49 protein-coding genes (1 of these 49 only partly in view) are annotated in these 55,884 nt (G+C 71.4%); 18 read left to right on the top strand and 31 right to left on the bottom strand.

Annotated features, from left to right (window positions below):
- A protein-coding gene (locus tag ACKUB9_RS12995) for a ferredoxin reductase domain-containing protein (RefSeq protein ID WP_407522556.1) crosses the window boundary here: on the top strand, nt 1-458 show its 3' end. Its footprint begins 490 nt before the window's first position; the window shows 458 of its 948 coding nt (coding positions 491-948); its start codon lies beyond the left edge, outside the window; the stop codon is at nt 456-458.
- Nucleotides 459-591: 133 nt separating this feature from the next.
- Here ACKUB9_RS12995 and ACKUB9_RS12990 read toward each other — a convergent pair whose 3' ends face one another.
- The 3 genes from ACKUB9_RS12990 to ACKUB9_RS12980 all read right to left on the bottom strand — a co-directional run bounded on the left by ACKUB9_RS12990 (nt 592) and on the right by ACKUB9_RS12980 (nt 5,508).
- Nucleotides 592-3,771: an efflux RND transporter permease subunit gene (locus ACKUB9_RS12990; RefSeq protein WP_407522554.1), complete on the bottom strand. Its 3,180-nt coding sequence runs from the start codon at nt 3,769-3,771 to the stop codon at nt 592-594.
- A gap of 79 nt (nt 3,772-3,850) precedes the next feature.
- On the bottom strand, nt 3,851-4,981 hold the full coding sequence (locus tag ACKUB9_RS12985; protein ID WP_407522552.1) for an efflux RND transporter periplasmic adaptor subunit: 1,131 nt from the start codon (nt 4,979-4,981) through the stop codon (nt 3,851-3,853).
- 206 nt (nt 4,982-5,187) lie between these two features.
- Nucleotides 5,188-5,508, bottom strand: coding sequence for a rhodanese-like domain-containing protein (locus ACKUB9_RS12980; protein ID WP_407522550.1), 321 nt, complete (start codon nt 5,506-5,508; stop codon nt 5,188-5,190).
- A 232-nt stretch (nt 5,509-5,740) separates the two neighbouring features.
- Between ACKUB9_RS12980 and ACKUB9_RS12975 the strand changes: the two genes are divergently transcribed.
- A complete protein-coding gene (locus tag ACKUB9_RS12975; RefSeq protein WP_407522548.1) occupies nt 5,741-7,018 on the top strand; it encodes a glycosyltransferase family 4 protein in 1,278 nt (425 codons plus the stop codon).
- A 72-nt stretch (nt 7,019-7,090) separates the two neighbouring features.
- Entirely contained in the window at nt 7,091-8,527 is a 1,437-nt protein-coding gene (gene puuE / locus ACKUB9_RS12970) for an allantoinase PuuE (RefSeq protein WP_407522546.1), read from the top strand.
- Between the two features lie 12 nt (nt 8,528-8,539).
- Here the strand turns inward: puuE and ACKUB9_RS12965 are convergent, their stop codons facing one another.
- Together ACKUB9_RS12965 and ACKUB9_RS12960 are read right to left on the bottom strand one after the other, a co-directional pair.
- Nucleotides 8,540-9,733: a PepSY-associated TM helix domain-containing protein gene (locus ACKUB9_RS12965; RefSeq protein ID WP_407522544.1), complete on the bottom strand. Its 1,194-nt coding sequence runs from the start codon at nt 9,731-9,733 to the stop codon at nt 8,540-8,542.
- On the bottom strand, nt 9,733-11,799 hold the full coding sequence (locus tag ACKUB9_RS12960; RefSeq protein ID WP_407522542.1) for a TonB-dependent receptor: 2,067 nt from the start codon (nt 11,797-11,799) through the stop codon (nt 9,733-9,735). The genes ACKUB9_RS12965 and ACKUB9_RS12960 overlap by 1 nt, the downstream gene beginning before the upstream one ends.
- 406 nt (nt 11,800-12,205) lie before the next feature.
- Between ACKUB9_RS12960 and ACKUB9_RS12955 the strand changes: the two genes are divergently transcribed.
- Nucleotides 12,206-12,976, top strand: coding sequence for a helix-turn-helix domain-containing protein (locus ACKUB9_RS12955; protein ID WP_407522540.1), 771 nt, complete (start codon nt 12,206-12,208; stop codon nt 12,974-12,976).
- A 266-nt stretch (nt 12,977-13,242) separates the two neighbouring features.
- Here ACKUB9_RS12955 and clpB read toward each other — a convergent pair whose 3' ends face one another.
- Complete coding sequence (gene clpB, locus ACKUB9_RS12950; RefSeq protein ID WP_407522537.1) at nt 13,243-15,879, bottom strand: ATP-dependent chaperone ClpB; 2,637 nt, start codon at nt 15,877-15,879, stop codon at nt 13,243-13,245.
- A 244-nt stretch (nt 15,880-16,123) separates the two neighbouring features.
- Between clpB and ACKUB9_RS12945 the strand changes: the two genes are divergently transcribed.
- Nucleotides 16,124-16,903 (top strand): MOSC domain-containing protein, encoded by a 780-nt coding sequence (locus ACKUB9_RS12945; protein ID WP_407522535.1) that lies wholly within the window; start codon nt 16,124-16,126, stop codon nt 16,901-16,903.
- Nucleotides 16,904-16,909: 6 nt separating this feature from the next.
- Here ACKUB9_RS12945 and ACKUB9_RS12940 read toward each other — a convergent pair whose 3' ends face one another.
- A complete protein-coding gene (locus ACKUB9_RS12940; protein ID WP_407522533.1) occupies nt 16,910-17,119 on the bottom strand; it encodes a hypothetical protein in 210 nt (69 codons plus the stop codon).
- Between the two features lie 60 nt (nt 17,120-17,179).
- Here ACKUB9_RS12940 and ACKUB9_RS12935 point away from each other — a divergent pair, with 60 nt between their 5' ends.
- From ACKUB9_RS12935 to ACKUB9_RS12920, 4 genes are all read left to right on the top strand, one after another.
- Nucleotides 17,180-18,118 (top strand): GNAT family N-acetyltransferase, encoded by a 939-nt coding sequence (locus ACKUB9_RS12935; RefSeq protein ID WP_407522531.1) that lies wholly within the window; start codon nt 17,180-17,182, stop codon nt 18,116-18,118.
- 86 nt (nt 18,119-18,204) lie between these two features.
- The gene (gene argB / locus ACKUB9_RS12930) at nt 18,205-19,116 is read left to right on the top strand and encodes an acetylglutamate kinase (RefSeq protein WP_407522529.1); all 912 of its coding nucleotides are present in this window, start codon (nt 18,205-18,207) and stop codon (nt 19,114-19,116) included.
- 156 nt (nt 19,117-19,272) lie between these two features.
- On the top strand, nt 19,273-20,019 hold the full coding sequence (locus ACKUB9_RS12925) for a pyrimidine 5'-nucleotidase (RefSeq protein WP_407522527.1): 747 nt from the start codon (nt 19,273-19,275) through the stop codon (nt 20,017-20,019).
- 115 nt (nt 20,020-20,134) lie between these two features.
- Nucleotides 20,135-20,554: a metallopeptidase family protein gene (locus ACKUB9_RS12920; protein ID WP_407522525.1), complete on the top strand. Its 420-nt coding sequence runs from the start codon at nt 20,135-20,137 to the stop codon at nt 20,552-20,554.
- Nucleotides 20,555-20,557: 3 nt separating this feature from the next.
- On the opposite strand, the gene ACKUB9_RS12915 is transcribed toward ACKUB9_RS12920, so the two are convergent.
- From ACKUB9_RS12915 to dapE, 3 genes are all read right to left on the bottom strand, one after another.
- Nucleotides 20,558-21,787: a peptide ABC transporter permease gene (locus ACKUB9_RS12915; RefSeq protein WP_407522523.1), complete on the bottom strand. Its 1,230-nt coding sequence runs from the start codon at nt 21,785-21,787 to the stop codon at nt 20,558-20,560.
- 153 nt (nt 21,788-21,940) lie between these two features.
- Nucleotides 21,941-22,522 (bottom strand): hypothetical protein, encoded by a 582-nt coding sequence (locus ACKUB9_RS12910; protein ID WP_407522521.1) that lies wholly within the window; start codon nt 22,520-22,522, stop codon nt 21,941-21,943.
- 87 nt (nt 22,523-22,609) lie between these two features.
- Nucleotides 22,610-23,800 (bottom strand): succinyl-diaminopimelate desuccinylase, encoded by a 1,191-nt coding sequence (dapE, locus tag ACKUB9_RS12905; RefSeq protein WP_407522519.1) that lies wholly within the window; start codon nt 23,798-23,800, stop codon nt 22,610-22,612.
- Between the two features lie 138 nt (nt 23,801-23,938).
- On the opposite strand from dapE, the gene ACKUB9_RS12900 reads away from it, so the two are divergent.
- Nucleotides 23,939-24,712, top strand: coding sequence for a HesA/MoeB/ThiF family protein (locus ACKUB9_RS12900; RefSeq protein WP_407522517.1), 774 nt, complete (start codon nt 23,939-23,941; stop codon nt 24,710-24,712).
- Nucleotides 24,713-24,727: 15 nt separating this feature from the next.
- On the opposite strand, the gene ACKUB9_RS12895 is transcribed toward ACKUB9_RS12900, so the two are convergent.
- The 8 genes from ACKUB9_RS12895 to rpmI form a co-directional block, all read right to left on the bottom strand.
- Entirely contained in the window at nt 24,728-24,988 is a 261-nt protein-coding gene (locus tag ACKUB9_RS12895) for a hypothetical protein (RefSeq protein WP_407522515.1), read from the bottom strand.
- Nucleotides 24,989-25,079: 91 nt separating this feature from the next.
- Entirely contained in the window at nt 25,080-25,967 is an 888-nt protein-coding gene (locus ACKUB9_RS12890) for an SEC-C metal-binding domain-containing protein (RefSeq protein WP_407522513.1), read from the bottom strand.
- A 26-nt stretch (nt 25,968-25,993) separates the two neighbouring features.
- On the bottom strand, nt 25,994-28,420 hold the full coding sequence (gene pheT, locus ACKUB9_RS12885; RefSeq protein WP_407522511.1) for a phenylalanine--tRNA ligase subunit beta: 2,427 nt from the start codon (nt 28,418-28,420) through the stop codon (nt 25,994-25,996).
- Nucleotides 28,421-28,438: 18 nt separating this feature from the next.
- Complete coding sequence (locus tag ACKUB9_RS12880) at nt 28,439-28,924, bottom strand: hypothetical protein (protein ID WP_407522509.1); 486 nt, start codon at nt 28,922-28,924, stop codon at nt 28,439-28,441.
- Nucleotides 28,924-29,232, bottom strand: coding sequence for a hypothetical protein (locus ACKUB9_RS12875; RefSeq protein WP_407522507.1), 309 nt, complete (start codon nt 29,230-29,232; stop codon nt 28,924-28,926). Before ACKUB9_RS12875 ends, ACKUB9_RS12880 begins: the two co-directional genes overlap by 1 nt.
- A 22-nt stretch (nt 29,233-29,254) precedes the next feature.
- Entirely contained in the window at nt 29,255-30,337 is a 1,083-nt protein-coding gene (pheS, locus tag ACKUB9_RS12870; protein ID WP_407522505.1) for a phenylalanine--tRNA ligase subunit alpha, read from the bottom strand.
- A gap of 138 nt (nt 30,338-30,475) precedes the next feature.
- Entirely contained in the window at nt 30,476-30,853 is a 378-nt protein-coding gene (gene rplT, locus ACKUB9_RS12865; RefSeq protein ID WP_238235330.1) for a 50S ribosomal protein L20, read from the bottom strand.
- A 51-nt stretch (nt 30,854-30,904) separates the two neighbouring features.
- Entirely contained in the window at nt 30,905-31,105 is a 201-nt protein-coding gene (rpmI, locus tag ACKUB9_RS12860; protein ID WP_055879647.1) for a 50S ribosomal protein L35, read from the bottom strand.
- Nucleotides 31,106-31,467: 362 nt separating this feature from the next.
- On the opposite strand from rpmI, the gene ACKUB9_RS12855 reads away from it, so the two are divergent.
- The 4 genes from ACKUB9_RS12855 to ACKUB9_RS12840 all read left to right on the top strand — a co-directional run bounded on the left by ACKUB9_RS12855 (nt 31,468) and on the right by ACKUB9_RS12840 (nt 37,467).
- Nucleotides 31,468-32,607: a glycosyltransferase family 4 protein gene (locus ACKUB9_RS12855; RefSeq protein WP_407522502.1), complete on the top strand. Its 1,140-nt coding sequence runs from the start codon at nt 31,468-31,470 to the stop codon at nt 32,605-32,607.
- A 234-nt stretch (nt 32,608-32,841) separates the two neighbouring features.
- Nucleotides 32,842-35,145 carry an amylo-alpha-1,6-glucosidase gene (locus ACKUB9_RS12850; protein ID WP_407522499.1) on the top strand — a complete coding sequence of 768 codons (2,304 nt, stop codon included), beginning with the start codon at nt 32,842-32,844 and terminating at the stop codon, nt 35,143-35,145.
- On the top strand, nt 35,142-35,648 hold the full coding sequence (tsaA, locus tag ACKUB9_RS12845) for a tRNA (N6-threonylcarbamoyladenosine(37)-N6)-methyltransferase TrmO (protein ID WP_407522497.1): 507 nt from the start codon (nt 35,142-35,144) through the stop codon (nt 35,646-35,648). Before ACKUB9_RS12850 ends, tsaA begins: the two co-directional genes overlap by 4 nt.
- A gap of 148 nt (nt 35,649-35,796) precedes the next feature.
- On the top strand, nt 35,797-37,467 hold the full coding sequence (locus ACKUB9_RS12840; protein ID WP_407522495.1) for a methyl-accepting chemotaxis protein: 1,671 nt from the start codon (nt 35,797-35,799) through the stop codon (nt 37,465-37,467).
- A 63-nt stretch (nt 37,468-37,530) separates the two neighbouring features.
- Here the strand turns inward: ACKUB9_RS12840 and ACKUB9_RS12835 are convergent, their stop codons facing one another.
- The 7 genes from ACKUB9_RS12835 to ACKUB9_RS12805 form a co-directional block, all read right to left on the bottom strand.
- Nucleotides 37,531-38,694 (bottom strand): GNAT family N-acetyltransferase, encoded by a 1,164-nt coding sequence (locus ACKUB9_RS12835; protein WP_407522493.1) that lies wholly within the window; start codon nt 38,692-38,694, stop codon nt 37,531-37,533.
- Complete coding sequence (locus tag ACKUB9_RS12830) at nt 38,691-40,022, bottom strand: lipopolysaccharide biosynthesis protein (RefSeq protein ID WP_407522491.1); 1,332 nt, start codon at nt 40,020-40,022, stop codon at nt 38,691-38,693. Before ACKUB9_RS12830 ends, ACKUB9_RS12835 begins: the two co-directional genes overlap by 4 nt.
- A gap of 122 nt (nt 40,023-40,144) precedes the next feature.
- Complete coding sequence (locus ACKUB9_RS12825) at nt 40,145-41,029, bottom strand: SGNH/GDSL hydrolase family protein (protein WP_407522489.1); 885 nt, start codon at nt 41,027-41,029, stop codon at nt 40,145-40,147.
- Nucleotides 40,990-42,090 carry an OpgC family protein gene (locus ACKUB9_RS12820; RefSeq protein WP_407522487.1) on the bottom strand — a complete coding sequence of 367 codons (1,101 nt, stop codon included), beginning with the start codon at nt 42,088-42,090 and terminating at the stop codon, nt 40,990-40,992. Before ACKUB9_RS12820 ends, ACKUB9_RS12825 begins: the two co-directional genes overlap by 40 nt.
- Before the next feature lie 240 nt (nt 42,091-42,330).
- A complete protein-coding gene (locus tag ACKUB9_RS12815) occupies nt 42,331-42,690 on the bottom strand; it encodes a hypothetical protein (protein ID WP_407522485.1) in 360 nt (119 codons plus the stop codon).
- On the bottom strand, nt 42,687-44,237 hold the full coding sequence (locus tag ACKUB9_RS12810; protein ID WP_407522483.1) for a S10 family peptidase: 1,551 nt from the start codon (nt 44,235-44,237) through the stop codon (nt 42,687-42,689). Before ACKUB9_RS12810 ends, ACKUB9_RS12815 begins: the two co-directional genes overlap by 4 nt.
- A 34-nt stretch (nt 44,238-44,271) precedes the next feature.
- Complete coding sequence (locus ACKUB9_RS12805; protein ID WP_407522753.1) at nt 44,272-44,724, bottom strand: DNA polymerase III subunit chi; 453 nt, start codon at nt 44,722-44,724, stop codon at nt 44,272-44,274.
- Between the two features lie 373 nt (nt 44,725-45,097).
- Between ACKUB9_RS12805 and ACKUB9_RS12800 the strand changes: the two genes are divergently transcribed.
- Nucleotides 45,098-45,544 carry a hypothetical protein gene (locus ACKUB9_RS12800; protein ID WP_407522481.1) on the top strand — a complete coding sequence of 149 codons (447 nt, stop codon included), beginning with the start codon at nt 45,098-45,100 and terminating at the stop codon, nt 45,542-45,544.
- Between the two features lie 75 nt (nt 45,545-45,619).
- Here ACKUB9_RS12800 and ACKUB9_RS12795 read toward each other — a convergent pair whose 3' ends face one another.
- The 5 genes from ACKUB9_RS12795 to secG form a co-directional block, all read right to left on the bottom strand.
- Nucleotides 45,620-46,774, bottom strand: a complete 1,155-nt coding sequence (locus tag ACKUB9_RS12795) for a glutathionylspermidine synthase family protein (RefSeq protein ID WP_407522479.1) — start codon at nt 46,772-46,774, stop codon at nt 45,620-45,622.
- The gene (locus ACKUB9_RS12790) at nt 46,774-47,406 is read right to left on the bottom strand and encodes a DUF1190 domain-containing protein (protein ID WP_407522477.1); all 633 of its coding nucleotides are present in this window, start codon (nt 47,404-47,406) and stop codon (nt 46,774-46,776) included. Before ACKUB9_RS12790 ends, ACKUB9_RS12795 begins: the two co-directional genes overlap by 1 nt.
- Before the next feature lie 2 nt (nt 47,407-47,408).
- Entirely contained in the window at nt 47,409-47,810 is a 402-nt protein-coding gene (locus tag ACKUB9_RS12785) for a DUF350 domain-containing protein (RefSeq protein WP_407522475.1), read from the bottom strand.
- A gap of 58 nt (nt 47,811-47,868) precedes the next feature.
- The gene (gene pyrG, locus ACKUB9_RS12780; protein ID WP_407522473.1) at nt 47,869-49,497 is read right to left on the bottom strand and encodes a CTP synthase; all 1,629 of its coding nucleotides are present in this window, start codon (nt 49,495-49,497) and stop codon (nt 47,869-47,871) included.
- A gap of 161 nt (nt 49,498-49,658) precedes the next feature.
- Nucleotides 49,659-50,081, bottom strand: a complete 423-nt coding sequence (gene secG / locus ACKUB9_RS12775) for a preprotein translocase subunit SecG (protein ID WP_407522471.1) — start codon at nt 50,079-50,081, stop codon at nt 49,659-49,661.
- Nucleotides 50,082-50,516: 435 nt separating this feature from the next.
- On the opposite strand from secG, the gene ACKUB9_RS12770 reads away from it, so the two are divergent.
- Both ACKUB9_RS12770 and ACKUB9_RS12765 read left to right on the top strand, forming a co-directional pair.
- A complete protein-coding gene (locus tag ACKUB9_RS12770) occupies nt 50,517-51,782 on the top strand; it encodes a DUF898 family protein (protein ID WP_407522469.1) in 1,266 nt (421 codons plus the stop codon).
- Nucleotides 51,783-51,785: 3 nt separating this feature from the next.
- A complete protein-coding gene (locus ACKUB9_RS12765; protein WP_407522467.1) occupies nt 51,786-52,907 on the top strand; it encodes a M48 family metallopeptidase in 1,122 nt (373 codons plus the stop codon).
- Between the two features lie 15 nt (nt 52,908-52,922).
- On the opposite strand, the gene tpiA is transcribed toward ACKUB9_RS12765, so the two are convergent.
- Complete coding sequence (gene tpiA / locus ACKUB9_RS12760) at nt 52,923-53,684, bottom strand: triose-phosphate isomerase (RefSeq protein WP_407522465.1); 762 nt, start codon at nt 53,682-53,684, stop codon at nt 52,923-52,925.
- A 163-nt stretch (nt 53,685-53,847) separates the two neighbouring features.
- Here tpiA and ACKUB9_RS12755 point away from each other — a divergent pair, with 163 nt between their 5' ends.
- Nucleotides 53,848-55,746 (top strand): peptidylprolyl isomerase, encoded by a 1,899-nt coding sequence (locus ACKUB9_RS12755; protein WP_407522463.1) that lies wholly within the window; start codon nt 53,848-53,850, stop codon nt 55,744-55,746.
- Nucleotides 55,747-55,884 lie beyond the last annotated feature (138 nt).

The raw sequence follows: 55,884 nt of genomic DNA, 5'->3' as shown, positions 1-55,884 counted from the left end.
GCGTGCGCGTGAAGGGGCCGATCGGCGCCGCGCCCTACCGGCCCGGCGGCGGGCGCCTCGTGCTCGTCGCCGCCGAGACCGGCTTCGCGCCGATCTGGGCCATCGCGCGCGCGGCCCGCTACCTTGAGGCGCAGCGCGAGATGGTGGTGGTGGCCGGCGCGCGCGACGCGGCCGACCTCTACATGCGGCCGGCCCTCGACTGGCTCGTCGGCACCGGAGTGGCGCAGATCGCCCTCGTGGCCGATCGCGGCCGGCCCTGCGCCTCCGATGTGCGGTCCGGTCCGATCACCGCGCATCTCCCGCCGCTGCGGCCGAGCGACTGCCTGATCGCCGCCGGCACGCCGGACGTGGTCCGCGCCGTCGAACGGCTCGCCGCGCGGGCCGGCGCCTCCTGCGCGGCCATTCACTACCTGCCCTCCCTCAGCCGCGCCCGCAGCCTCGTGTCCCGGGCGGATTGAGCCGACGGTCCGCCGCCACCGGCGCCGCGACGCCCTGCACGCCGTGAACACGGTGCGCGTGGGAACCCCTCTCCCGAGTGGGAGAGGGGTTCCATCGTTGCGTCTGAGCAGGACCAGAGGCGCCGGCCCGACATCACGCCGCGGCCGGCGGGGTCTCGTCGTGGCCGCGCCAGCGGTTGAGGCGGATCAGCAGGTTGCGGATCACCACGTAGAAGACCGGCGTGAGAAACAGGCCGAAGATCGTGGCGCCGAGCATGCCGAACAGCACCGCGGTGCCGAGCGCCTGACGCATCTCTGCGCCGGGGCCCGTCGCGATGGCGAGCGGCACCACGCCGAGGATGAAGGCGAAGGCCGTCATCAGGATCGGCCGCAGGCGCAACCGGCAGGCCTCCACGGCGGCGGCCACCGGCCCCCGTCGCTCGCTCTCCTCGATCTGGTGGGCGAACTCGACGATCAGGATCGCGTTCTTGGCCGCCAGACCGATCAGCACGATCAGGCCGATCTGCGTCAGGATGTTGTTGTCCTGCGCCCTGAGCTGCACCCCCGCGAAGGCGGCGAGCACGCCGGTCGGCACCACCAGCAGGATCGCGAGCGGGAGCGCCCAGGATTCGTACTGCGCGGCGAGCACGAGGAAGACCAGCAGCACGCCGAGCGCGAAGACGTAGATGGCGGTGTTGCCGGTCGCCTTCTGCTGGAACGCGATCTCGGTCCATTCGTAGCTGTAGCCGTCCGGCAGGATGCGCTGGGCCAGCTTTTCCATGGCGTCGAGCGCCTGGCCGGTGGAGATGCCCGGGCGCGTGTCGCCCTGGATCGGGATCGAGTAGAACAGGTTGTAGCGCTGCACGATCTGCGGGCCGGCGATGTCGCGGATGCCCGCGAGCGAGCCCATCGGCACCAGCGCGCCGGTGGAGGACCGCACCTTCAGCCGCTCGATATCGTCCTTCTCCAGCCGGAACTTGGCGTCGGCCTGCGCCCGCACTTGGTAGATGCGCCCGAAGGTGTTGAAGTCGTTGACGTAGGCGCCGCCGAGATTGACCTGCAGGGTCGAGAAGACGTTGGCGAGCGGCACGTTCAGCATCCGCGCCTTGGTGCGGTCGATGTCGAGGTAGATCTGCGGCGTGTCGTTGCCGAAGGTGGTGAAGACGCGCGTCAGGTTCGGGTCCTGGTTCGCCGCCGCGATCAGGTCGCCCGAGACCGCGAGCAGGCTGGCGATGTCCGAGCCCTGGCGGCTCTGCACCTGCATCTTGTAGCCGCCCGCGTTGCCGAGGCCGCGCACCGGCGGCGGCGGGATGGCGATGATGCGCGCCTCCGTGATCGAGGCGGTCTTGGCGAAGACGTCGCCCAGGATCGCCCCCGCCACGCGCCCGCGCGCCAGCCGCTCCTTGAACGGCTTGAGCGTGAGGAACATCACGGCGCCGTTGGTGGTGTTGGTGAAGGTCGCGCCGTCGAAGCCCGAGATCACCACCGCGTTGGCGACGCCGTCGATGGTGTTGGCCCGCGCGGCCGCCTCGCGCACCACCGCGGTGGTGCGCTCCAGCGCCGAGCCCGGCGGCAATTGCACCACGACGATCAGGTAGCCCTGGTCCTGGAGCGGGATGAAGCCCGTCGGGGTCGTGCGCGCGAGGTGCAGCGTGGCCGCGATCACGCCCCCGTAGAGGAGCATCATGGCGATCAGCGGCACGGTGCGGCCGGTGAGGAAGCGGACGGTCGCCGCGTAGCCGTTCGCGGTCGCGTCGAAGGCCCGGTTGAAGGTGTTGGCCGCCCAGGCGCCGAACCGGGCCAGGAAGAAGCGCGGCCGGCCGTGCGCGTCGTGGGGCTTGAGCAGCAGCTTGCAGAGCGCGGGCGACAGCGTCAGCGAGTTGAACATCGAGATGATGGTCGAGGCCGCGATCGTCAGCGCGAACTGCCGGTAGAACTGGCCCGAGATGCCCGGGATGAAGGCGGTCGGGATGAACACCGCCGAGAGCACCAGCGCGATGGCCACCACCGCGCCGCCCACTTCGTCCATCGTCTTGTGCGCCGCCTCGCCGGGCGAGAGCCCGTCCGCGATGTTGCGCTCGACGTTCTCGACCACCACGATCGCGTCGTCGACCACGATGCCGATCGCCAGAACCAGCCCGAACAGCGTCAGGTTGTTGAGCGAGAAGCCGAGCGCCGCCATCACCGCGAAGGTGCCCACCAGCGACACGGGAATCGCGATGATCGGCACGAGCGCGGTGCGCCAGCTCTGCAGGAAGACGAGGATCACCACCACGACGAGGACCACCGCCTCGCCGAGCGTCTTGTAGACCTCGTGCACCGATTCGGCGATGAACTCGGTCGGGTTGTAGGCGATCTTGTATTCCAGGCCGGGCGGGAAGTCCTTGGCCAGCTCCTTCATCAGGCTCTGGACCGATTCCGCCGCCTGGAGCGCGTTGGTGCCGGGGCGCTGGAAGACGCCGACGCCGATCGCCGGCTGGCCGTTGAGGAAGGATTGCGTGACGTAGTCCTTCTGGCCCATCTCGACCCGGGCGATGTCCGAGATGCGCACGAGGCGGCCGTCCGCCGCCTTGACGATCACCTTCCGGAACTCGTTGGGATCCTGGAAGCGCCCCTGCGTCTGCACCACGAACTGGAAGGCCTGGTCCGCGGGCGAGGGCGGCGCGCCGAGCGCGCCCGAGGCGACTTGGACGTTCTGCTCCTGCAGCGCCGCGATCACGTCGGTGGTCGAGAGCTGGTAGGCGGCGAGCTTGTTGGGGTCGAGCCACAGGCGCAGCGCGTACTCGCTGCCGCCGAACACCGTGATGTCGCCGACGCCGCCGAGGCGCAGCATCTGGTCGCGGATGCGCAGGTAGATGTAGTTGGCGATGTAGTTCTGATCGAAGGTGTTGTCGGGCGACAGCAGGTGCACGACCATCATCAGGTCGGGCGAGGACTTGCGCACCGTGACGCCGAGGTTGCGCACATCCGGCGGCAGGCGCGGGGTCGCGACCGAGAGCCGGTTCTGAACGAGCACGTTGGCGATGTCGAGGTTGGTGCCGAGCGCGAAGGTGACGGTCAACTGCATGTTGCCGTCGTTGGTGGACAGCGACGACATGTAGAGCATGTTGTCGACGCCGTTGATCTCCTGCTCGATCGGCGTCGCGATCGTCGCCGCCACCGTCTCGGCGTTGGCGCCCGGATAGGAGGCGCGCACCACCACGGTCGGCGGCACGATCTCGGGATACTGCGACACCGGCAGCGCGATGTACGACACGTAGCCGATGATCAGGATGACGATCGACGTCACCGAGGCGAAGATCGGCCTGTCGACGAAGAAATGGGCAAAACGCATCGGGGACCTCTGGCACGCGCGCGCCCGGGTTCGGGGGGCGGCTGGGGCGTGGCGGGTGCGGGCGCGCGGGCGCGTCCGCTCAGGTGCGGGTCGGGGGCAGGTCCTTGCGCTCGGGCGTGACCTTCGCGCCGGGCCGCACCCGGGTGAGGCCGTTGATCACGATGGTCTCGTCCCCTTTGAGCCCGTCGCGCACCACGCGGTAGCCGTCGATCTTGGGGCCGAGCCGCACGTTGCGGGTCGAGATCGTGTTGTCGTCGCCCACCACGTAGACGATGCGCTTGTCCTGGTTGGTGCCCACGGCCTCGTCGGGAATCAGCACGCCCTTGTAGGGCAGCGAGGCCGGCATGCTGATGACGCCGAACAGGCCGGGCTTGATGAAGTTGTCCGGGTTCTCGACCGTGGCGCGCAGCAGCACCGTGCCGGTCGCGTCGTCCACGCGGTTGTCCACGAAGTCAAGCCGCCCCTTGCGCGTAGGCTTGTCCTCACCGGTCAGCGCGATGAGGATCGGGACCGTGTGCTCCTTCTGCGTGGCGCCCATGCCGATGCGCAGCGTGCCCTGGTAGGACAGGAAGGAGCGCTCATCGACCGGGAACGAGAAGTAGATCGGATCGAGCGAGACGATCGTGGTCAGCATCGTCTGGTCGGTGATGACGATGTTGCCTTCCGTGACATTGCGCTGGGAGATGCGGCCGGTGATCGGCGAGCGCACCTCGGTGAAGTCGTAGTTGAGCTGCGCCTGCCGCAGGGCCGCGGTGGCGTTGTCCACGTCGGCCTGGGCGGTGAGCGAGGCTTGGCGGCGCTGGTCCGTGACCTGCTCGGAGATGTTGCCCGAGCGGCTGAGCGTCTGGGCGCGCTCCAAGTCCGTGGTGGTGAAATTCAGCCGCGCCTGCGCGGAGGCCAGCGAGGCCTGCGCCTGGTCGAGGGCGGCCTTGTAGGGCCGCCGGTCGATGGTGAAGAGGAGGTCGCCCTTCTTGACCACCGCGCCGTCCTGGAAGTGGATTCTTTCCAGGTAGCCGGTGACGCGGGCGCGCACCTCGACGAACTCCACCGCGTTGAAGCGGCCGGTGAAGTCGTCGTGCTCCACCACCTCCTTGACCACCGGCTTGGCGACCACGACGGTCGGCGGCGGACCGCCCGGGGCCTGTGCGGCGCCGGGTCCCGCTGCCAGAATCAGGAGCGGGGCCAAAGCCGCCAGCCAGCGCCTGCGCATACCTACACTCCGTGCCTTAGCTGAGGATGCCCCTGACGCGCGAGCAGATGGGTGCAGGCCCAACCGCGTCGAGGGGAGCCGCACGGGAACCGCACCGCCAGCGGGCGCGGCCCTCCCGGGGGCCGATGCCGGTCCGGGCGGGGCGACCGCCCTGCAACCGGACCGAGAAAAACGTCGCATGCCGCGAGACGCCCGGCGCCCCGCCGTCACGCGATCTCTTCGCCCGAAGCGGCCCAATCCTTGAAGCCGCCGAGGTAGTGCTCGGTCAGGGGGACGCCCTGGCTCTGCGCGTAGTCGAGGGCGCGGGCCGAGCGCACGCCCGCCGCGCAGGAGAGCACCGGCCGGCGTCCGTCCTCGGCGATCAGCGCCTGAAGGCGGTCGAGATCGAAGGTCGAGAGCGGGTGCGAGATCGAGCCCGGAATGTGCCCCTGCGCGAATTCATGCGGCTCGCGCACGTCGATCAGCAGCACGCTCCCCTCCGCGAGGCCGCGCTTCACTGCCTCCCGATCCCAGTCGACGATCGTCATGCCACTCACCTGAACCCGGATCCCCGACGCTCGCAGCGCCCGCCCGTCGCCAAGCCGCCATGGCCGGCACGGCCGCCCTGGCCCCGGTCGAGTGACGATTGGGATAAATCATCACTGCTCAATGTGGCAAGCGCGGATCATGTGCGGCACCGCACAGACCACGCGGGCACTGGTCTCGTGCCGCACCGGAGTCTATGGCGCCGGGCAAGAATTGTCGCCGCTGCGGTCTCTCATGACAATACGTCCGGTCGTTTTCGATCTCACCCGCCTCGTCACCCGCCTGCACCACGCCCACCCGACCGGGATCGACCGGGTCGATCTCGCCTATGCGCGCCATCTCCTCGGCCAGACCGGGGCCGAGCGCTTCGGCCTCGTCTCGACACCGCGCGGGCCTCGCCTGCTGGACCGGGCGGGCGCGTGCGCGATCGTGGCGCAGGTGGCCGCGGGCTGGGTGGAGGACGCTGCCGCCGAGGCCGATCCGGTCTATCGGGCGCTGGCCGCCTCACTGGGGAGCAGCGTGGCGGCCGCTTCGCCCGCCGCGCCGGCGCGGCGGGCCGGCGGGCGGCGGGCCGCGCTCGCGGTCCGGCTCCAGGTGGAGCGCGCGCCCGGCATCGCGCGCCTGCCGGCCGGGGCCCTCTACGTGCACACCTCGCACCTGCGCCTTGACAGGCCGGGGCGGTTCGACTGGCTCTACGACCGGCGCGACGTCCGCCCGGTCTTCTTCGTGCACGACCTGATCCCGATCGAGTATCCGGAATACGGCCGCGACGGCGAGGCGGCGCGCCACGCCGTGCGGATGCGGACGGTGTCGCGCCATGCCGCGGCCGTGGTGGTCAACTCGGCGGATGTCGGCCGGCGCTTCGGCGCCTACCTCGCGGCGAACGGGCTGCGGGTGCCCCCGGTCACGGTCGGCCCGCTCGGTATCGAGCCGGCCTTCCTCGACCGCGCGGGCGCCCCCCTGGCGCCGGCCGGTCCGACCTTCGTCGCTTGCGGCACGATCGAGCCGCGCAAGAACTACTACGGCCTCCTCAACCTCTGGCGCGACCTCGACGCGCGCCTCGGCCCGGCGACGCCCCGCCTCGTGGTGGTCGGGCGGCGGGGCTGGGAGAGCGAGAACCTCATCGACCTTCTCGACCGCTGCCCGGCGGTGCGCCGCCACGTGACCGAGGTGAGGGATCTCTCCACCGCCGGCCTCGTGCGGCTTCTGCGGGGCGCCACCGCGCTCCTGATGCCGTCCTTCGCGGAGGGCTACGGCCTGCCGGTGCTGGAGGGCGCGGCGGCAGGCCTCCCGGTGGTCGCCTCCGACATCCCGGTGCACCGGGAGATCGCCGCCTCGATCGCGGACTTCGTCCATCCCCTCGACGGGCTGGGCTGGATGCGCGCCGTCGAGACGCTGGCGAGCCCGGGCTCGCCCCTGCGGCACGAGATGCTGGCGCGCCTCGACGGCTTCCGCCCGCCGACCTGGGACGGTCACTTCGCCAGGGTCGATCCGCTGCTCGCCGCGCTCTGACGCGCCGGCCCCTCCTTTGGACAGGAGCGGACGAGCCGGTAGGCTCGTCCGCTCGATCACCGGAAGACACCCATGAGCGACAGCCCCTACCCGCGCGACCTCGTCGGCTACGGCCGCGAGACGCCCCATCCCGGCTGGCCGGACGGCGCCCGCCTCGCGGTGCAGTTCGTGATCAACTACGAGGAGGGCGGCGAGAATTGCCTGCTGCACGGGGACCGCGGCTCGGAGGCGTTCCTGTCGGAGATCGTGGGCGCCGCCTCCTGGCCGGGGCAGCGGCACATGAACATGGAGTCGATGTACGAATACGGCTCCCGCGCCGGCTTCTGGCGCCTCTGGCGGCTGTTCACGGCGCGCGAGATGCCGGTGACCGTCTACGGCGTCGCGACCGCCCTGAAGCGCAACCCGCCTGCGGTGGAGGCCATGCGGGAGGCCGGCTGGGAGATCGCCTCGCACGGCCTCAAATGGATCGACTACAAGGATTTTCCGGCCGAGGAGGAGCGCGCCCATATCGGCGAGGCGATCCGCCTGCACACGGAGGCGACGGGCGAGCGGCCGCTGGGATTTTACCAAGGCCGCACCTCCGAGCACACGACCCGCTTGGTGATGGAGGAAGGCGGCTTCCTCTACACGGCCGATTCCTACGCCGACGACCTCCCCTACTGGATCGAGGGGCCGCGCGGGCCGCAACTCGTCGTGCCCTACACCCTCGATGCCAACGACATGCGCTTCGCCACTGCGCAGGGCTTCAACAGCGGCGACCAATTCTTCACCTACCTGAAGGACACGTTCGACTGCCTCTACGCGGAGGGCGACAGCGCGCCGAAGATGATGTCGGTGGGCCTGCATTGCCGGCTGGTCGGACGCCCCGGGCGGGCCGCGGCACTGGCGCGCTTCCTCGACTACGTGGCGGGTTTTCCGGACGTCTGGGTGGCGCGGCGCATCGACATCGCCCGGCACTGGATCCGCCACCACGCGCCCGCGGGCCTGCGGCCGAGCACCATGGCCCCGGCCCTGTTCGTCGAGCGCTTCGGCGACGTGTTCGAGCACGCGCCGTGGGTGGCCGAGCGCACGCACCGCGCCGGCCTCGGTCCGGCCCAGGACAATGCGGACGGGCTCCACGCCGCGATGGTGGCGGCCATGCGCGCCGCCGACCCGGACCGCCTGCTGGCGCTCATCCGCAACCATCCCGACCTCGGCGAGCGGGTCGCCGCCCTGACGCCGGAGTCCCGCGCCGAGCAGGCGAGCGTCGGCCTCGACGCCCTGGACGAGGAGGAGCGCGCCCGCTTCCTCGAGCTCAACCAGCGCTACCACGCCCGCTTCGGCTTCCCGTTCGTGATGGCGGTGCGCGGACGAACCCCGCAGGAGATCCTGGCGGCCCTGGAGGAGCGGCTCGACGAGGCGCCGGAGGCCGAGCGCGAGCGCGCCCTTGCCGAGATCGAGACGATCGCGCTCCTGCGGCTGCGCCAGCGCCTGCCCTCGCTGCCCGACGTCTTCGCGACGACGGCGTGAGGCACGGGCGCGTCAGACGCGCGGCGACCGCGCCGCGCGCCGCTTCGTCCAGAGGAGGAGGCCGGTCACGAACAGCAGGGGCAGGCACAGGCCGCTCGCGAACACGGCGATCTGGCCGATCAGGCCCAGCCCGAAGCTGGCATGGACGGCCGACATCCAGGCCTTGACGGTCTCCGCCGCACTCAGGTCGTGTCCGGTCCGCGCCAGCAGGATGCGCGGACAGTCGCGCGCCACCCACAGCTCCGTCGATTGGACCCGGCCCGGCGCGCCCCGCGGTGCCAGCGAGATCTGGTAGGGCAGCGCGGCCTGCTCCGGCATGATCATCAGGCGCAGGTCGAGGTCGGGATGGGCCGCCCTGGCGACCGCGAGGGCGCGGCCGATTCCGGTGCCGTCCGGGCAGGTCGCGCGTGCCGGTGCGGCCAGCGTCTGCGGCCCCGGCGCCCGGATCGTGGAGGCGGCGCGCAGCGCCCCGTCGAACCACGCCGGGCGCAGGATGTAGACGCCGGACAGGACCGCCACCGCGAGCGGCACGAACAGCCACACCGCCGCGACGTTGTGCCAGTCGAGCAGCATCCGCCGCCCGCGTGCGCCGCGCTTGACGGTGAGCGCCTGCCGCCACGTGCGGCCGTTGCGCGGCCACCAGAGGTAGAGGCCGCTCACCGCCGATGCGAGGAAGAGCAGGCCGGCGACGGCCGTGACCACGTAGCCGTAGGGCGGCGCCAGCAGGGCGCCGTGCAGGTGCACCAGCCAGCCCCACCACGAATCCTCGATCACCACGAGCCCCAGCGGCTCGCCGCTCGCCGGATCGACCGCGACGGCACCGTGCTTCTCCGGGGTTCCCGGGTCGTGCCGCAGGTGTCCGGCCACGAGCGGCACGGCCGCCGGCAGGGGTGCGCTGTAGGGGGCGGCCACCACGATCACGTGTTCGAGCTGCGGGTAGCGCGCCGTCGCCTTGGCGATCCAGGTCTCGACCGGCGCCCAGCCGGACGGATCGGGCATCGGCCGGTCGGGAAACAGGATGTCGCCGTGCTCGGCCCGGGCGATCGGTTCGGCGAAGACCAGCACGGCGCCGCTCAGTCCGACGATGGCCAGAACGAGCCCCGCCGAGAGCCCGATCCAGAGATGGATCGTGCGCCAGATCCGGCGCAGGCGGCTGCGCAGCGACAGGGCCGGCGGGCCGGCCGATACAGGTCGGACCGCGTCCATCAGAAACGGGCCTGTGCCAGGAGGCCGATGGTGCGCGGCGGCGTGAGGTCGGCCGCCGTGCCCGCGCCGATCCGGCGCGTGAAGCCGACCTCGTCCGTGAGGTTGCGCACGAACGCGCGCGCCGTGACGCCCTCGGTGATCGTGACCGTCGCGCCGAGATCGATCAGCGCGTAGCCGCCGACTTTTTCGGTGGGCAGGTTGGTGAGGTCGCTGAAGTAGCGCGAGACGTAGATGACGCTCGCGTCGAACGCGACGTTCGGGAAGGCGCGCCACACCAGCCCCGCCGAGGGCGTCGCGGCGGGATCGCGCCCGAAGCGGTTGCCGAGCAGGCCCGGATTGGTCGGCAGCGTCCGCGTGATCTCGGTCTGCAGGAGCCCGAGGCCCGCGCGGAGATCGAGGTCCGGGGTGAGGCGCGCGGTCGCCTCGATCTCGACCCCGTAGGAGCGGCCCGCCGGCAGGTTCACCACCTCCAGGGAGAAGCGGTTGGCCGGGTCGCGCTGCAGGTAGAGCTGCGGATTGTCGTGCAGGTTGTAGAAGCCGGTGATGCCGAGAGTGAAGCGGTCGTCCGGCAGCACCCGGCGGTAGGTGGTCTCGAAGGTCCAGACCGTCTCGGACCGGAACGAGTAGGGATTGCCGGTGAACAGGTTGATCGAGCCGCCGCCCGGGTTGTAGCCCTCGCGCACGGTGGCGGCGAGCGTCTGCTCGGGATCGAGCCGGTAGCTCAGGCCGAGCTTAGGCAGGAAGACGATCTCGGTCTCGCGGTAGGTGGTGGAGAGCCGGCGCGCCGGCAGCGTCTGCGTGCGGTCATCGTCGTTGCGGTTCAGGCGCCCGCCCGCGAGCAGATCGAGATCCGGCGTCAGCGCGTAGCGCAGGTCGGCGAACAGCGCCTGCGCGGAGGTCTGGCTCCGGGCGGCGGACAGGCCGATGGCGGCCGCATCCTGCGAGCGCTCGTTGAAGTTGAGGCCGGCCAGCCCGCTCAGGCCGGTGCCGATCGTGCCGAAGGTGTAGAGCAGGTCCTGGTTGAAGATCTCCTCGCGCAACGCGAAGCGGGTGGGGTCGGTCTGGAACGGCGCCGAATTCAGACGGTCGAACACGTAGCTGGTGATCGACCGCAGCTGGCCTGCATCGTCCGGGAGCCGGTAGGTGGCGTCGAGCCCGAACGCCCCGGCCTCGGTGTCGAAGACCCGCTGGTAGCCGCCGCGGGCGTACGGGATCAGCCGCGCCCGGAACGGCACGCCGATCACGTCCGGCCCCGCCACCACGTTGCGGGTCTGGGGGACGAACCCGGTCTGGTAGTCGCCGATGAGCTTGACCGACAGGTCGCCGGCCGGTCCGCCCGGGGTGAACAGGACCTTGCCGCGCACCCGCGTCACGTCCGTTTCGAGCAGGCGGCCTGGATCGACGCCCGGCGGCACCTCCACCATCCGGCGCGGATCGGGCGAGCCCTCCTGCTCGACGACGACCCGGGCGGCGAGCACGTCGGGCACCAGCGGGACGTTGGCGAGGCCCGCCAGGGTGAAGGCCGGACCGAATCGGTCGAAGGCGACCCCCGTGCGGGCGCCGAATTCCGGGAGCGGCCCGGGATCCGTGGTGTTGACGATGAAGGCGCCCGCGATGGCGTTGCGGCCGCGCAGGGTCGATTGCGGGCCGCGCAGCACCTCGACGCGCTCGACGTCGTAGGAGGTGAGGAAGTTCGACACCGACAGCGTGGTCGGGCGCACGATCTCGTCGACGATGAGCGGCGCGCGCGGCAGCGTGCCCTGCAGGACGTTGCTGGCCACGCCGCCCGCGCCGCTCGACTGGATGCCGCGGATCGCCGGCACCTCGCTCGCCCCGAGCGGCGTCGTGTTCGGGACGCCCTCGATCTCCTGATACAGCGTGCGCCCGGGGGTGACGCGCCGTTCGAACTCCGCCCGCGGCAGGATGCTCACGCTCGTCGCGGTCTCCAGCAGGTTCTGCGTGCGGCGTTCGCCCGTCACCGTGATGGCGTCGAGCGCGATGGTGCCGCCGTCCTGCGCGGCGACCGGAGCCTGAAGACCGGCCGCCGCGACGGCGAAGGCCGCCACGCGCCATGCGCCGCGTGTGATGCCGCTCCGAGGCCGCGTTTCGACGCTGTCCATGACCGAGTACCCAACCCGCTTCCCGCACGATCGCAGCACCGGATTGACGTCTTCGAAGCAGCCGGGCTACTCCAAAACCACGATGGATGTGCAGATCTCGCTACGGGCTGCGGTTGTTCACCGATTTGGTCGCCCTGTGGCCCGTGAGCACACTTACATTAGAATGAATAAATTCTGATGGGACGTCGCTCACGCTGCGACAGCCACGGAGTGAAGCTCGCAGGTCTTGGTCCGGAGCCGAAGATTGACTGGGTTCGCTGACGATAAGGCTGGCTTGGACCGGTCCCCTTCGCCCCACGGTCCCGTCCCGACTGCCTTCCGGATGCGCGCGAGCCCGCGTGCGGACGTCGTGATGGCGAGCGCCGCCTACGACGCCTACGAGGGGCCCTACGAGCCCCTGCCCTATCTCGCCATCTACCTCTGCCTCGACGGCGGCGGCCGGCTGGCGCGTCTGAGCGACGCCCAGGCGCTCGACGGGCTCTTCCTCCCCGGACGGGTCGGCCTGGGCGCGGCCCATGCCGGGGGGACGGGCTTCGGACCCCGCATGCGGCTCCTCGCCCTCGGGGTGTCGGAGCCGCGGCTCGCCCCTCTCGTCGCCGAACTGCCGCAGGACCGCTTCGATCTCGAGGCTGCGGCCTCCTGCTTCCACGAGGGACCGCTCCTGAGTGCGGCGGTGACCGCGATGTGGCGTCACGCCGACGAGCACGGCCTGTCGACGGCCTTCTGCGACCATGCGCTCGGGGTGATCGTGCACGAACTCGCCCGATCGACCGGAGCCGCCCTGCTGGCGGGCACGCACCGCCTCGGTCGGCGCCAGATGGCCGATCTCATCGATTACATGGAGGCGAACCTGCACCGCGACGTCGCGGTGGCGGATCTGGCCGCGCTCGTCGGCCTCAGCGCGAACCATTTCGGCCGCTGCTTCCGCACCACGACCGGGCTGCCGCCCTACGCCTTCCTGACGCGGCGCCGCCTGGAGCGCGCCGCGGTCCTCCTCGCCGACACGTCGCTGCCGGTGATCGAGATCGCCGCGATGGTCGGCTACGTCAATCCGAGCCAGTTTTCGTCCGCCTTCCGCCGCCACAAGGGCGTGACGCCCCTGGAATGGCGGCGGAACGCCTAGAGCGGGATCCGATCGCGTCGCGATCGGGTCCCGCTCTAGGCTTTTGAAAGGGTCGCATGTTCTGCGACGAACCGGTGACCGTCTCGTCGGGACATGCTCTGGCGGCCCGCGCCTCCGTGCGAGGCGCGGGCCGGGCCGCTCAGTTCAGCGTGGCGCCCGCGGGGCGGCGCTCCGCCGCGACGGCGACGTCGCCGATCATCAGACCCGCCGGGCCGAGGCGCACCGACACGGGCTCGCCGTCGTGGATCGTGCCGCNCCCGGGCCGCTCAGTTCAGCGTGGCGCCCGCGGGGCGGCGCTCCGCCGCGACGGCGACGTCGCCGATCATCAGACCCGCCGGGCCGAGGCGCACCGACACGGGCTCGCCGTCGTGGATCGTGCCGCTGAGGAGCTGCTCGGCCAGCGGATCCTGCACGGCCTTCTGGATCACTCGCTTGAGTGGGCGCGCGCCGTAGGCCGGGTCGTAGCCGCGCTCGGCAAGCCAGTCGCGGGCGTCGGGCTCGACGTCGAGCGTGATCTTGCGCTCGTCGAGGAGTTTCTGCAGGCGCGCGAGCTGGATGTCGACGATCGCCCCCATCTCGCTCCGCTTGAGGCGGTGGAACAGGATGATCTCGTCCACGCGGTTCAGGAACTCGGGCCGGAAATGCCCGCGCACCACCGCCATCACCTCGTCGCGCACCGCGACGCTGTCCTGCCCCTCGGGCTGGTTGACCAAGTACTCGGCCCCGAGATTGGAGGTCATGATGAGGAGCGTGTTGCGGAAGTCGACCGTCCGCCCCTGCCCGTCGGTGAGCCGCCCGTCGTCAAGAACCTGCAACAGGACGTTGAACACGTCCGGGTGCGCCTTCTCGATCTCGTCGAACAGCACCACTTGGTAGGGACGGCGCCGCACGGCCTCGGTGAGCGCCCCGCCCTCCTCGTAGCCGACATAGCCGGGGGGTGCGCCGATCAGCCGGGCGACCGAATGCTTTTCCATGTACTCCGACATGTCGATGCGCACGAGCGCGGTCTCGTCGTCGAACAGGAAGCTCGCCAGCGCCTTGGTCAGCTCGGTCTTGCCGACGCCCGTCGGCCCGAGGAACATGAACGAGCCGATCGGCCGGTTCGGGTCCTGCAGGCCGGCGCGCGCCCGGCGCACTGCGGTCGCGACCGCCTCCACGGCCTCGCGCTGGCCGACGACGCGCTTGCCCAGCGCCGCCTCCATGGCGAGCAGTTTGTCGCGCTCGCCCTCCAGCATCTTGTCGACCGGGATGCCGGTCCAGCGCGAGACGACGCCCGCGACGTGGCTCGGCGTCACCGCCTCCTCCATCAGCCCGGACCCGTTGCCGCGCGTGCCATCCTGGCCCCTGGCCTCGATCTCGGCCAGTTCCCGCTCCAGCCCCGGGATGATGCCGTAGGCGAGTTCGCCCGCCCGCTGGTACTGGCCCTGGCGCTGCGCCGCGGCGAGTTCGTTGCGGGATTCGTCGAGCTTCTTCTTCAGCTCCGCGGCGCGGCCGAGCTTGTCCTTCTCGGCCTTCCAGCGCGCCGTGATCGACGCCGACTGCTCCTCCAAGTCGCCGAGCTCCTTCTCCAGACGCACGAGCCGGTCGCGGGAGGCTGCGTCGGTCTCCTTCTTCAGCGCCTCGGCCTCGATCTTCAGCCGCACGATCTCGCGGTCGATGGAATCGAGTTCCTCGGGCTTGGAATCGACCTGCATGCGCAGGCGCGAGGCCGCCTCGTCGACGAGGTCGATCGCCTTGTCGGGCAGGAAGCGGTCGGTGATGTAGCGGTTCGACAGGGTGGCGGCCGCGACGAGCGCGGCGTCCTGGATGCGCACGCCGTGGTGCTGCTCGTACTTCTCCTTGATGCCGCGCAGGATCGAGACCGTGTCCTCGACGGTGGGCTCGGACACGAAGACGGGCTGGAAGCGCCGCGCCAGCGCGGCGTCCTTCTCGACGTGCTTGCGGTACTCGTCGAGGGTCGTGGCCCCGACGCAGTGCAGTTCGCCGCGGGCGAGCGCGGGCTTGAGCAGGTTCGAGGCGTCCATCGCCCCATCCGCCTTGCCGGCGCCGACGAGGGTGTGCATCTCGTCGATGAACAGGATGATGCCGCCCTCGGCCGCGGTGACCTCGGAGAGCACGCCCTTCAGCCGCTCCTCGAACTCGCCGCGGTACTTCGCGCCCGCGATCAGCGCGCCCATGTCGAGGGCGAGCAGGCACTTGTCCTTCAGGCTCTCGGGCACGTCGCCGTTGACGATGCGCAGCGCCAGCCCCTCGACGATGGCGGTCTTGCCGACGCCGGGCTCGCCGATCAGCACCGGATTGTTCTTGGTGCGCCGGGACAGCACCTGGATGGTGCGCCGGATCTCTTCGTCGCGGCCGATCACCGGGTCGAGCTTGCCCTCGCGGGCCGCCTCGGTGAGGTCGCGGGCATATTTCTTCAGGGCGTCGTAGGCGTTCTCGGCCGTGGCGTTGTCGGCAGTGCGGCCCTTGCGCAGCGCGTTGATGGCGGCGTTGAGCGAGGCGGCGGTGACGCCCGCGGCGGCGAGCGCACGTCCGGCCTCGCTGTCCTTCTCGACCGCGAGCGCGAGGAGCAGCCGCTCCACCGTGACGTAGGAATCGCCCGCCTTCTCGGCGGCCTTCTCGGCCGTGTCGAACAGGCGCATCAGCTCGCGCGTCGCCTGCGGCTGGCTCGCGCCGCCCGACACTTTCGGCTGCTTGGCCAGCCACGCCTCGATCTGAGCCAGCGCCACGCGCGACTGGCCGCCCGCGCGCTCGATCAGGCCGGCGCAGAGGCCCTCGGAATCGTCGAGCAGCACCTTCAGGACGTGGCCGGGGGCCAGCTGCGGGTGCCCCTCGCGCAGCGCCAGGGCCTGCGCGGATTGCACGAAGCCGCGGGCGCGCTCGGTGTATTGTTCGAAGTTCATCTCGTCTCCCCTCCTCGATCGGGGCCGTCCGCCCCGGTGGCGGGCGCGGACGGGCCGTCAGGCACCCCGCAACGGTGGGCGTTCGCGGGGTCCGGCCCTCGTGACGGAGCGGCCGGTAGGCTCCATGTGGTGTGGCATATCGGTGACACAAGGGGCCGGCCGCGCCGAACGGTTCCCACATCCATGCGCCCGGCGAGGGGCCCGGATGCTTGCTCCACGCGCCCGCCGGGGATAGCCCTGCGGAATGGCAGCTTCCCTCCGCGTCGTCGACCTTCACCGTTACCCCGTGAAGGGCCTCTCGCCCGAACGCCTGGAGGCGGCCGACCTCGCGGCCGGATCCTACTTCCCGGGCGACCGACTCTTCGCGGTGGAGAACGGGCCGAGCGGCTTCGATCCGGCGGCGCCCGTCCACCAGCCGAAGATCAAGTTCCTGATGCTGATGCGCCACGAGGCGCTGGCGCGCCTCGCGACGCGCTATGACGACGCGGCCGGCACGCTCGTCATCCGCGAGGGCGACCGGGAGGCCGTACGCGCCGACCTCTCGACCCGGGACGGACGGCTTGCCGTCGAGGCGTTCTTCCGCCGTTTCATGCCGGCCGAGCTGCGCGGGCCGCCGAAGGTCCTCTCGGCGCCGGACGGCTTCCGGTTCACCGATTCGCGCTCGGGCTTCGTCTCGCTCATCAACCTCGCGAGCATCGCGGCCCTGGAGGACATGGTGGGCGCGCCCGTCGACCCGCTGCGCTTCCGGGGCAACCTGCACGTCGAGGGGCTGGCGCCCTTCGCGGAACTCGACCTCGTCGGCTCCGACCTCGTCGCGGAGAGCGGCCTGCGGTTGACGGTGACGAAGCGGACCGAGCGGTGCGCGGCGACCAACGTCGATCCGCGCACGGGCGAGCGCGACCTCACGATCCCGCGCACGCTCCTGCAGCGCCTCGGCCACGCGGATTGCGGCGTCTACGCGCGGGTGGCGACCGGCGGCACGCTGCGCCCCGGTGATGCGTTGAGGATCGAGGCGGCTGCCTGAGGATGGTCAGGACTTCGACGGCAGCCAGACGGGCTCCGGCTCCTCGGGCGGCAGCATCGCCGCCACGGCGTCGAGGTCGACCGTGTAGCTCTCCGTGAGCAGCCGCCACAGGTCCTGGCGGCTCGCGGCACGCCGGCCGAGGGAGGCGACGGTGGCGGCGAGGAGCGAGGGATTGGTGAGGGCGGGACGCGGAAGAAGGGTTTCCAGTTGGCGCATCGTTCCACCTCGCGTGGCTGCGAGGAACTTTCCTTCCCCAGGGTTAATGCGACGTAAACCGTGAGGGCGATCCCGAACTTCCCGCGCCACGTGCTCGTCCTCAGCGGGCCCGCCGTCGCGGCCGAGCGGGCCGCTGCACTCGGGGCCGCCCTGGAGCGGCGCGGGCACGCCGTGACCCTGCGGCCGGAGGCGGACGGCCTCGTGCCGGCCGACGTCGTGGTGGCCGATCACGGCGAGGCGACGCTCGCCGAGGAGCAGGCCCTTCGCGCGAACGGCGCGCTCCTCGCCTGCCTCGACGGGCGGGCCGACCGGGCGCATGCCTGCGACCTCTTGGTGGATGCCGCGCCCGGATGTGGCCGGACGGATTACGCCGGGCTGATCCCGCCCGGCGCGCGCGGCCTGTTCGGGCCGCGCTACGCGCTGCCGCCGCACGACGACGAGGGCGGAGACGCGCTGGGGGCGGAGCGCATCGCCGCCGCGCTCGGAAGCCTCGTGGCCGCCGCGCCCTTCTGGCCCGCCGCGGTGTCGCTGCGCCCGGCCCGCGCGGCGGATGCCCGCCGGCTCTGGATCTGGCGCAACGACCCGCTGTCGCGCGCGATGGCGCGCAGTGCCGCCCCGGTCGGCTGGGAGGGCCACCGCGCGTGGCTCGCCGCGCGGCTCGCCGAGCGCGAGCGCACCCGCCTCCTCGTGGCCGAGGCGGACGGGGAGCCGGTCGGGTCGCTGCGCCTCGACCGGGTCCGCGACGGGCAGGAAGCGGAGGTGACGCTGGTCGTCTCGCCGCTCGCGCGAGGCCTCGGCCTCGGCGGTCGCCTCCTCGACGCGCTCGCGGCCGACGCGGCCGAGACGGGCTTCGCCCGCCGCCTCGTGGCGACGATCCGGGCCGATAACGCGGCGGGGCGCCGAGTCCTGGAGCGCGGCGGCTTCCGCCTCGCGCAGGCCGGCACGGCCTGGCCGCGCTACGAGCGGACCGTCATCGTCCCGTCGCGAAGCGCTCCCTAAAGGCGGGCCTTCCGCGCTTCCGGTGCCTGGCAAGCTGCGTTAGAACCCGCGCCCGACCCGCGAGCCGATCGAGAGGACGCCGCACGATGAGCCAAGCCGCAGACGCCCTGCCCAACGTGCACGTGCGGGCCGAGGTGCTGGTGCAGGCCCTGCCGCACATGCAGCGCTACGATCAGGAGATCGTGGTCATCAAGTACGGCGGCCACGCCATGGGCGACCGGGCCGCGGCGGAGGATTTCGCTGAGGACATCGTGCTCCTGGAGCAGTCCGGCCTGAAGCCCGTGGTGGTGCATGGCGGCGGGCCGCAGATCGGCCGGATGCTCGACCGGCTCGGCATCAAGTCCGAGTTCCGCGAGGGCCTGCGCGTCACCGACGAGGCCACCGTCGAGGTGGTCGAGATGGTGCTGGCCGGCTCGATCAACAAGCAGATCGTGGGCTGGATCTCGGCCGAGGGCGGCAAGGCGATCGGCCTGTGCGGCAAGGACGGCAACATGGTCCAGGCCCGCCGCGCGACCCGCACGGTGGTGGACCCGGATTCGCACATCGAGCGGCACGTCGATCTCGGCCTCGTGGGCGAGCCTGAGCGGGTGGACCGCAGCGTGCTCGACGCGGTGCTGAAGGCCGAGCTGATCCCGGTGCTGGCCCCCGTGGCGGTGGGCGCCGACGGCCAGACCTACAACGTGAACGCTGACACCTTCGCGGGCGCGATCGCGGGGGCGCTCCGGGCCAAGCGCCTGCTGCTCCTCACCGACGTGCCGGGCGTGCTCGACAAGGAGAAGCGCCTGATCCCGGAACTCGCGGTGGAGGATTGCCGTCGCCTCATCGCGGACGGCACCATCACGGGCGGCATGATCCCGAAGATCGAAACCTGCATCTACGCCATCGAGCAGGGCGTCGAGGCGGTGGTCATCCTCGACGGCAAGGTGCCGCACGCGGTCCTGCTCGAACTCTTCACCGATTACGGAGCGGGCACGCTGATCCGCCGCAGCCGCCCCTAGAGCATTGTCCGACAAAGGGGATGCCGGTTCGTCGCAGACGATGCGGCACATCAAGGACTGAGAGCAGAGCGGCGCCGTTTGCCTTCTCGGCGGCGGCGCCTATCCTGCTCCTCCGGGGGCCGCGGGGCCCCCTTCGCGTCGAGACGGGTCCAGCCCTTGCACCTGCCCAGCGAGTTCCTGCCCAGCGAGAGCCACCTCACCGCTCCGGATGCCCGCGGCTTCTCGGGCGTCGACACCTGGGTGTTCGACCTCGACAACACGCTCTACCCGCACGACGCCCGGGTCTGGCCGCAGGTGGACGAGCGCATCACGCTCTACGTGATGAACCTCTTCGGCCTCGACGGCCTCTCGGCGCGCGCGCTGCAAAAATACTTCTACCACCGCTACGGCACGACCCTGCGGGCGCTGATGGCCGAGTGGGAGATCGACCCCTACGCGTTCCTCGACTTCGCGCACGACATCGACCATTCGAGCATCGTCCTCAACCCGGATCTCGGGCGGGCGATCGAGCGGCTGCCAGGGCGCAAGCTGATCCTCACCAACGGCTCGCGCCGGCACGCCGAGAACGTGGCGCGCAAGCTCGGCATCCTCGACCATTTCGAGGACGTGTTCGACATCGCGGCCTCGGACTTCGTGCCCAAGCCCGAGCGCTCAGCCTACGAGCGCTTCCTCGACCGGCACGGAGTCGACCCGACCCGCTCGGCCCTGTTCGAGGACATGGCCAAGAACCTCGTGGTGCCGCACGATCTCGGCATGGCGACCGTGCTGGTGGTGCCGCGCACCATCGATCCTTTTCGCGATCCGTTCGAGCAGGAGGCGGTGCGCGCGCCGCACATCGACCACATCACGAACGACCTCGCGGGCTTCCTGACCGACCGCGTCGCGCCGGCGCTCGCCGCGTGAGCGGGCCGGACGACCCGGCCGAGATCTGGGGCCGGCGGATCGGGCGGGGGCTCGGCCTCGTGGCGGTGCTGGTGCTGGCCTGGATGCTCGGCGCGCAACTGGGGCTGTGGTGAGCATGGCGGAGATCGACTGGAGCGACCTGCGGGCGCCCGACCTCGCCGCCTTCGAGGCGATGGCGGAGGCCGCCTTCGCGCGCCTGCCCGACGGGTTTCGCCGCCTCTGCCAGGGCGTGGTGATCCGGGTCGAAGATTTTCCCGACGACGAGACCCTGGCCGAGATGGGTTGCGAGAGCGAGTTCGACCTGCTCGGGCTGTTTCGCGGCACCGGACTGGCGCAGGGCGGCGGGGCGGCCGGCCTCGCCACCGGCCAGTTCCCCAACATGGTCTGGCTCTACCGCCGCCCGCTGCTCGACTACTGGGCCGAGCACGACGAGACGCTGGGCCACCTCGTCACCCACGTGCTGGTGCACGAGATCGGCCACCATTTCGGCCTCTCGGACGACGACATGATGCGGATCGAGGAGGCGGCGGGCTGACGTTCAGCGCCCGCCCGCGCCCGGCAGCGCGCTCGCGCGCGGGCGGCTGGTGCGAAATTGCCCGCGCTCGATCGCCGCGAAGGCCAGCACCGCGACGGCGAGGCTGGTGAGCCACCAGATCACCGTGGTGCCGATGCCGAGGCAGGCGGAGGCGAAGGCGGCCGCCGCGGTCGCCATCGCGCCGGGGGCGAGCAGCGGGTGCTCGCGGCCCGACTGGCGCAGCGACGACCACAGCACGAAGGCCGCCGCGAAGGCGCCGACGACGCCGAGTTCGTACCAGATCTCGAACAGGAGCGAGGACGGGGCGTTCGCCGGCAGGAGCCCGACGACGCGACCGCGCAGAGCCGTCTCGAAGCCGTGCCCGGTGATGAGGCGCAGGGGCTCGCTCGTCACCACCCGCTGCCACGTACGCAGCGAGAGCGACAGCGGGTGCAGCGGGCCGAGGACCGGCGTGACGAGCGGGCGCAGCAGGAACGGCAGGAGGGGGCTGAGCACCACCAGCCCGGCCGCGACGCCGGCCGTGACCTTGACGCCGATTTCCCGGCGCCATGCCGTCAGCGCGAAGGCCGCCGCACCTGCCGCGAGTGCGAGCAGCGGGATCGGGCTCGGCGCCAGCACCAGGGCAAGCGCCACCGCCACGGCGACGCCGAGCGCCTCGATGTCGCGGCGGCGCGAGCGCAGCCACGCCACCGCCGGCCAGACGAGGAGCGCGAGCAGCATCGCGCCGCGCTCCAGGGCCGAATCGTCGTCGAGCCCGACGCGCAGGGCCGCGCCGCTGAACAGGCCCAAGGCCACGGCCAGCACCGCCGCGAGCGCGACGCCGACGGGCAGCAGATAGGCGTTGGCGGCCCGCATCCGGTCCGGCAGGGCCAGGAAGCCCGCCAGCGTCAGCCCGACCGTCACCGCGATGTTGAGCAGCCGCTCCGCCGCCGGCCCGGGAAACGGCGTCCAGACCAGCGAGAGGGCCGCCCAGCCCACGAGCAGTGCCCCGGCAGCGGCGGCCCTGGCGCGCGCGAAGCGGCCGAGGCCCGTCAAGGCCGGACGGGCGGCGCCGTCGAGGGCGGCGGCGAGGCACAGCAGCACGACCGCGATCGGCACCACGATGACGATGGCGCGCCGCGACAGCAGGGCGGCGGTCGGCACAACCACCAGCATCGCGAAGAACCCGATGCGGCGCAGCAGCGCCGCCGCATCGACGGCCGGATCGGAGTGGGATGACACCGCGCGCGGCATGGGATGCGACGAGCCTTCAGGGCCGGCGCCCCGGGCGCGCGGTCCCTCCCTCCTAGTCGAGGCGCCGGGTCCGGGGCTGTAGATGCGATGCAACACTCTCGGAGGCCGGTGAGAAGCCGACGCATGCGGCGAGGCCGGTGTGGCCCCGCGGATTCAGACGAGCGCGTGCACGCCGCCCGCCACACTGGCGACCAGGGCCGTGCAGGCGAGGGTGAGCAGCACCGTGCCCGCGCCGGAGAGACCCAGCGTGGCCCGCACCGCCGAGCCGTACAGGTGCACCAGCACCGCTCCGAAGGCGAGGCCGTGCACCACCGCGAGCCCGGGCGTCGAGAGGCCCAGCAGCAGCAGCAGCCCGGGGACCGACAGGACCAGGGACGCGACCACGAGGATCCAGTTCGTGACCACCACGAAGGGCACGTAGCCCCGCGTGAGGTCAAGGCGCCGGGCCACCGCGATCATGGCGAGCGGGACCACGAGGAAGCAGGCGAGCGCGCCCGCCAGCACCCCGAGCGTCACATGATCGAAGCGAAACAGCCCGGACTGGACGAGATCGTCGCGGCCGCGCTCCAGCGCCAGCGCGATCACCACGGCCGGGGCGGTGAGCCAGAAGGCCCCGAAGGAGCGCCAGAACCCGCGCTCGCTGATGTCGAAGCGCCCGAGCGCGCCGGGCTTGCGGTTGAGGAGATCGGCCGTGCCGCGCAGCGAGCGGACGACCTCGTCGGCAGTGGCGAGCATGCGGCCTCCGGCGGGCGGCCGAAGCGCAACGCATGATGTCCGAGGCTCCGGCCAGCTCGGCGAGATTCAACTTTCGTCTAAGGGCGGTCAAGCCCCTTCGTGCAATGCAGCATCGCCCGGAAAGTAGGTGTCGAGCACCCGGCGGAAGATCGCGGTCAGGCGCGCGAGATCGGCCACCGGCACCCGCTCGTCCACCTGATGCATGGTCTGGCCGACGAGGCCGAACTCGATCACCGGACACGCTTCCTTGATGAAGCGCGCGTCCGAGGTGCCGCCGGTGGTCGAGAGCGCCGGCCGCTCCCCCGTCTCGGCCTCGATCGCGCCGGCCACGAGCTGCACGAAGGGGTCGGGCTGCGTCAGGAAGGCGAGCGAGTTGGTCGGCCGCACCGCCAGGCTGTAGCGCACGGCGTTGCCGGCCGCGGCGTCGAGGCGGCGGCGCAGCTCCGCCTCCAGGCTCTCGGGCGTCCAGAGGTCGTTGAAGCGGATGTTGAAGGTGCCCTGCGCCTGGCCCGGGATCACGTTCGTGGCGGGGTTGCCCACGTCGAGGGTGGTGAATTCGAGGTTCGAGGCGTCGAAATGCTGGGTGCCACCGTCGAGGGGCTCGGCCAGCAGCGCGCCGGCGAGGCGCACGAGGCCGGGAATCGGGTTCTCGGCCAAGTGCGGATAGGCGACATGGCCCTGCACCCCGTGCACCGTGAGCGTGGCGGTGAGCGAGCCGCGCCGGCCGATCTTGATCATCTCCCCGAGCCGTTCGGGGTTCGTCGGCTCGGCCAGGATGCAATGGTCGAAGCGCTCCCCGCGCGCCGCCGCCCAGGCCAGAAGCTTCACGGTGCCGTTGACTGCCGGGCCCTCCTCGTCCCCGGTGACCAGGAAGGCGATCGAGCCGCCGAAATCCGGCCCGCGGGCGGCGAGGAAGTCGAGCACCGCGGCGGTCAGGCAGGCGAGCCCGCCCTTCATGTCGACGGCCCCGCGCCCGTGCACCTCCCCCGCCTCCACGATCCCGCCGAACGGATCGTGGCGCCACGCCGCCGCGTCCCCGGGCGGCACCACGTCGGTGTGGCCGGCCAGCAGCAGGCAGGGGTTCGCCGTGCCGAGGCGGGCGTAGAGATTTTCGACGTCGGGCGTGCCGGGCTCCGAAAAAACCGGGCGCTCGACCGCGAAGCCCGCCTGCGCAAGGACGCCGCCCAGATAGGCCAGTGCCCCGCCCTCCGAGGGCGTGACGGAAGGACAGCGGATCAGCCCCTGCGTGAGGGCGAGCGGCGACAGGATCTCCGGCATGGCGGTCCCCGGTGGCGATAGCGTGTGGCCCCGGTAGAGCGGTTCGCCCCCGCGGGGAAGCTCTCTCGGTCCGACACGGGCGGCTCCCATGCGGGTTCGGGCCTTCCGGAGGCGCGCGCGGGGGGCTATCTCCGGCCCATGACGAGCCTGTCCTCCGACGAGATCGAGCGCTACGCCCGCCACATCGTGCTGCGGGAGGTCGGTGGGCCGGGCCAGGCGCGCCTCAAGGCGGCGCGGGTGCTGGTGATCGGCGCGGGGGGCCTCGGCGCCCCGCTGATCCAGTACCTCGCGGCGGCCGGCATCGGCACGATCGGAATCGTCGACGACGACACCGTCTCGCTGTCGAACCTGCAGCGGCAGGTGATCCACGGCACGCCGGATATCGGCCGGCCGAAGGTGGAGAGTGCCGCCGCTTCGGTGGCGCGGCTCAATCCGCACGTGCGGGTCGAGCCGCACGCCCTGCGGCTGAACACGGAGAACGCCGAGGCGCTGGCCTCGGCCTACGACGTGGTGGCGGACGGGTCCGACAATTTCGAGACCCGCTACACGGTCTCGGATGCCTGCTTTCGCGCGCGCCGGCCGCTTGTGACCGCGGCACTCGGCCAGTTCGACGGCTCGCTCACCACGATCCGCGCCCATGAAACCGGCCCGGACGGGCGCCCGAACCCGACCTACCGCTGCCTCTTCCCCGACCCGCCGCCTCCCGGCGCGGTGCCGACCTGCGCGCAGGCCGGCGTGCTCGGGGCGCTCGCCGGCCTGATGGGCTCGCTGATGGCGATGGAGGTGATCCGGGAGATCACCGGCTTCGGCGAAGGCCTCGTCGGCCGCCTGCTGATGGTCGATGCCCGCTCGCTGCGGTTCGAGACCCTCGCGTATGCCTGGGATCCGACGAACCCCTTGAGCGGGGGGTGAGGCCCGTCCTTCCTCTCAGCGGCAGAACCAGCGCCCGCGGAAGGCGTCGAAGTAGCGCTGGCCGCACCAGTCGTGGCCGTAGCCGTAGCCACCGAAGTACCCGATCCGCCGGTGATGCCAGCCGTGGCTGTGGCCGTGGAAGTGATGGAAGCCCCCGAAATGATGGCCGCCGCCGTGATGGCCGCGCCCGCCGAAGCCGCGGGCCTCGGCCGATCCGGCCAGCATCAGGGTGGCGACGCCCGTGACGACGAGGGCGCCGAGGGTCGACTTGATCATGTGCCTGCTCCTTGTTTGGACACGGGCACAGGGAACACCGGGCAGCGGACGCGTTCCGTGATGCGGATCACGCAAGGGTGTGGCGGCCTCGCTAGCCGGCCTGGCTCCCGCCGGACGCGACCCGGTCGTAGCAGCACTTCTTGAACTTCTTCCCGCTCCCGCAGGGACAGGGATCGTTGCGGCCGACATCCCGGTAGGGATTGTGGACGGGAGGCGGGACGTACTCGACCGGCTCCGCATCGGGATCGGGCTCGGCCGTGAAGGCGAGTTCGATGGCGGGATCGCCGAGGTATCCGAGGCTCATCTTCTCGAACCACTTGCGCCGACGGCGCGCGTCGGCGGCGTCGCTCAGCATCTTCTCGAAGGCGGAGGGCCGGCTGAACTCGGCGGGCGTCCGCCCGCTGCGGCGCGAATCCCGCGCCCGCCCGGCCAGATCGGCGTGGCCGAGAAGGCCGATCGCGTCCTCCCAGCCCTGCCAGGCGGGATCGCCGTCCGGAACCTGCCCTTCCGTGTCGAACCGGTCGAGGAGATCGCGGGTCGCGGCCGGATCGAGCCGTCCCTCCGCGGTCAGGAACGCGATGGCGCCGAACACGGACATGCGGACGAGTCCGTCCGCCTGTGGGTCGCGCACGAGGGCGAACAGGGCCGTTGGGTCGCCGTCGTAGAGGCTCGCGACGAGGCGCGGCAGGGTCTCGACGTAGTCTTCCCCCAGCACCGCCGCGACGTCCTCGTCGGGGCGCCGGATCAGCCGCAGGTACGGCGCGAAGGCGCGGCCGTCCTGGGCGGCGCCGAGCGCGTGGACGCCCCAGAAAACGAGGTTCGTCTCGGGCACCGTCAGGCTCTCGCCCGCGGCGGCCCGGTCGAGCAGCGCGACGACGGGCTCCGCGATCGTGTCCGGCGCCGCCACCGCGCGGGCGAGCGCGGCCTGGGGCAGGTAGGAGGCGTCCGAGAGTTCCTCGACGAGGGCCTGGTCCGTCATCGCCGCCTCCTGCTCCCCGGATGCGCTCACCCGCGCAGGGTCGCGCCGGTCTTCTTCGCCACCTCGGCGACGATCCGGGCACTCACCGCCTCGATCTCCGCATCCGTGAGGGTGCGGTCCACCGGCTGCAGGCGCACCGCCACCGCGACGGATTTCTGGTCCGCCCCGATGCCCGTGCCCTCGTAGACGTCGAAAACCTCCACGCCCGCGATCAGCGCACGCTCGGCGCCCTGGGCGGCCTTCAGGATGTCGCCCGCCGCCACGTCGCGCCCGACCACGAAGGCGAAGTCGCGGCTCACCGGCTGGAACTCTGACAGCTTGGCCGGCGGCTTCACCTTGGTCGGCCGGTGCTTGGGCAGCGGCAGCGCGTCGAGCACGATCTCGAAAGCGACCACCGGCCCCTTGACGTCGAGGGCCTTGAGCACGCGCGGGTGCACCTCGCCGAAATGCCCGATCGGGTTCTTCGGCCCGAATTGCAGCGTGCCCGAGCGGCCGGGATGGAAGTAGTCGGGAGCGCCCGCGACCACCTGCAGCCCGCCGGTCGGCACGCCCAGCGCCGTGAGGAGCGCCAGCGCGTCGGCCTTGGCCTCGAAGGCGTCGACCGCCTGCGCCGCCCCGTCCCAGTGGCGCCCCGCGCCCGCGAAGCGCGCGGTGCCGCGGCGCAGGGCGGCGGCGCGCATGCTCTGCCCCTCCGGCTGGTCGGAGGCGAAGCACTGGCCGACCTCGAACAGGGCCACGTCGCCATAGCCGCGGTCGGCGTTGCGCTGAGCGGCGCGCAGCAGGCCCGGCAGCAGGCTCGGGCGCATGTCCGAGAGGTCCGCGGCGATCGGGTTGGCGAGGGCGAGGTCCGGCCGCCCGCCGCCGAAGGCCTGGGCCTCGTGCTTGGCGATGAACGACCACGTCACCGCCTCGACGAGGCCGCGCGCCGCGAGTTCGCGCTTGGCGAGCCGGGTGCGCCGCTGGAGCATCGTGAGGACCGGACGGATCACCGTCGCGTCGATCCGCGGCAGGGGTTTGGGGTCGATGCGGTCGAGGCCGGCGATGCGCACGATCTCCTCCACGAGATCGGCCTTGCCCTCGACGTCCGGCCGCCAGGAGGGGGGAAGCACCTTCACCCGGTCGCCCGTGCCGGCGACGTGGAAGCCGAGGCTCTCCAGCGTCACCTTCATCTCCGGCCGCGGCAGGTCGAGTCCCGAGAGGCGCCGCACCTCCGTCCAGGGGAAGTCGATGACGCGGTCGGTGTCTGGCATCTCGCCCGCGACGGTCGCCTGGGTCGGCGTGCCGCCGCAGAGATCCGTCACCATCCGGGTGGCGAGGTCGAGGCCCGGCAGCGTGAAGGCCGGATCGACGCCGCGCTCGAACCGGTAGCGCGCATCCGTGATGATGCCGAGCCGCCGCCCGGTCTGCGCGATGGTGCGCGGATCCCAGAGGGCCGATTCGATCAGCACGTCGGTGGTGGTCTCGTCGCAGCCCGAATGCTCGCCGCCCATGATGCCGGCGATCGATTCGACGCCCGCCTCGTCGGCGATCACCACCACGCCCTCGTCGAGCCGGTAGGTGCGCCCGTCGAGGGCCACCACCTCCTCGCCCGCGCGGGCGCGGCGGACCGTGAGGTTGCCGGTGACCTTGGCGGCATCGAAGACGTGCAGCGGCCGGCCGCGGTCGAAGGTGACGTAGTTGGTGATGTCGACGAGTGCGTTGATGGGCCGAAGGCCGATCGCCCGCAGGCGCCGCTGCAGCCAGTCCGGCGACGGGCCGTTGCGCACGCCGCGCACCAGCCGCAGGCCGAAGAGCGGGCACAGGTGCCGGTCCTCCGCCGCGAAGTCGAGGGCGACCGTGACCGGGCAGGCCCCCTCCCCGCGCACGGGCGGCAGCGGCTCGCGCTTCAGGCTGCCGAGCCCCGCCGCCGCGAGGTCGCGGGCGATGCCGTGGATGCTCGTGCAGTCGGGCCGGTTCGGCGTGAGGTTGATCTCGATCACCGGGTCGTCGAGGCCCGCATAGGCGGCGTAGGTCTGCCCCACCGGCGCGTCGGCCGGCAGGTCGAGGATGCCGTCATGGTCGTCCGACAGGCCGAGTTCGGCGCCCGAGCACAGCATGCCGCGGCTCTCGACGCCGCGGATGGTGCCCACCGACAGGGTGATGTCCTTGCCCGGCACGTAGGTGCCGGGCGGCGCGAAGACGCTCCGCATGCCGGCGCGCGCGTTCGGTGCCCCGCACACCACCTGCACGGGGGCGGCGCCGTCGCCGGCATCGACCGTGCAGACGCGCAGCCGGTCCGCGTTCGGGTGCTGCTCGGCGGTGAGCACGGCCGCGATCCGGTAGGCCGCGAGGTCCGCCGCCTTGTCCTCGACGCGCTCCACCTCCAGCCCGATGCGGGTCAGCGTCTCGACGATGGTGTCGAGCGAGGCGTCGGTGTCGAGGTGGTCCTTGAGCCAGGAGAGGGTGAATTTCATCGGTCGTAACCCGTGGGCTCAGGCGAGCCGAGTCTTCGTGACGAGGAGGACGGCCAGCCTGCGACGCTGGTCGTCATCGAGGGATTCAAGGTCGGCGACGGTCTGCTTGGCCCGCACGACGGTGCTGCGGGTGACGTAGCGGCGAACCTCCAGGCTCGGCGGGCTGTAATCCGCTTGATGCCGACGCTCCTGAAGCTCGGCGAAGGACACGCCGATCGCGACGATGCCCGGGCCGAGTTCGGCCGCCTCACGCCCGGCCAACCGCTTCCTGACCTGGCCGTGATCGAGCAATCGATAGACCGGCTCCATCAGCATCGTGTCGCGCGTCCAGACGTCGAGCGCGCGGGCGCAGATGAAGCAGAGCCCGTGGAAAACGGCGTAATAGGCCGTGCTGACGGCACGCCGCATCGCCGCCTTCTGGAGATTGCGGCGTCCCGTCTGCTCGGCCAATGACGTGGCGACCTCCAGGAGATCGTACACGAGGGGGTTGCCCAGGCGCGGCATCACGCTTCTCCGCCCGCGCGCCAATCGTCGTCATCGCCCAGAACCTCGTCGTCCGGGTAATCGAAGGTGAGGTAGGGGAAGCGCTCCTCCCCTTTCCCGAGCAGCGTCATCCGGAGCGCCGCGTGCGCGGCGTTCGATTCCTTCCCGCCGGTCACGCCCGAGCCGGGCTTGAAGCGGGCCGTGACGAACAGAGACGGATCGCCGTCGTGGTCGAAGCCGGGGCGCACCTCGACGCCCGCATACCCGGAGCCGCCGAGGATCGGGGACAGAACCTCGTTCGCGATCGCGGTGATCTCCTGCTCGGTCATGACGGCGCCTCCCAGGGCTCCCTCAGGTGGTCAGCCCGCCCACCAGATTCGGGATATCGAGCGGGCGGAAGCCGTAATGGTCCAACCAGCGCAGGTCGGCCTCGAAGAAGGGGCGCAGGTCCGGCATGCCGTACTTGAGCATGGCGATGCGGTCGATGCCCATGCCCCAGGCGAAGCCCTGCACTTGATCGGGATCGAGGCCGCACTGGCGCAGCACGTTCGGGTGCACCATCCCGCAGCCGAGGATCTCCAGCCAGTCGTCGCCCTCGCCGAAGCGGATCTCGCCGCCCTTGCGCGAGCACTGGATGTCGACCTCCGCGGAGGGCTCCGTGAAGGGGAAGAACGAGGGGCGGAAGCGCATCTTGACGCTCTCGACCTCGAAGAACGCCTTGCAGAACTCTTCCAGGATCCACTTCAGGTGCGCGATGTTGGCCGAGCGGTCGATGACCAGCCCCTCGACTTGGTGGAACATCGGCGTGTGGGTCTGGTCGGAATCGTGCCGGTAGGTGCGGCCGGGGCAGATCACCCGGATCGGGGGCTGCTGCGTGCGCATGGTGCGCACCTGCACGGGCGAGGTGTGGGTGCGCAGCAGCTTGCGCTTCCCGTCCCGGTCGGGGGCGAGGAAGAACGTGTCGTGCATCTCCCGGGCCGGGTGGCCCTCGGGGAAGTTCAGCGCCGTGAAGTTGAGTTCGTCGGTCTCGATGTCCGGCCCCTCGGCGACGGCGAAGCCCATGTCGCCGAAGATCGCCGTGATCTCGTCGATGACCTGCGTGATCGGATGGACCCGCCCGCGCGTCTCCGGCCCCTCGCGCACGGGGAGCGTCACGTCGATGCGCTCGGCCGCGAGGCGGGCCGCCAGCGCGGCCTCGGCGAGGCTCTCGCGGCGGGCCAGGATCGCGCCCTGCACGCGGTCGCGCAGCCCGTTGATCAGCGGTCCCCGCTCCTTGCGCTCCTCCGGCGACATGGCGCCGAGCGTCTTGAGAAGGTCGGAGACGGCGCCCTTCTTGCCGAGCGCGGCCACCCGCACGCCGTCGAGCGCCGCTTCGTCCGCGGCGGCCTCGACCTTCGCGAGGAGGTCGGATTCGAGGCTGTGGAGATCGGTCATTGGGTCCCTGCCGGATCGCGCGGGGACGCCGTGCCCCGCCGGGGCCGGCCGGTCAAGCCGCGCAAACGAGAACGGCCCGCGCGGGGGCGGGCCGTCGGGTGGCGCGGGGGCGGCGAGACGCCCCCGCTGCGCGTGACGTCACGCCGCCTGGGCGGTCTCGGCGGGCAGCGCGGCCTTGGCCTGCGCGACCACGGCCCCGAAGGCCGCCGGCTCGTGGATGGCGAGTTCCGACAGCGCCTTGCGGTCCACCACGATCCCCGCCTTGGAGAGGCCGTCGATGAAGCGCGAATAGGTCAGGCCGTGCTCGCGCACCGCCGCGTTGAGGCGCTGGATCCACAGGGCGCGGAAGCTGCGCTTGCGGTTCTTGCGGTCGCGGTAGGCGTACTGGAGGCCCTTCTCCACCGCCTGCTTGGCGATGCGGATCGTGTTCTTGCGCCGGCCGTAATAGCCCTTGGCGGCCTTGAACACCTTCTTGTGCTTGGCGTGACTCGTCACGCCGCGCTTGACGCGAGCCATGATGATCTCCTGGAGTGCTTAACGAAACAGATTGATCGCGAGAGAAGGACTTCAGCCGTTGGGCAGGAAGTACTTCTTGACGTTGGCGGCATCGCCCTCGAACAGGGTGGTGGTGCCGCGCAGGTTGCGGATCTGCTTCGTGGTCCGCTTGATCATCCCGTGCCGCTTGCCGGCCTGGGCGTACATGACCTTGCCGGTCCCGGTGATCTTGAAGCGCTTCTTGGCGCCCGACTTGGTCTTGAGCTTGGGCATTTCGCTCTCCTGAGACGAGCTCCACCGGGCCCTTGCAGACCCGACGATCCAGCGATCGGTGCGTGGAGCGAGACGAACCGCCACGGCAGCCCTCACGGCCGGGCGGTTCGGATGAGGCGGGCGCCTTAGCACGCCCCCGGCATCGCCGCAATCGGGATGCGCGGCGCGCGCCCGGATCGCGGCCGGCTGAGGAAAGGTGTGGGCAGCGGGGGCGGCCCGCACGACCGGACTCCCCTCGCGCGCGGGTTCGTGTTGTGCATCGCACCGGAACCATAACCGTAGGTTCGCGGTTCTGTTCATGTCCCGCTCAGGCCCGATCGTGCTTGATCCCGCCAACGATTGGCGTCTCAGGAGAATTCGTCGTGCGCATAGCCCAGATCGCCCCCCTCGCGGAGGCTGTCCCGCCCAAGTTCTACGGCGGCACCGAGCGCGTGGTCTCGTGGCTGACGGAGGAATTGGTCCGGCAGGGCCATGACGTCACGCTGTTCGCCAGCGGCGACTCGGAGACGAGCGCCAAGCTCGTCGCCTGCGCGCCCGAGGGCCTGCGCCTCGCCGGCATCCGCGACCACGTCGCGAGCCACCTGGCCATGCTCTACCACCTGCGCCGCCGGGCCGACGAGTTCGACATCATCCACTTCCACATCGACCTCCTGCAGTACCCGCTGTTCGAGGACCTCAACCACAAGTGCGTGACGACCCTGCACGGCCGGCTCGACGTGCCGGACTTCATGCCGGTCTACCGCACCTTCACGGGCATGCCGCTGGTGTCGATCTCCGACCACCAGCGCGGGCCGATGCCGTCGAACGCCAACTGGCTGGCGACGATCCATCACGGCCTGCCGGCGGAGAATTGCCGCTTCTCGGCGACGCCGAAGGACGGCGGCTACCTCGCGTTCCTCGGCCGCATCTCCCCCGAGAAGCGGCCCGACCGCGCCATCGAGATGGCCAAGCGCTCGGGCGTGAAGCTCAAGATCGCCGCGAAGGTCGACAAGGCCGACCAGGAGTACTGGGACGAGGTCATCGAGCCGATGACCCACCACCCGCTGGTCGAGTACATCGGCGAGATCAACGAGGACCAGAAGCACGACTTCCTCGGCAACGCGCTGGCGCTCGCCTTCCCGATCGACTGGCCGGAGCCCTTCGGCCTGGTGATGATCGAGGCGATGTCGGCGGGCACGCCGGTGATCGCGTGGCGCAACGGCTCGGTGCCGGAGGTGATCAAGGACGGCGTCTCGGGCGTGGTGGTCGAGTCGATGGACGAGGCGGTCGCGGCGGTCGAGACCGTGAAGGCCATGAGCCGTCAGGGGGTGCGCCGCTACTTCGAGACCCGCTTCACCGCGAGCGTCATGGCGGGCTCCTACGTGAACGCCTACGAGTCGCTGATCGCGGCCGAGGCCCAGGCGATCAAGATCCCGGGCCTGTCGCTCGGCGCCGACCACGCGCTGGGCGGCATCGCCAACGGCCACAACGGCACCAAGCCCGCGGGTCTCTGGCCGCTCTGACGCCGCGGCCGCCGCACTGACACGAACCGAAGGCCCGGCCTCCGCGAGGAGGCCGGGCCTTCGGCGTTTCTGGCGCATATGCGGGCAGGACGTCCCCTGGCCGGGGCCGCACGATGGCCCACATTGGCGGGCGTATGGCAGCCTTCAGCGGGGTGATTCGCCCCCGCCGTGCCCGAACCAGCCCCTCTCGAAGCCCCCTCTCGAAGCCCCCTCTAGACTTGGAGACCCGCGCCGATGGCCGTGACCGTGCAGGAGCCCGCCGCCCTCTCGCATTCCGGTGCCGGACAGGACGACGAGCCGCTGCCGCAGTACCACATCGAGGCCCAGACCTCGCTGGTGGAGCGGCCGCTGCGCTCGCTCAAGCACGGCGACGCCTTCGCGGTCCTCGACAGCTACGGCGACATCGGGGTGTTTCCGGGGCCCGAGGGCCTCTACTTCCAGGACACGCGCTTCCTCTCGCGGCTCGAACTGACCGTCGAGGGCCAGCGCCCGCTCCTCCTCGGCTCGGTGATCCAGGACGACAACGGGGCGCTCTCGGTCGACATGACCACCCCCGACATCCGCATCGACGCCAACGACGAGACCTCGATCCCCCGCGAGATCATCGCGCTCGACCGCACCAAATTCCTGTTTCGCGGCACCTGCTACGACCGGATCGGGCTGCGCAACTACGACACCAAGCCCCGCCACCTGCGCCTCGCGCTCAGCTTCGACGCGGATTTCCGCGACCTGTTCGAGGTACGCGGCGGCACCCGCGAGCGGCGGGGCCAGCGCAGCGTGGAGGTGACGCGGCCCGACGAGGTGATGTTTCGCTACCACGGCCTCGACAACCGCCTGCGCACCACGCGCCTGCGCTTCGGGCCGAAGCCGGACCTGATCGAGAAAAACCGGGCCGAGTTCGAGGTGCGCCTGCCCCCGGGCGGGCGGGCGTCGGTGTTCGTGCGCGCCGTCTTCGACGCGAGCGACGTCAAGGCGGACCAGCTCGTGGCCGTGAGGGGCAGCGCCTTGCCCATCACCTCGCCGATCTATCCGAGCCCGCGCCGGGAGGACGGCCACGCCAAGGGCGAGGGCATGGCCTTCGCGCTGGCCTACCGGGATGCCCGGCGCGACCTGCGCGCGGCGACCGCCGACATCACCACCATCGAGAGCTCGAACGACCAGTTCAACGAGGCCGCCTGCCGCGCCACCGCCGACCTCTACATGCTGGCGACCCGCACGGAGCACGGCCTCTACCCGTATGCAGGCATCCCCTGGTACAGCACCGTGTTCGGGCGCGACGGCATCATCACCGCGATGATGACGCTGTGGATCGATCCGAACATCGCCAAGGGCGTTCTGCGCTACCTCGCGGCGACCCAGGCGAAGACCAACGACCCCGCGGCCGATGCCCAGCCCGGCAAGATCCTGCACGAGACCCGCCACGGCGAGATGGCCAATCTCGGCGAGGTGCCCTTCCGGCTCTACTACGGCACCATCGACGCGACGCCGCTCTTCGTGATGCTGGCCGGGCAGTATTTCGAGCAGACCGGCGACAAGGCGACCATCCAGGCGATCTGGCCCAACATCCTGGCGGCGCTGGAATGGATCGACACCTACGGCGACCGCGACGGCGACGGCTTCGTCGAGTACGCCCGCGAGACCGAGAAGGGACTGGCCAACCAGGGCTGGAAGGACAGCCACGACTCGATCTTCCACGCGGACGGCCGCATGGCGCAGGGGCCGATCGCGCTGTGCGAGGTGCAGGGCTACGTCTACGCGGCCAAGCGCTCCGCCGCGAAGCTCGCCGCGATGCTCGGCCACGTGGCCCTGGCCGAGCGGTTGAAGATCGCATCGGAGGGCCTGCGCGAGGCCTTTGACCGGGCCTTCTTCGTGCCGGAGCTGGGCACCTACGCGCTGGCGCTGGACGGGGAAAAACGTCCCTGCGCGGTGCGCTCCTCCAACGCGGGCCACGCGCTGTTCACCGGCATCGCCCACCCGGAGCGCGCGGCGGGCGTCGCGGACGCGCTGATGGGCAAGGACGGGTTCAACGGCTGGGGCGTGCGCACGATCGCGCAGGGCGAGGCACGCTTCAACCCGATGTCCTACCACAACGGCTCGATCTGGCCGCACGACAACGCCATCGTGGCGCTGGGGCTCGCCCGCTACGGCCACAAGCGGGCGGCCGCGCGGGTGTTCGAGGGCCAGCACGGCGCCTCGCTCTACGAGGAGGGGCGGCGCCTGCCCGAGCTGTTCTGCGGCTTCATGCAGCGCAAGCAGCGCGGCCCGACCAACTATCCGGTGGCCTGCAGCCCGCAGGCCTGGGCGGCGGCGGCCCCGTTCGCGTTCCTGGCGGCCTGCCTCGGCCTCGAACTGCGCCACGACCGCAACCGCATCCGCTTCCGCGACCCGATCCTGCCGTCCTTCCTCGACGAGGTGATGATCCGCAACCTCAAGCTCGGCGGGTCGCGGGTCGACCTCCTGCTCCACCGCCACGGCCCGGACGTCACGGTCAACGTCCTGCGCCGCAAGGGCGACGCGCAGGTGGTGCTGCTGAAGTGACGCCGGATCCGGATTTCGGGCTGCGGCCGGGCGAGACGGCCGCGGCCCTGCCCGAGCGCTTCGATGCCGGGCTCCACTTCATCGGCCGCATCCGCACGCCCTGGACGCGCCGCGAGGAGTGCCCCAAGAACTCGGCCCAGTCGGATGCCGTCTGCACGATCGAGCTGGACCCGCTCTACGCCCCCGCGCTCGCGGGCCTGGGCGGGACCACCCACCTGATCGTCCTCTACTGGATGGATCGGGCGCCGCGCGGCCTCCTGGTGCAGCAGCCGCGCCATGCGGGCGCGCCGCGCGGCACCTTCGCGCTGCGCTCGCCCGCCCGCCCGAACCCGATCGCGCTCTCGGTCGTGGACCTGCTCGCCATCGAGGGCCCGCGCCTCACGGTGCGCGGGCTCGATTGCCTCGACGGCACGCCCCTCCTCGATCTCAAGCCCTACTTCGCCTCGACCGACGCCAAGCCGCAGGCGCAGGTCGGCTGGAAAGCCGAAGGATCCCACGGCTGAGACCGCCCGGTACTGCCGCAGGGTCAAGTATAGCCGGGCTTCGGCCTCGCATTCCGTCCCTTCGGCCGCGCCAGGATCAGCAGCGGGTTACGGTTTATCAAAATCCTCTTGCCACAACGGGGGTCGTATCGAGCAGATCGGCAACCGGATGCGCATCAGGACGAAACTCATCGGGCTCCTCGGAGGATTCGGCGCCGTCACGCTGCTGGTGGCCGGGATCGGCGCCCAGTCGCTGGGCAGTCTCAACGGCTCCGCGGAGGAGGTGAAGGCGGCCTCGACCCGCGCGCTCTACAGCGAGCGCCTGAACCGCCTCGTCACCGCGGTGGTGATGGAGGCGCGCGGCATCTACGCGGCGAAGGCCACGGACGAGGCGCGCAAGTTCGCCGAGGGCCTCGCGACCCTGCTGAACGAGATCGACGCCCTCCTGAAAGTCTGGCAGTCGCTGGTGCCCGCGTCGGACCGAGAGGTGTTCGAGGCGGTGGTGCGCGACGCCGCCACCTTCCGGGCTTTCCGGACCGAGACCGCGCGCCTCGGCACCGAGGTCTCGCCCCAGGCCGCGAACGTGCAGGGCAACAACGACGCGAACCGCGCCAACCGCAAGGCGTTCCAGGCCAGCATCGACGCCCTGACGGCGCGCAGCCGCGCGCAGGTGGAGGCGATCGACCGGGAGACCGAGGCGCTCTACGCCTCGCGCCTGCAGCTTCTCCTCGCCCTGGCGCTGGGCGGCACCGCGCTGGCGATGCTGCTCGGCACGCTGATCGCCCAGCGGCAGATCGGCCGTCCGCTCGCCCGTCTCACGAAGGCGATCGGGGCGCTCGCAGCGGGCGAGCGCGGGCTGCCCGCGGTGGCGCCGCGGCAGGACGAGATCGGCGAGATCTGGGCGAGCACGCAGATCCTCGCCGAGGCGATGCGGGAGGCCGACGCGCTCCGCGCCGCCCAGGACGAGGGCACCCGCCACGCGGCCGCGCAGCGCCGGGCCGACATGGAGGCGATGGCCGCCCAGCTCGACCGCAGCGTCGGCAGCCTCGTGCGGCAGCTCACCCAGGCGGCCCAGGAGATGGAGGCCACCGCCGGCATCATGGTGCGCTCGGCCGACCACGCCACCGGGCAATCCGCCACCGTGGCGGGCGCGGCCGAGCAGACCTCGGCCAACGTGCAGACGGTGGCAGCCGCCACCGAGGAGATGAGCGCCTCCATCCAGTCGATCATCGGGCAGGTGGCGCAATCCTCCGGCATCGCCGGACAGGCGGTGGCGGATGCACGGCGCACGGACGCCACGGTGCAGAACCTCGCGGCGAGCGCCGGGCGCATCAGCCAAGTGGTCTCGGTCATCTCCGGCATCGCCGCGCAGACGAACCTTCTGGCGCTCAACGCCACGATCGAGGCGGCGCGGGCCGGCGAGGCGGGACGAGGCTTCGCGGTGGTGGCCGCCGAGGTCAAGGACCTCGCCGGTCAGACCGCCAAGGCCACCGACGAGATCGCCGCCTACGTGGGCGAGATCCAGGCGGCGACGCAGGCGGCGGTCGCCGACCTTCACCGCATCGGCGAGGTCATCGCCGAGATGTCGCGCTCGGCCACCGGCGTCGCCGCGGCCGTGGAGCAGCAGGGGGCGGCGACCCGCGAGATCGCCCGCAGCGTACAGGCGGCGGCCCAGGGCACCGAGCGGGTGACCGAGATCGCCACCGACCTGCGCCAGGGCGCGGGCACCACCGGCGAGGCCGCCTCGCGGGTGCTGCAGGCGGCGCAGGCGCTGTCGGCGGGCTCCGAGGGGCTGGCGCAGGAGGTGCGCGGCTTCCTGGCCCGGGTCCAGACCGCCTGAGGCCTGCCAACGCGCCGGCAGAGATGGACGTTCTGAGGCCGCCGGATCACCGATCCGGCGGCCTCATGGCGCTTGCCGGTCCCGCACTCGCCTGAGCGCCAGCCGGGCGCGCTGGGCGAGGCGCCGGAAGCCGTAGTAGCGGTCGATCGCCCGCGTCAGGCGCGCGGGATCGAGGCCGCCCGGCGGCACCGCGGCGATCTCGGCGATACGCGTGCGGTCCGGGTAGAGGTCGCCGAGGATGCGGTTCTCGGTGGTGACCGAATCGAGCCGCCCGGCGAAGCCTTCGGCGTGGAAGGCCCGGATGATCTCGAGTTCGAGGAGGGCGCCGGGCGCGAGGGCGGCGTGATCCTCGTCGTAGGTGGTCTTCACCAGGAAGGCGGTGCCGCGGCCGACGAGCGCGAGGCTGGCGGCGATCACCGCCCCGTCGAGGCGCAGCAGGTCGGCCCGGGGCGCGAAGGGCCGGGGCCCTGGGGCGAAGAGGTCCTGCGCGAAGGCGGTCGTCGCCGCGCGGCTCGCGAGCGCCGTGCCGCCCCTGCCCTTCCAGCCTTTCCGCTCCAGGGCGAGGAAGGCCTGGACCGCGCCGGCGAGGTCGCCGTCCGGCCCGATGCTCTCGACCGTCACCTGGCCCGCCTCGTCGAGGCGGCGGCGGCGGCGCCGCAGGTCCTTCAGGCGGCCCTTGCACGGGTGCCCGGCCAGGAAGGCGTCGTGGCTCGGGCGCCGGTCGAGAATCGGGCGCTCGAAGGACGAGACCGTCGCGAGCTGCCAGCCCGCGTCCCGCATCGCCTCGCGCAGCGCGCGGCCGACCGGCTCGTCGGCGGGCAGGCCCGGCCACCACCAGCCAGATGGGCCGCAGCCGCGCCCCAGGCCATCGACCAGCGCGGCCAGCGCGGGCGCGAAGGCGGGTCCGTCCGCGACGAGCGGCGCCGTGGCGGTGATGAAGGGCGAGCCTAAGGGTTTTGCGACGCGCAGCCACGGTCCGAGCCGGGCGCGGCGGAAGGGCAGCAGGGCCAGCAGGTCGCCCCCGTCGCGCACCGCCACGCAGGCCAGATCCGCCGGGGCGAGCCCGTGGGCGCGATGGGCCTCGATCATCCGGCGGCTGTAATCCGGCGATGGCGCGGCGGCGCGGGCGGCCAGCGCGTCCCAGGCTCCCGGATCGAGCGCCGCCACCGGCAGCAACTCGGCCCGGAGGGTGGAAGCGGCCCGCAGCCGCAGGACCGGAGCGTTCATGCGGCACCTCCCGCGAAGGCCGACGTGACGAGGCCGAGGCGCTGCCGCGCGGCGACGGCGAGGAGCCAGCCGCGCAGTGCCACCGCGAGGGCGGCGGACACGGCCGCCCCCGCGACCCCGAGCACCGGCACCAGGGCGAGCATCAGGACGATGGAGAGGGCGAGCAGCCCGAGCGTGATGGCTGCGCACAGACGCTCGGCGCCGAGCATGGTCAGCACGTCCTCTGCCGGCCCGAAGGCCGCCGCGACGACGTGGCCCGCCACCAGGATCGCCAGGAGCGGCAGCGCGGACCGGAACCCGGCGCCGAACAGACCCAGCAGCAGAGGGCTCGCCGCCAGGAGGCCGAGGCCGGTCGCCAGGGTGGCGAGCAGGGTCAGGCGCGACCAGTGCCGCACGAGATCCTGAAGGCCTGACCGGTCACTCCGGGCATCGGCCTCGGCGATCCGGGGGGCGGTCACCGCCGAGGCGGCGTAGTGGACGAAGGCGAGGAACTGCAGCAGGCGCGTCGCCGCGAAGTAGATGCCGACCTCCACCGGCCCCAGCAGGAAGCCGAGCACCAGCACGTCCGCGAAGGCGAAGCCGGATCCCGCGAGATCGATGAGACCGATCGGCAGCGCCGCACCCATCCAGCGCCGCCACGCCCAGGCGCGCGGTCCCGGCGGCAGCACCCGCCGCAGGCGCCACGCCAGGAGCACGGCCTGGACCGCCAGGGCGAGCGCGGTGGCGATGAGCGTGCAGGCGACGGCGGTCGAGGCCTCGGGCGGCGCGCCAAGCGCGAGAGCTCCCAGCATCGCCGCCATGATCAGGCCCTGGCGCAGCAGGTAGGGCGGCGCGATCGCCAGCAGGGTCCAGTGCTGCGCGCGCGCGATGCCCTCGCAGAAATCCTGCAGGGCGAAGAGCGGGAGCACGAGCGCGGCGACGAGGAGCGGCGCGGCGTAGGGCGCGGCCACCACGCCCGGCACGAGGACGATGACGGCCGCGCCCGCGCCCGCGAGCAGCGCCCCCGCCCCCAGGGACAAGGCGGCCCCGAAGGCGATGTAGCCGCGGGCGAGATCGGCCTCGCCCCGCGCCCGGTGGACGGGCAGGTACCGGGAGGCGGCCTGCGACAGGCCCCAGGTGGAGGCGTGACCGAGCAGCGCGGTCCAGACCCAGATCGACGCGAAGATGCCGTACTCGGCGCCACCCATCAGGCGGGCCATCAAGGCCTGCGCCCCGAAGGCGAATCCCGCAGCCGCGATGCGTACGCCGAAGACGGCCGCGGCCGACCGGGCAAGGCCTCCGGTATCCGGCGCCGCGCGTGCGCCGCTGAGTGAAGCTCCGGCCGTCATCCCGCCACCAGCCCCGCCGCCAGCCTTTGCCGGCAGGCGAGGCGCGCCGGCCTCCCGGACTAGCACCTCGGGATTGTCACCCGGTTAAGCGGCCCGCGACGGTTCGAGCGATCGCGGCAGCGCTACTTCGATCCGCTGCCGGGGGCGGCGTTGGCCGCAGATTGCGGCGCGGGGCTCGGCGCTGGGGTGCCGGTCACGTCCGGCTGCAGCAGCGAGACCGTGATGGCGCGCGTGACGTGCTCGGCCATGCAGCGGTAGCCGAGATCGGCGAGGCGGAACCCGCTCATCGGCAACGTGCCCTTGGAGGCGCCCGCGAGGTAGCGCATCGCCTCGAAGCGCAGCACCAGCGGCACCTGCCGCTCGGCCGCCACCTTCTGGATCGCGCGCACGAAGTCGTTGTAATAGTCGTCCTTGGCGAGGCTCGCGGTGTACTGGGGATCGACCAGCACGATGTCGATGCCGTGCGACTTGATCCAGTCGACGGTGTCGGCGAGCGAGGCGGCGAAGGCCTCCACGTCGACGCGCGCGAGGGCGTCGTTGGAGCCGACCTGCCAGACCACGAGGTCCGGCTCGATCTCCGCCACCATGTTGCGCAGGCGCTCGGCCGCCCCGTAGGCGATCTCACCCGACACACCGCGGCTCTCGACGTCCACCGTCACGTCCGGGAAGGATTGCTCCAGGGCCGTTTCGAGCTTGACCGGATAGTTGGCGGCGGCGCCGAGTCCGCCGGAGGTGGAGCCGATCGAGAGCACGTGGACGGAACGGTGCTCCTTCAGGGCCTTCTTCACCCCCCGCAGCTTCGCCAGGGTGTAGAGCTTCGAGCCGGGCACCCGGCATTCCGGCGACAGGCTCGCATCCGGCGCATCGGGGAGCGGGATCTCGGCCGCGGCCGGCTTATCGGAGGCGCCCTGCGCGGCGGCGCTCGGCGGCACGGCGGCTCCGGCGAGCCCGGCGGCGAGAAGACACGTCAGGCCGTACCGGACGACGGAGGGGAACGGGAGCGCCATTCGACGAACCATGCGGTGAACGCCAGGAGACCGATCCCCGATCCTACGACAAACACGTCAACGGCGAAACCGCCTCCCGTCCAGAACCTTAACAGCTGGGCCGCGAGACTGGCGATAGACCCGACCGAGAAGACCGCGAGCGAGTTGCGGCCGAGCGCGGCGAATTGGCGGCTGAGCCACGCGGCGTGGGTATCGATCCAGCCGAACACGCCCTGGAAGGCGAGCATGACCCCGATGAAGTGGATCAGGCGCGCGGGCGGCAGGTTGGACTTGTCGAAGGTGAAGAACAGGCGCGGCTCCGGCACGAGGAGCGGATCGGGCCGGATGTGGAACCACGCCAGATAGGCGCCGAGCAGCACGATCGCGATCCCGACCGGCTTCAGGCGCCGCCGCCAGACGAGGAAGCCCGATGCTTCCCGCCGCCACTCGTGTGCCATGAAGCCGAGCACCAGCAGGAGCTGCCAGCTGAACGGGTTGAAGAACCAGTGCCCCTCCCCCGGCCACGAGGGCACGTTCAGCTCGAAGGTGAGCGCCACGCCGTAGAGGGCGAGCGAGGCGCCGAGCGCCAGCCCCCGGCTGACCCGGGCGAGCAGCACGAAGATCGGCGCGAGGCCGAGCAGCACCACGTAGAGCGGCAGGATGTTGAAGAAGCCGAGCTGGTGCAGGAGCGTGACCCAGCCCACCATCGTCTGCACCGGGTCGGTGAAGACCGGCCCGGCATTGTGCCATTCGAGGAGGAGCGGGTTGTCGGTGTAGAGCGCGGCGCCCGCCAGCATGGCGAGCGCGATCGCCGTGATGACGAGCTGCGCCCGGTAGACCTCGACCATGCGCGAGAGCAGCCGCAGCAGCGTGCGGCTGGCGGGCTCCAGCACGCCCTTGCGGCCGCGGACCGCGATGCCGATCGACCAGCCGGCCAGGAAGACGAACAGTTCGGCGGCGTCCGAAATGCCGTACTGCGAATAGGTGAAATCCTGAAAAAAATTGCCGGGAATGTGGTTGATGAAGATCGTGATCAGGGCGAGTCCGCGCCAGAAGTCGACTGCGTTCGGTTCGCGCGCCATCTGAGCTTGTCCGATTCGTCGTCCCGCGGGGCAGCGCCGCGGCGGCGAGGCCCGCGTTCCGGCGCCCTGTCCTCAGAGCAGAATCCGATCGCGCGGCGGTCGAATCCTGCTCTAAGCCTTTGTTATTCTCGCATTTTCTGCGACGAACCGGTGACCGTTCCGTCGGACGATGCGTTGGCAATCACGCCCGCAGCCAAAGACCGGCTCGTCCCCGGCCGCGTGCGCCGGCGCACACGCGCCTCAGCGCACGATGCGATCGAGGCGGTTGTCGATGAAGAAGTAGAGTTCGCGCCCGCCGGGCTCGGCATACAGCACCTGCACCTCGCGCTGACCGCGACCGCTCTCCCCGACCAGCACGTCGGTGGGCGGCTTGCCCTTCAGGAGGACGAGATCGCACTCGGCGATGCCGGGCGCGATCGCGGCGGCGGTGCCCGGCGCCGGGCCGGTGCAGGCGCCGTCGGGTGCGAGCACGGCACCCAGGGTGGACCGGGGCGACGGCTGCGGCACCGGCGCCACCGGCGCGGCGCGCTCGGACCCCGACCCGCACCCCGCCAGCGCGGCGCTCACGCCCGCCAGGATCACCGCCCGAACCCCTCTCATCGTCCCTCGCCGCCCTGCCGTGCCGCCAGCGCCGCCTCGTAGAGGCGGCGGGCCTCGCTGCGGAAGGCCGCCCGCGAGGCTTGGCGGGAATAGAACATGTGCCCGCCCGGGAAAACCGCCAAGCTGAGTCGCCGCTCGGGCCCGAAGGCCGGGATCTGGTCGAGGATGAGCTTCGAGGCGAAGTAGGGCGTCACGAGGTCGGTGTAGCCGTGCGCGACCAGCACCCGCATGGCGCCGTCGAGGGCGAGCGCTTGACGCAGTTCGCTCACCGCCTCGGGCGGTGTGCGGCCCGAGCCCCAGCTCCAGGACCGGTTCACCGCGGTGCTGAGGAGTTCGTAGCGCAGGTTGACGACCCGCCAGTTCAGGGTGCGGGCGTAGTGGTCGACCATCGCGCTCGACAGCGGGGCCAGCATGGCGGTGAGGAGCGGATCCTCGAAGCCCGCATGGGCCGCGGTGGGTTCGGGATTCCAGCCGGTCACCCCGGTGTCGTAGGCGCTGGCGACCCGCTCCTCGCCGCGGGCGGTCTCGCGCTGGAAGCTGCCGGTGGAGATGCGCCCGGCCTGGCGCCGCACGAGGTCCGGATCGAGACCGGTGAGGGCGGAGACGCGGGCGGTCAGGCGGGCGCGGACCTGCGCGTCGCCGGGGCCGCGCAGGAGGTCCGCCAGATAGTCGGTCGCCGCATAGGTCTCGGCCTCGGCCATGGTCTGCGGCCCCGGCGTGAGGCCGCGCCGCTCCAGGCCGGCGGCGGCGAGCGAGGGGAGCCGGGTGACGTCGCCGAGCGGGTTGTGGCGCGGCGGCTGGAGCCAGCCGAAATCGAGGACGGGCGAGAGCAGCACGAGGCCCGACAGGCCGACGCCCACGTCGTCCTGCAGCTTGCGGGCGATGAGCGGGCCGCGGAAGCCGCCGTAGCTCTCGCCGAGGAAGAATTTCGGCGAGGCGAGCCGGTCGTTGGTGCGCAGCCAGCGGGCGATGGCGGCGGCGAGCACCGAGGCGTCGGCGTCGATGGTGAAGTAGCGCTTGCCGTCGTCGCCCGCCGCCCGGCTGTAGCCGGTGCCGACCGGGTCGATGAAGACGAGGTCGGTGAAGTCGAGCCACGTCTCGTCGTTGGGCAGCACCACCGGAGCCGTGGAGGGGCTGATGCTCGGGCCGTCCAGCGGCAGGCGCCAGGGGCCGACCGCGCCGAGATTGAGATAGGCCGAGGCCGCGCCCGGACCGCCGTTCAGCCCGAAGGTGACGGGACGTCCCACCGGGCTGCGGTCCGGCAGGGTGTAGGCCGTGAAGGCGATCTCGGCCTGGAGCTTGCCCGCCTCGTCCACCAGGGCGAGGCTGCCGGCGGTCGCCGTGAGGTTCAGCGTGCGGCCGTCCGAGAGGGCGAGGCTGTGCTGCGTCACCGCGTCGGCGGGCAGCTTGCGTCCCTCCGGCTGGCGCGCTTCCGCCTGCCGCGCTTCCGCCTGGCGTGCCTCTGGGCGAGGCTGGGCCAGCGCGGACGACCCCGCCGCGGGCAGGCCCGCCGCCAGGGCGGCGAGCAGCATCAGGACACGGATCATGGGGTCTCCTCTCGGGAATGGGCGGGGGTGCCGCTCACGCCTTCTTCTGCCAGCGCCCGCTGTCGTCCTGCTGCCAGTAGGCGACGCTGTGGCCGCCCTCCTTGGCGGAGCGCCACTGCTCGCGCGCGAACAGGAGGGCGTCCTGGTCGCTGCCGTCGAACAGGATGCAGATGCGGGCATAGGTGCCGGAATCCTCCGGCAGCGGCGCGCCGTCCACCAGGAAGCGGATCGTGGCGCCGTTCGGGTTGGCGTCGCGCAGCGTGAGCACCACGGGCTGCGTGCCCGCATCGGGGTCGCGGTCGGTGCCGTGGGGCAGGAAGCTCTCGTCCGAAAACGTCCAGAGATGGTCGTCGAGGGCCTGGAGGCGCTCCTCGCTCGTGGCCTGCACGGCGACGCGCCACTGCCGCTCCAGGGATTTCTCCAGGAGGCTCGGCAGCACCGATTCCAGGGGCTGGCGCTGCATGTGGTAGAACAGGATCTCGGTCACGGCGGTGAGATAGGGCGCCAACCGTGCGGGGTCACGACGCCGGCCCGAGAATCGGTGCGATGGCACTGTGCCATCCCGTCCTGCGGCATTCGAACGTGACGATGCCGATGCCCATTCGGGCAGACCGATCCTTCCGTCGGGAATCAAGTCGGAATTGCTCCGCAAATCGCCGCGACGACTTGCGGGCTGGTCGAGCGCATGTTAGATGTACTTGGATTATACGCTATATTCCGCAGCTATGGCGGTCGATATGCAATTCTTGGGCAGAAGTGGCTCGTTGATATGCCTTGATTTCGCGTTCTGATCCAGTATTCAATCAGAAATGAAAGCGTTTCGTTGCCTATGGCAATGTTCTCTTGGCATGGAGATCGAGATGGAGTTTCTCGTATTTCTCGTCATGGTGGCATACAATGGCGTGATCATCCTTATTACGTGGAAGTGTCTGCAAGGCTTCGATTTCAAAACGGCTTTGGCGGACAAGAATCCCGAGGCGGTCGTTGCCATGGCGTGGGCCCGTCGACAGGCTGCAACGGAGGAATCGACGTCACCTGGAGAACCGTCGAGCTATAGTCGCATCACCGGAATGTTCGGACTGATCGTCATGGGTGCGTTCCTTTGGGCCTTCGGCAACGCACTTATCTACAAGATGTTCATGGCACCGGAAGATATTTCAAAAATCACTAACGGAGTTTCGGCGTTTTTTCTCTCAGGATCGGCCCTATTTGCGCCTTATGCCTTCAATCAAATCAAAGATACATTCACCGATACCAAGCAGAAAAAAGAAGTTCTTCAGGCGATGGCGTCTCAAGCGGCCAAATGAGAATGATAAACCTGGGGAATCAACTCAGAATGTCGCACCACTGAAGGGTGTAGAGTTCGATGGGTGTTTCCGCGATTATGGTGCGATCACGTGCGGGACGAAGCGCGCGCGGTTGCCGGTGATGAGGTCGGGGCTCTCGCGCAGGCACAGGCCGGCCGGCTCGTCGCCGACGATCCAGCTCCCGAGCAGCACCCGTTCTCCACCGAAGACGGCGAGGTCGGCCAGCGCCTGGCGCACGTAGCCCTCCGCGCCGTAGGGGCCGTCCTCGCGGGCGATCACCGCCCCGTCGCGCAGCATGAGCACGTTCGCGCCCTCCCGCGACAGGATCGGCTTCTTCACGAAGCTCGTGCCCAGCGCCGCCTTGGCGGGATCGTCCTCGAAGTAGGTCTCCAGCAGATTCGGATGGCCGGGCGCCATCGCCCAGAGATGAGCGAGCAGGCCCTTGTTGGAGAGCACCGCCTTCCAGGGCGGTTCGAGGAAGCGGGTCGGCGTGGCGGACAGGTTCCGGCCGAACGGATCGCGAAACGCCCATTCCCAGGGGTAGAGCTTGAACAGCGTCCCCAGTGCGGCACCGAGCGAATCCGAGAAGGCGCCGTCGTCCATCACCGACACCGCATCGAGCGGCACGAAGCGGGTGGCGAGTCCCGCCTGATGGGCGCAATCCTGGAGGTAGGCCACCGTGCCGCGGTCCTCCGGCGCGTCGGCCAGGCAGGTGAAGGCGACCGGTCCGCCGATCGCACGGAGGCGGGCGATCAGGCGCTCGTGCACGGAGTTGAACTGGTCGGTGCCGGCGGGCAGCTTTCCGCGTGCGAGATTGTCTTCGAGCCAGAGCCATTGGAACACGCCGGTCTCGTAGAGGGCGGTGGGCGTGTCGGCGTTGTATTCGAGGAGCTTCGCCGGGCCGCTGCCGTCGTAGGCGAGGTCGAGGCGTCCGTAGAGGGACGGGTCGCGGCGCGCCCAGCTCTCCCGCACGGTGTCGAAGGCGTGGGACGGGATCGCCAGCGAGGTGAGGATGTGCTCGTCCGCCACCGCCCGCTCCGCGAAGGCGAGGCAGAGGGCGTGAAGCTCGGCGCTCGGCGCCTCGATGTCGCGCTCGATCTGGTCGAGGCTGAACGCGTAGGCGTGGGTCTCGTCCCAGTAGGGCGTGCCGTCGAGGGTGTGGAAGGAAAACCCCGCCGCCTCGGCCTGCTCCCGCCAGTCCGGCCGCTCGCCGAGGTCGAGCCGGCGCATCAGCTGCCCCCGTGGCCCGACGCCGACACCGCGTGCCCGCTGCCGCCGAAGCCGCCGGAGGAGACGACGCGGGCCGAACTCGTGCTGGTATGCGCCACCGCGGAGGAGACCCGCGCGCTGCTCGATCCGCTGCTCGCCGTCCAGACCCGTCCGCCGGAACTGGTGCAGTAGCTGCCCGCATGCCCGCCGCCTGTCCCGCAAGGACGGGTCTCGTGGCGGTAGAGGGGTTGCACGGGCATCCGCTGCTCGGGGGTGCGGCCGATCATGAAGCCGGACAGCGTCGGGATGAAGTAGCCGGCGGCCGCGGACGAGACGGACCCGCCCGCGACGCAGCCGCCGCAGCCGTGATGCTCCTCGCAGGCGGCGTTGGAGGCGTAGCGGGGGGCGGCCTGCGGGTAGAGGCTGCGCGCCTCGCTGTCGGCCGCCTCGCAATCCTCCCGGCTGCGCAGGCTCTGTCCCAGGCAGGCGGCGAGGTCGCGGTAGACGAGCGCGTCCTCCTCCCGTTGCGAGGGGTCCCGGCGGGCGAGCCCCCAGGCGGCGGCGCCGACGCCGAGGAGCAGCACCAGGGAGACCGTCTGCGATCGCTTCGAGCCGGAGAATCGCGACTCCGGAGCCGGGGTGCTGGACTGCATGGTCAGTAGGTCATCGCGGCGGCGTTGATCACGCCCGCGGCCAGGGAGGCGGCCGCGAGGAACACCGCGGGGGCGTTTTCGCCGGCCTCGATCTGGCGCGACATCTCGGGCAGCGCCGCGCGCACTGCCCAGTAGACCCCCATCTGCACGATGAGGGCGACAAGGCCCCAGACCGCGCAGTCGAGGAGGCCCTGCGCGTTGTAGATCGAGGCCGCGAGCGGGAGCGTGAAGGCGACGAGGCTGCCGCCGAGCGCGATCGCCGCCGCCGTGACGCCGCGCCGGATCAGCGCCAGTTCGTCATGCGCGGTCGCCAGCAGGTAGATGACGAGATAGACCGCGACGAGGGCCGCGGCGGTGGCGAAGTAGGCCAGGAAGGCGCCCAATCCCGAAATCGACGCCAGCATCCGCCCCCCGATCCCCAGTCGAATCTCTCGCCGAGAATCACTACACGGCTGCGTCGTCTTAGACCAGACGGCTCTGCACGATCGCTGCCTCAACGAAGCTCTTGAACAGGGGATGAGGTTCGAACGGGCGTGACTTCAACTCGGGGTGGAACTGCACGCCGATGAACCACGGGTGGCCCTCGACCTCGACCGTCTCGGGCAGGAGCCCGTCCGGCGAGAGGCCGGCGAAGCGCAGACCCGCGGCCTCCAGCCGGTCGCGGTAGGCCATGTTGACCTCGTAGCGGTGGCGGTGGCGCTCGGCGATGGCGGTGCCGCCGTAGATCTCGGCAATGCGCGAGCCGGGAGCCAGGGAGGCCTTGTAGGAGCCGAGCCGCATCGTGCCCCCGAGGTCGCCCTCGGCCACGCGGCGCTCCAGCTCGTTGCCGCGCATCCACTCGGTGAGCAGGCCGACCACCGGCTCCGGCGTGGGGCCGAATTCGGTGGAGTTCGCCGCCTCGATGCCGGCGAGCGAGCGGGCCGCCTCCACCACCGCCATCTGCATGCCGAAGCAGATTCCGAAATACGGGATCTTCTTCTCGCGGGCATAGCGGGCCGCGCGGATCTTGCCCTCGGCCCCGCGCTGGCCGAACCCGCCCGGCACCAGGATGCCGTTCAGCCCCTCCAGGAACGGGCCGGGATCCTCGCGCTCGAAGATCTCCGCCTCGATCCATTCGAGGTTGACCTTCACCCGGTTGGCGATGCCGCCGTGGGTGAGCGCCTCGATCAGCGACTTGTAGGCGTCCTTGAGCCCCGTGTACTTGCCGACGATGGCGATCGAGACCTCGCCCTCCGGGTTCTTCACCCGCTCCGAGATGGTGCGCCAGCGCTCCAGCTTCGGCTCGGCGGCGCTCTCGAGGCTGAAATGCGCCAGCACCTCGCGGTCGAGCCCCTCCTCCCGGTAGGAGAGCGGCACGTCGTAGATCGAGGCGACGTCGCGGGCCTCGATGACGGCCGTCTCGCGCACGTTGCAGAACTGGGCGAGCTTGCGCCGCTCCTCGCGGGGGATCGGCCGGTCGCAGCGGCAGAGCAGGATGTCGGGCTGGATGCCGATCGAGCGCAGCTCCGCCACCGAGTGCTGGGTCGGCTTGGTCTTCAGCTCGCCCACCGAGGGGATGTAGGGCAGCAGCGTCAGGTGGATGTAGGCGCACAGGCCGCGCGGCAGCTCCTGGCCGAGCTGGCGGATCGCCTCGAAGAACGGCAGGCCCTCAATGTCGCCCACCGTGCCGCCGATCTCGACCAGCACGAAGTCGTAGGCGTCGTTCCCGTCGAGGACGAACTCCTTGATGGCGTTGGTGACGTGCGGGATGACCTGGATCGTCGCCCCGAGATAGTCACCCCGGCGCTCCTTGGTGATGATGTCGAGGTAGATCCGGCCCGTGGTGATGTTGTCGGCCTTGGTGGCCGGCACGCCCGTGAAGCGCTCGTAATGCCCGAGATCGAGGTCGGTCTCGGCCCCGTCGTCGGTGACGAACACCTCGCCGTGCTGGGTCGGGCTCATCGTGCCCGGATCGACGTTGAGGTAGGGGTCGAGCTTGCGCAGGCGGACCTTGTAGCCGCGGGCCTGCAGGAGCGCGCCGAGAGCCGCCGAGGCGAGCCCCTTGCCGAGGGAGGAGACCACGCCGCCGGTGATGAAAACGTACCGCGTCATGGGACCTGCTCCATACATCGGCGGGGCTGACTTGCCAAACGCCGGAGGGCTCCAACGGGATCGGGCCCGGACGGCTTGAGCCGGCCGGATCCACAGGCTTTATCGGGCGGTCGGCTGACCGCCACGGGGGCGAAGGGTGGGATCGACCCGCCGACCGGCGGTCAGCGCGATTGCGGCGCGGCCGGTGCCGCCGGCGCGGCGGGCGTGGCCGGAGCGGGCGCCGGGGCCGGCGCATCGCCCTGCTGCTGGCGCAGCTGGTCGAGCAAGTTGCCGCCGGAGGACGGGGCGGCCGGCTGACTCGCGGCCGGCGCGCCGCTCTGGCCCGCGCCCTCGAAGATCGAGCGCGGCGCCGCGCTGCGGTGCGTCATGATCGCCAGGATCATGCTGGTGGTGAAGAACAGGGCGGCCAGGACCGCGGTGGCGCGGGTGAGCGCGTTGGCCTGACCGCGGCCGGTGAGGAAGCCCTGCGTGCCGCTGCTCCCCCCGCCGCCGAGGCCGAGCCCGCCCTCGGAGCGCTGCAGCAGCACCACGCCGATGAGCGCGAGGACGATGATCAGGTGGACGACGATCAGGACGGTCTGCATCGGGCTTCCAGAGGCGGCCGCGCGGACCGCCAACATGCGAACGGCCGGCGCGCCGCACAGCGCCCGGACCTCAACTGGGGCGCGCTGTTACACGAGAACCGGGCGCAGGCCAAGCGTGGCGCTGGCGGGGCCGCTCCCGGCGACCGCCCATCGCGGCCGGCCGGGTCCTAGGCCGGTGGGGGCTGGACCCGGCGCCGATACGGGTGGGGAAGACGGCTTGCAAGCACAGCGGCCATGCGGCACTTTTCATGACGCAGCGTCGGAACCGTCGATCGCCGGAGTATTCCCGACACTTTATAGTCAAATTCGTCGATTTTTCCTCGCGGCGTCGGACGAAGCGATTCGCTCATCGCCGACACATCATGCCGGGACCGACGCCTGCCGTCAGTCCGACCATGTCCATCGCGTGACCCGAGAGGGAGTGCGGACGAGCCCATGACAGCCACGAACACCGGTGCGGCGCCGCAGCAGGCGACCGTGACCTTCGACGACCGCCTGGACGGATTGACCTCGCTGGTTCTCAAGGGGTTCCTGCTGTCGATCGTCACCTTCGGCATCTACCGCTTCTGGTACATCACCCGGATTCGGCGCTACTTCTGGAGCCGGACCGCCGTCGATGGATCTCCGGCCGCCTATACGGGCACCGGCAAGGAACTCTTCCTCGGCTTCCTCGTGGCGCTCGCGATCCTGGTGCCGGTCTATCTCGGCCTGTTCGCGATCTCGCTCACCGTCCCGGCGCTCGCCCCGTTCGTGGTGGTGATCTCCTTCGTGACCCTGTTCCTGCTCGGGCAATTCGCCATCTACCGCGCGCGCCGCTACCGGGCGATGCGCACCCTCTGGCGCGGCATCCGGCTTGGCCAGGACGGGTCGGGCCTGGTCTACGCGGCCCGGGCGGCTGGGTGGTGGCTGGTCGTCTACCTGACCTTGGGGCTCGCTTTCCCGTTCATGCGGGCGAGCCAGGAACGCTACCGCATCAATCACACCCTGATCGGCACGAGCCGGGCGACCTCGACCGCGCGCGGACGCAGCGTGCTCGGACCGTGGCTGCTGTTCTACGTCGTCGGGCTCGGGCCATTGATCGGCCTCGGCCTCGCCCTTCTGGTCGCGTCGGACTTCTCGCTGCCCACCGACCTGATGGTGCCGAAGCCGGGCGGGAAGCCGGGCGACACGATCCTCAACCCGGCCTATGCGGGCACCACCATCGGGTTGATCGCGAATCTGACCTTCATCGCCGCCGGCATCTGCATTCCGGCGGCGCTGCTGCTCATTCCCTACTACCGCGCCCGCGAGACGCGGGCCTTCACCTCGGCGGTGCGGCTCGGCGGCGTGCGGCTGGTCTCGACCCTGCGGGCGCGGCAGTTCTACCGGCCCTATCTCGTCTACATGCTGTCGATCCTCGGCCTCCTCCTCGTGCTCCTCCTGGCGGGCGGGCTCCTGTTCTTCGCCGCGCAGAGCGCCGGCCTCAGCGCGGTCCATTGGCTCGTCGTCCTGATCTACCTTGCCGGAGCGCCGCTGTTCGCGGTGCTCTACGTGCGCGTGGTCCAGGCCCGGCTGTGGGAAGCGGTGGCGACCAGCACCGTGATCGAGAACCCGGAGGACCTCGCGGCGGTCGTGGCCTCGGGGCGGGGGCCCGGCAGCGGCCTGCAGGAGGGTCTCGCCGACGCGCTCGATGTCGGCGGAGCGCTCCAGATCGGTCTCTGACGCATGGTCGCCGTCCCCACGCCGGGCGCCGCTCCGGTGGAGGCCGAGGGGCGCTACTTCGATGGCGTCAGCGCCCGGCCCCTCCCGGTGTCGCTGCGCCTCGACGACCGGTTCCGGGTCACCGGCCGCGACCTCTACCGGGACTGGAACCCGCTCGACCTGCGCGCTGCGGATTCGGTCCCGCCGCTGATGCAGGTCGGCCCGGCGCACGCGCCGGAGCGGGTCGAGTTCTCGGACGCGGCCCTGGCCGCCGCCCTGGCGAATAGATGCCCGGACCTGCGACGGCGGGACGAGGCGGGAAGCGTGCTGCGCCTCGTGCTCTGGTCCATGGCGGCCGGCCTCGCGATCCTGCTCGTCGCTCTCTTCGGCGTCCCGCACCTCGCCCGCGTGCTCGCGCCGCTGGTGCCGGAGGCCGTGGAGGCCCGCCTCGGCGCGGCCGTCGAGCCGCAGGTGCTGCGTCTCCTGGGAAGCCCGCCGTCCTGCACGGAGGCCGCCGGGCGCGCGGCCCTCGACCGTCTCGTGAGGCGGCTCGTCGCGGCCGGATCGGCGGACGGTCCGCTCGCCCCGGAGCCGGCGGTGGACGTGCGCCGCCACGGCATGGCCAACGCCCTCGCGCTGCCGGGGTCGCGCGTGATCCTGCTGTCGGGTCTGATCGACCGGGCGAAGACGCCGGACGAGGTCGCGGCGATCCTCGCGCACGAACTCGGCCACGTGAGCGTCCGCGATCCGACGCGCTCGCTGATCCGGTCCTCCGGCACCTCGTTCCTGTTGAGCCTGGTCCTCGGCGACCTCACCGGCTCGACCATCGTCGTCGCGGTGAGCGAGGCGATCCTGTCGGCGGGCTACAGCCGCGACGCCGAGCGGGCGGCCGACCGCTACGCCGTCGCCCTGATGGCGCGCGCCGGCGGCACCGGCGCGGCGCTCGCGGACATTCTCGAACGGATCGATGCCGACGACGGCAAGCGCGGCGACCTCGATCTCCTGCGCACCCACCCCTTCACGGGCGAGCGGGCGGCGGCGACCCGCGCGCAGGCGGGGGGCGAGGCGCCGGGGCGGCAGATCATGCCGGCGGAGGACTGGGCGGCGCTGAAGGCCATCTGCCCGCCCCCCGTCCCGAAGCCCTGATCCGGCCGCGGGCGCTCAGCGGTAGGCGGCGGCGATGCCGAGAAAATCCTCGGCCTTCAGGCTCGCGCCGCCGACCAGCGCCCCGTCCACGTTCGCGACCGCCATCAGCTCGGCGGCGTTCGAGGGCTTCACGGAGCCGCCGTACAGGATGCGCAGACCCCTGCCCTCCTGGCCGAGCGTCGCCTCCAACTCCCGGCGGATCAGGCCGTGCACCTCCGCGACGTCGTCCGCCGTCGGGGTCAGCCCGGTGCCGATGGCCCAGACCGGCTCGTAGGCGATCACCGTGTCGGCGGCCGTGGCGCCGTCCGGCAGCGAGCCGGCGAGCTGCCCGCGCACCACGTCGAGGGTGCGCCCGGCCTCGCGCTCCTCCCGCGTCTCGCCGACGCAGATGATGGCGACGAGGCCCGCGCGGTGGGCCGCGAGCGCCTTGGCGCGCACCTCCGCGTCGCTCTCGTGCTGGTCGGCGCGGCGCTCGGAATGGCCGACGATGGTGTGCGTGGCGCCGAGATCCGCCAGCATCTCGGCGGCGATGCAGCCCGTATGGGCGCCGCTGGCCTTCGCGTGCACGTCCTGCCCGCCGATCCGCACGGGCGAGCCCGCCGCGGCTTCCGCGAAGGCGCCGACGAGCGTCGCGGGCGGGCAGACCAGCACGTCGATGCGCTGGGCGAGCGCGGGGTCGAGGCCGTCGCGGACGGCCTCCAGCACGGCGCGCGAGGCGCGGGTGCCGTTCATCTTCCAGTTGCCCGCCACCAGCGGACGCGGCCGCTCGCTCGCCATCGCTCTCCCCTTCGCATCCCGGGTTTCGAGCCGGGTAACAGAGCCGCCGCGCGGGCGCAAACCGCAGGCGGGCCGGCCTTTCCGCCGCGGCGCGGATGGGCTATCGCGGCAGGCTCAAGGATGGCGGCCGATGGGCCGCCGGGACGGGTGATCGAGGACCGCGATGCTGCAGGGGTTCCGCGCCGCCAGCCAGAGCTGGCTCGGCAAGCTGGTGATGACGGTCGTGTTCGGCCTGCTCATCGTCGGCCTCGCGATCTTCGGCATCGGCGACATCTTCCGCGGCGGCGGCAGCACCGCGGTGGCCACGGTGGGCAGCACCCAGATCTCGGCCGAGGCGGTCCGCTCCGCCTACCAGAACCAGATCCAGCGCCTCGCCCGCCAGACCCGCCGGCCGATCACCCCGGACCAGGCGCGCGCGCTCGGCCTCGACCGCGAGGTGCTGAGCGCGCTCATCACCGAGGCGACCCTGGACCAGAAGACCCGCGACCTCGGCCTGCGGGTCTCGGACGCGACGGTGATCCGCCTGATCCGCGAGGAGCCGGCCTTCAAGGGGCCGAACGGCAGCTTCGACCTCGGCGTGTTCAACGACACGATCCGGCAGGCCGGCCTCACCGAGGCGGCCTTCGTGCAGGAGCAGCGCGCCGTCGCGGCCCGCCTGCAGCTCGCCGACGCGATCACCGCCGACCTGCCGGTGCCGCTCGCCGTGCGCGAGGCGATCCACCGCTACACCACCGAGCGGCGCGCCGCCGGCTACCTCCTCCTGCCCGAGAGCGCCGCGGGCGAGATCCCGGCGCCGACCGACGAGGAGATCCAGACCTTCTACACCGACCGCAAGAGCGCCTTCCGCGCCCCCGAGATCCGGGGCGTGAACATCCTGGTGCTCGACCCGACGACGCTCGCCAAGCCCGACGCCGTGACCGAGGCCGAGGCCCGCGTCCGCTACGATTCCGACACGAGCCGCTACGGCACGGCGGAGCGCCGCACCATCCAGCAGATCGTCTTCCCCAACGAGGCCGACGCGGCGGCCGCGCTCGCCCGCATCCGCGGCGGCGAGGCGCCCTTCGAGTCGATCGCCGGCGAGCGCGGGCTCGACCCCAAGAGCCTCGACCTCGGCACCTTCACGCGCGCCGAGCTGTTCGACCCGGCGGTGGCCGACTCGGCCTTCGCCCTGCAGCAGGGGGCGGTCAGCGAGCCGGTGAAGGGCCGCTTCGGCACCGTGCTCCTGCGCGTCACGACGATCGAGCCCGGCAGCGTCAAGCCGTTCGAGGAGGTCGCCTCGCAGATCCGCACCGAGATCGCCCGCGAGCGCGCCCGCGACGACTTGGAAAAGGTCCACGACACGATCGAGGACCAGCGCGCGGGCGCCAAGGCCCTCGGCGACATCGCCCGCGAGCAGGGCCTGCCGCTGGTGAGCATCGCGGGCGTGGACACCCAGGGCCGCGACCCGCAGGGCAAGCAAGTCGAGGGCCTGCCCGACAAGGATGCGGTGCTCCCGGCGCTGTTCCGCGCCGAGATGGGGGCGGACAGCGAGGCCCTGCGCACCCGCTCGGGCGGCTACCTCTGGTACGACGTCACCCGGGTCGATCCCGCCCACGACCGGCCGCTCGCCGAGGTGCGCGACGAGGTCGTTGCGCAGTGGCGCAACGACGAGATCGCCCGCCGCCTCTCCGCCAAGGCCCGCGAGGCCGCCGAGCGCCTGGACAAGGGCGAGGCGATCGAGGCCGTGGCCGCCGCCTACGGCGTCGAGGCGAAGGCCGCGAGCGACCTCGCCCGCGGCCGCGCCAAGGACGACCTCACCGCCGAGAGCATCGGGCGCATCTTCGCCACGCCCGTGGGCAAGGCGGGCTCGGCGAGCGCGGGCGACAAGGCGCGGGTGGCCTTCCGGGTGACCTCCGCCACCGTGCCGCCCTTCCAGGCCAACGCCCAGCCGAACGTCGAGCAGCAGTTCCGCACCGCGCTCGCCGACGACATCATCGCCCAGTACATCGCCGACGCCCAGAAGCAGGCCGGCGTCTCGATCAACGAGGCCGCCTTCCGTCGGGCGATCGGCGGCGAGTATTGAGACGTTCTCGTGCCGGTGCCGATGGCAGGCTGCAACGTCGCACCGGAGGCATGGCACACCGAAGACAACGATCGACACGGACCAAGGACAAGCGCGGGCATCGCGGGATCCCCTCTCCCGCACGGGAGAGGGGATCCC

The organism is Methylobacterium oryzisoli (assembly GCF_046557895.1).
Lineage (GTDB): Bacteria > Pseudomonadota > Alphaproteobacteria > Rhizobiales > Beijerinckiaceae > Methylobacterium > Methylobacterium oryzisoli.
The sequence above is the reverse complement of the archived record's forward strand: the minus strand, read 5'-3'. Positions and strand labels throughout refer to the sequence as shown.

Bases quoted from the DNA above. Each gene is read 5' to 3' on its own strand.
- ACKUB9_RS12990 (WP_407522554.1), bottom strand. From the start codon at position 3,771: ATGCGTTTTGCCCATTTCTTCGTCGACAGGCCGATCTTCGCCTCGGTG.
- ACKUB9_RS12985 (WP_407522552.1), bottom strand. From the start codon at position 4,981: ATGCGCAGGCGCTGGCTGGCGGCTTTGGCCCCGCTCCTGATTCTGGCA.
- ACKUB9_RS12980 (WP_407522550.1), bottom strand. From the start codon at position 5,508: ATGACGATCGTCGACTGGGATCGGGAGGCAGTGAAGCGCGGCCTCGCG.
- ACKUB9_RS12975 (WP_407522548.1), top strand. From the start codon at position 5,741: ATGACAATACGTCCGGTCGTTTTCGATCTCACCCGCCTCGTCACCCGC.
- puuE (WP_407522546.1), top strand. From the start codon at position 7,091: ATGAGCGACAGCCCCTACCCGCGCGACCTCGTCGGCTACGGCCGCGAG.
- ACKUB9_RS12965 (WP_407522544.1), bottom strand. From the start codon at position 9,733: ATGGACGCGGTCCGACCTGTATCGGCCGGCCCGCCGGCCCTGTCGCTG.
- ACKUB9_RS12955 (WP_407522540.1), top strand. From the start codon at position 12,206: ATGGCGAGCGCCGCCTACGACGCCTACGAGGGGCCCTACGAGCCCCTG.
- clpB (WP_407522537.1), bottom strand. From the start codon at position 15,879: ATGAACTTCGAACAATACACCGAGCGCGCCCGCGGCTTCGTGCAATCC.
- ACKUB9_RS12945 (WP_407522535.1), top strand. From the start codon at position 16,124: ATGGCAGCTTCCCTCCGCGTCGTCGACCTTCACCGTTACCCCGTGAAG.
- ACKUB9_RS12940 (WP_407522533.1), bottom strand. From the start codon at position 17,119: ATGCGCCAACTGGAAACCCTTCTTCCGCGTCCCGCCCTCACCAATCCC.
- argB (WP_407522529.1), top strand. From the start codon at position 18,205: ATGAGCCAAGCCGCAGACGCCCTGCCCAACGTGCACGTGCGGGCCGAG.
- ACKUB9_RS12920 (WP_407522525.1), top strand. From the start codon at position 20,135: ATGGCGGAGATCGACTGGAGCGACCTGCGGGCGCCCGACCTCGCCGCC.
- ACKUB9_RS12915 (WP_407522523.1), bottom strand. From the start codon at position 21,787: ATGCCGCGCGCGGTGTCATCCCACTCCGATCCGGCCGTCGATGCGGCG.
- ACKUB9_RS12910 (WP_407522521.1), bottom strand. From the start codon at position 22,522: ATGCTCGCCACTGCCGACGAGGTCGTCCGCTCGCTGCGCGGCACGGCC.
- dapE (WP_407522519.1), bottom strand. From the start codon at position 23,800: ATGCCGGAGATCCTGTCGCCGCTCGCCCTCACGCAGGGGCTGATCCGC.
- ACKUB9_RS12900 (WP_407522517.1), top strand. From the start codon at position 23,939: ATGACGAGCCTGTCCTCCGACGAGATCGAGCGCTACGCCCGCCACATC.
- ACKUB9_RS12895 (WP_407522515.1), bottom strand. From the start codon at position 24,988: ATGATCAAGTCGACCCTCGGCGCCCTCGTCGTCACGGGCGTCGCCACC.
- ACKUB9_RS12890 (WP_407522513.1), bottom strand. From the start codon at position 25,967: ATGACGGACCAGGCCCTCGTCGAGGAACTCTCGGACGCCTCCTACCTG.
- pheT (WP_407522511.1), bottom strand. From the start codon at position 28,420: ATGAAATTCACCCTCTCCTGGCTCAAGGACCACCTCGACACCGACGCC.
- ACKUB9_RS12880 (WP_407522509.1), bottom strand. From the start codon at position 28,924: ATGCCGCGCCTGGGCAACCCCCTCGTGTACGATCTCCTGGAGGTCGCC.
- ACKUB9_RS12875 (WP_407522507.1), bottom strand. From the start codon at position 29,232: ATGACCGAGCAGGAGATCACCGCGATCGCGAACGAGGTTCTGTCCCCG.
- pheS (WP_407522505.1), bottom strand. From the start codon at position 30,337: ATGACCGATCTCCACAGCCTCGAATCCGACCTCCTCGCGAAGGTCGAG.
- rplT (WP_238235330.1), bottom strand. From the start codon at position 30,853: ATGGCTCGCGTCAAGCGCGGCGTGACGAGTCACGCCAAGCACAAGAAG.
- rpmI (WP_055879647.1), bottom strand. From the start codon at position 31,105: ATGCCCAAGCTCAAGACCAAGTCGGGCGCCAAGAAGCGCTTCAAGATC.
- ACKUB9_RS12850 (WP_407522499.1), top strand. From the start codon at position 32,842: ATGGCCGTGACCGTGCAGGAGCCCGCCGCCCTCTCGCATTCCGGTGCC.
- ACKUB9_RS12840 (WP_407522495.1), top strand. From the start codon at position 35,797: ATGCGCATCAGGACGAAACTCATCGGGCTCCTCGGAGGATTCGGCGCC.
- ACKUB9_RS12835 (WP_407522493.1), bottom strand. From the start codon at position 38,694: ATGAACGCTCCGGTCCTGCGGCTGCGGGCCGCTTCCACCCTCCGGGCC.
- ACKUB9_RS12830 (WP_407522491.1), bottom strand. From the start codon at position 40,022: ATGACGGCCGGAGCTTCACTCAGCGGCGCACGCGCGGCGCCGGATACC.
- ACKUB9_RS12825 (WP_407522489.1), bottom strand. From the start codon at position 41,029: ATGGCGCTCCCGTTCCCCTCCGTCGTCCGGTACGGCCTGACGTGTCTT.
- ACKUB9_RS12820 (WP_407522487.1), bottom strand. From the start codon at position 42,090: ATGGCGCGCGAACCGAACGCAGTCGACTTCTGGCGCGGACTCGCCCTG.
- ACKUB9_RS12815 (WP_407522485.1), bottom strand. From the start codon at position 42,690: ATGAGAGGGGTTCGGGCGGTGATCCTGGCGGGCGTGAGCGCCGCGCTG.
- ACKUB9_RS12810 (WP_407522483.1), bottom strand. From the start codon at position 44,237: ATGATCCGTGTCCTGATGCTGCTCGCCGCCCTGGCGGCGGGCCTGCCC.
- ACKUB9_RS12800 (WP_407522481.1), top strand. From the start codon at position 45,098: ATGGAGTTTCTCGTATTTCTCGTCATGGTGGCATACAATGGCGTGATC.
- ACKUB9_RS12795 (WP_407522479.1), bottom strand. From the start codon at position 46,774: ATGCGCCGGCTCGACCTCGGCGAGCGGCCGGACTGGCGGGAGCAGGCC.
- ACKUB9_RS12790 (WP_407522477.1), bottom strand. From the start codon at position 47,406: ATGCAGTCCAGCACCCCGGCTCCGGAGTCGCGATTCTCCGGCTCGAAG.
- ACKUB9_RS12785 (WP_407522475.1), bottom strand. From the start codon at position 47,810: ATGCTGGCGTCGATTTCGGGATTGGGCGCCTTCCTGGCCTACTTCGCC.
- pyrG (WP_407522473.1), bottom strand. From the start codon at position 49,497: ATGACGCGGTACGTTTTCATCACCGGCGGCGTGGTCTCCTCCCTCGGC.
- secG (WP_407522471.1), bottom strand. From the start codon at position 50,081: ATGCAGACCGTCCTGATCGTCGTCCACCTGATCATCGTCCTCGCGCTC.
- ACKUB9_RS12770 (WP_407522469.1), top strand. From the start codon at position 50,517: ATGACAGCCACGAACACCGGTGCGGCGCCGCAGCAGGCGACCGTGACC.
- ACKUB9_RS12765 (WP_407522467.1), top strand. From the start codon at position 51,786: ATGGTCGCCGTCCCCACGCCGGGCGCCGCTCCGGTGGAGGCCGAGGGG.
- tpiA (WP_407522465.1), bottom strand. From the start codon at position 53,684: ATGGCGAGCGAGCGGCCGCGTCCGCTGGTGGCGGGCAACTGGAAGATG.
- ACKUB9_RS12755 (WP_407522463.1), top strand. From the start codon at position 53,848: ATGCTGCAGGGGTTCCGCGCCGCCAGCCAGAGCTGGCTCGGCAAGCTG.